This is a genomic window from Nostoc sp. DedSLP03 (assembly GCF_034530815.1).
In the GTDB taxonomy this organism is placed as follows: Bacteria; Cyanobacteriota; Cyanobacteriia; order Cyanobacteriales; family Nostocaceae; genus Nostoc.
The window spans coordinates 1-57,671 of record NZ_JAVRCK010000024.1 but is presented as its reverse complement, the minus strand read 5'-3'; the positions used below and the strand labels follow the sequence as shown (position 1 = coordinate 57,671).

The window sequence follows — 57,671 nt, the reverse complement described above, 5'->3', positions numbered from 1 at the left end:
TTGGGCAAAGAAAAATGACAAATGACAAATGACGAATCAATAATACTTCTGTCTTTGTCGAAAATTTGCTACCGATTCTACTATTCCCAAGGAAATGAAGTTGGTCAGCATCGCAGAACGCCCATAACTCATCCAAGGTAGGGGAATTCCTGCTACAGGTGCTAAACCAACAGTCATACCAATGTTGACAATCAGCTGAAACACAATCATGGACAAAACGCCAATAGCCAACAAAGAACCAAAGTTATCTTTGGCGGTTTGGGCAATATGCAGTAGACGGAAGCAAATTAAGCAGAAGACAAACAGTACTAACAAACAACCGACAAAACCAAATTCTTCCCCTACTGCGGAGAAAATAAAGTCTGTATGCTGTTCTGGTACAAAATTCAGTTGCGTCATGGGCCCCTTAAACAGACCCCATCCCCAGATTTCACCAGCACCAATAGCAATGCGAGATTGGATTAAGTGATATCCAGCACCGAGTGGATCGTGATCGGGATTCATGAATACAGTTAGTCGGTCTTTTTGATACTCTTTCAACACATGGTTCCAGGCGAAGACTCCTAATTCGCCACCCAGTATATTGAGAATCCACGCACCGATAGCACCCAAACCAAATCGACGCCAGGGAATAGTTTGCCAGCCCACAATAGCCATTGCAACTGACCAAACTATCCCTAATGGGCCAAAAGATAGTTCTTTGAATAAAACTATTGGCGCTGTTAAAGGCCAAGAGATACTAAACAAAATGGCGGCAACCACCGGAGAAATCATCAGAATTAACCAACCTGGGTTAGCATTTGCCCAGTAAAGCATTCCTAAGACGATCGCACCAAATACCAGTGATGTTGCTAAATCTGGCTGCAAAAATACTAATCCCCAAGGTATAGCGGTGATTGCCAAAACGCGGAAAACACCTTCGAGACTAGAAGCAGTACGCCTGTGTAGCAAAGCTGCTAATGTGATAATCATGCCGACTTTGGCAAATTCTGAGGGTTGCACGTTAAAGCCGGCGATACTAATCCACCGTTGCGCCCCTTTGGCGCTAGTACCAGCAATCATCACGGCAATTAAACTGAAGTTCGTCAGTGTGTATGTTACCCAGTGCCACTGCATCAAGAGTTCGTAACGGATGCGAGATAAAAATAGGGCTATAAGCACGCCGATACCCGCTACCATCCAGTGCCACCACCAGTCAGTTACTGGCTGCTTCAGTTCCGTACTGAGAATCATCAGGCCGCCAAAAATACTAACAGCAATCGGCAAACAAAAAAGTAGCCAATCTACATGCTGCCAGGGCTTAACCCAAGACTTCCAGCGAATTTTGGGGAGCGATCGTTTTAACAACATTGTGCCAGTTTAGACTTTAGCTTTAATTGTTGGGAATTGGTCAATAATCAATATTTATTCTTCCCCAATTTCTCTAATTCCTAACACCCAATTTCTAGTATTCCCAAGCTATAGCCCAGGAAGTAGATAGAAATATAAAATTTATAATTATGTCAAGGCAGCAACTGATACTTTACCAGCAATGGTAAGAGCGATTGCTGTTAATGCTTTTGCGGAAGCTGAATCTGGGTCGCCAACAACTATCGGTACACCGCTATCACCACCAACTCGCGTAGAAATCTCTAGCGGCACGCACCCCAACAGTGGTACTCCCAATTCCGCAGCTGTTTTGGAGCCACCACCGGAACCAAAGATGTCATATTGCTTATCTGGTCGATCGGGGGGGATAAAATAGCTCATATTTTCCACGATCCCCAATACCGGAACATTCATCTGCTGGAACATCCGCAATCCCTTGCGAGAATCTAACAGAGCTACGTTTTGCGGTGTGGTGACAATTACTGCCCCTGCCATCGGCACTGCTTGGGTTAAAGTTAACTGAGCATCTCCCGTACCTGGTGGCATATCTACAATCAGATAGTCCAGTTCTCCCCACTGCACTTGATAGAGAAACTGGCGAATTACACCATTGAGCATAGGCCCCCGCCAAATTACTGGTTGATCTCGGTCAATCAAAAAGCCCATTGAAACTAATTTGACGCCGTGATTAAAAGCAGGTTCCAGGATTTCACCTGTTTCAGTAGAACGCACAGTAATTTGAGCATCAGACAAACCCAGCATAGTTGGGTCATTGGGCCCGTAAATATCAGCATCTAACAAGCCGACTTTCGCCCCAGTTTGGGCTAGAGCCACTGCTACATTCACTGCAACTGTACTTTTTCCAACGCCACCTTTACCGCTGGAAACAGCAATGATATTCTTGACTCCAGAAATACCAGTGCGGTCAGGTAAACTTTTTTGTTGTGGTGTTTCTGCCGTCACTTCTATGCTGACATCTGTCACGCCTGGAAGTTTTTTGACAGCTTTCTGACAGTCTTCGACAATAAATTCACGTAAAGGACAGGCAGGGGTGGTTAACACTAAAGTGAAACTAACCTTACCACCGTCAATTTTTACGTTGCGAATCATATTCAGTTCTACCAGACTTTTACGAAGTTCTGGGTCTTGCACTGGTCGCAAAATTTCTAAGACAGAGCGGGAATCAAGGACATCGTACATAAAAATTCAAAATTCAAAATGAATAAATACACTTGTGGGGAACATCTTAGCTATTAACTGGATGCCTTTTTAAGTAAGGTCAGCTTAGTGTTATCACTGTTACTGCCGTGATAACACTTAGCAAATTGCATTATTACCTAATAGAATCTTAACTTTCTTTGGGCATTGGGCATGAAGAAGAGACAAGGTAGACAAGGAAGAGGGGGAGACTTGGGAGAGATTTGTCCCTCTTATCCCCTGCTCCCCGGTCACTGAGCGTAGTCGTACCACTTCGTGGAAGCAAGCTAGCAAGAGCGTCTCCAAGAGTTGTGCTGCTCCTCTGCTCCCTTGCTTCTTCCCCAATCCCCACTACCTAAAAATCAAAACAACTGTCATTAAGGGATTTTTTATTCCCAGATACCGCTGGTAATGCCGTCTTTTCTACTGCCTCGACTAAAGCTCGTGCAACTCTGTCTGCATAAGGACGGGATAAAGACCAAATCAGGGGTGATAACCAACCCCGTAACGTTACCGAATAAGATAAACAAGTACCACAAACCGTTGACTCTACTTGGTAAGTTACTCGTTCCTCTATTCCAGGAATTGCCATCACTCGGATACTCAACATCTCTCTGGGATTGACGCGTTCCACAAAAATTCTGATGGGAATCGGCGAAAAGCGTGTTACAGCTTGAAAAATTAATCCTGGTTTGGGTACTAATCCGTGGGGAACATTAGTACTCTTAAGTTGTGGATGCCAAGAAACATCTGTTAAGTCAACCACTTTTTGCCACAGTTCATCTACAGAAGCAGAACTAATCTCTCGATATGTCCACACCAGAGAAGCGCAAAACCGACGACGTTTGCGGTGGATGAATTTGGATAACCAACCTTGCATTTTCCTAATCCTCCTCCCTAGATACTTTCTGGGAAATCTGGTATGGTGTGCAACTACGAGCAATTGCTAAATTAAAACTTTCTCAAAAATGCCCTAAACATAGCAAGCCTCGATTCGATACAGACCCAAATAGCCGACATCAGCAATATGGCAAAAAAGTTTTGAGTAGACCAGTCAAATCTTTGATACTTCAAGCTGAAGACTAAAATTTAGTCTTTATACCAGAATATTCCAATTAAGAATTTCAAACAAAACTAATTCAATATACAAGCCTATACGCATTTGAGGGAAAATAACTCTAGTGATGCCCATCAATCGGATAAATGCTTAACCCAAGAAGAAAAAAGCGGGTTGGGCAAATAGAGCTAGATTGTTGGCGCGTGTTTCCCCCAAATTTTCATTTGAAAATTTGTGGCTTTCTGGAAATTGTAATTTAGGTTCGGGAATCTATGTTGACCAACTCGCAAACACCAACTGTAGAAGCAGAATCATCAAAGTCTTTGCCAGCACCTGACGCTCAGACTAGGGTCAGTCAGTTTATGAAACAACTGCAAGACCAAATTACCGAATCATTGGCAAAACTAGATGGTGTGGCTAAGTTTCATGAAGATAGTTGGGAACGCCCAGAAGGAGGAGGAGGGCGATCGCGCGTGCTGCGAGATGGTGCAATATTTGAACAAGCAGGTGTAAACTTTTCTGAAGTTCAGGGTTCCCATTTGCCACCTTCAATTTTAACCCAACGCCCGGAAGCCGCAGGGCATGGCTTTTATGCCACAGGGACTTCAATGGTATTACATCCTCGCAATCCTTATGTGCCCACAGTTCATCTCAATTATCGCTACTTTGAAGCGGGGCCAGTGTGGTGGTTTGGTGGCGGTCTTGACTTGACACCCTATTACCCCTTTGCTGAAGATGCGGCACATTTACACAAAACATTAAAGCAAGCTTGCGACCAACACCACCCAGAGTATTACCCAGTATTTAAGCGCTGGTGTGATGAATATTTCTATCTCAAGCATCGTGATGAGACACGGGGTGTTGGTGGTCTATTTTTTGATTACCAAGATGGCCAGGGTGCTTTATACCGCGGCCCAAATCCCAATGGGGAAGCTGCCATTTATAGCAACCAAGTAGGAACACCAGCAACCCGCAATTGGGAAGATTTGTTTGGCTTTGTACAAGGCTGTGGCAGAGCATTTTTACCAGCTTACGTACCAATTGTAGAACGGCGACATGGGATAGAGTATGGCGATCGCCAACGGAATTTTCAACTCTACCGCCGGGGACGTTATGTAGAATTTAACTTAGTTTATGACCGAGGCACTATTTTTGGTCTACAAACCAACGGACGCACCGAATCAATTCTCATGTCCCTACCTCCCCTAGTGCGCTGGGAATACGGCTATCAACCCGAACCCAATTCCCCTGAAGCCGAGTTGTATGAAACCTTCCTTAAACCTCAAGATTGGATCAATTGGACACCCAAATAGTTTTGAGTGCTGAGTGTAAGAGTGAGGAGTTATGATAATTATCCCCTTCTTCCCCCACTCCCCCATCTCACTAATCTCTTCCACTCTCCACTATTTTGATGAGTTATAACTACTAAAGTTAAGCACTTAGCTGAAAAAGGTGACAAATTTAGCTATAGCTTGTTAATCTCAAGTGACAGCATTAGAAAATTCTGTCACTAGTTAATCTTAAAAGGAATGCCACGGGGAGGGCTTCAGTGATTCATATAGACCAAAAAACCTATACAACCCAAGACGGAAACACCGTTATCGTCTTGACACCATCAGGCCGTCTGGATATCACCACGGCTTGGCAATTTCGCCTGAAGTTACAAGAGTGTATTTCCAAACTCAGTCGCCATGTTGTTGTAAATTTGGCTCAGGTAAATTTTATTGATAGTTCTGGTCTTACATCTTTGGTAGCTGGAATGCGTGATGCTGATAAAGTCAAAGGCAGTTTCCGCATCTGCAATGTACATCCAGAAGCCAAACTCGTGTTTGAAGTGACGATGATGGATACTGTTTTTGAAATCTTTGAAACAGAAGAGGAAGCTTTAGAAGGTGTACCTCGTAGCATTGCTAGCTAAAAAACAGTTAGAAGTTAGGAGTTAGGAGTGAGGAGTGAGGAGTTAATTCAAAATTCATAACTCATAACTCATAATTCATAACTTTATCTTATTGAGTACTGATTTCGCTTGGTGTAGCGATAAGGCCCCATAATCGCTCCCCAGGTTGCTTTTCCAGTTGCGGGATCGATTCCTTTGTCGTAGCTGTGAAATTCTGTTGTTGTAGCTGCAAAACCTAAAGAAACATGGATACTATTGCCAAGATAAGTAAAGCTACAACGAGTCTCTGGTAGTGGGGTAGCGGTAAACTTATAGCGATCGCCAGCTAGTTTCTCCTGAGTAACTGTTAGGATACAACCTGGTAGTAAATCTAATTGTTCAGATGTCAGTGTGTTTAGTAGAGCCGGGTTATTACCTGCGCCTATTAATGCACCTGGATCTTGAGGCATATAATATTGAACTTCCACGGTTGCGTCAGAGTTGCTGCTTTGACGCAACCGGATAATTCGCTGGCGATAAGGTTTATCTAAGGTAATAACGTTAGCCTGTTCGGCAAATAAGGTGATGCTATCTTCTGCAAACAGATTAACTGGTCTTTGCCACAGACGGAGGTGGACATACCAAACTGGTTCTGCTAAGGCTTGTTCTTGATTATCAAATTCACCAGCTAGGTACTCACCTAAAGCAATTAACTGTGGCGAGAAGTTCATAATTACAATAAATAAATCATTAAGGATAATAATTTTTGGCTAGTTTTTGAGGAGAAAAGGTCTGATCTCCTGTAGCTATCAGTTTATAAAATACTTCTAATGTGTATATATTGTAAATGAAACCATCACCCGCTAAAAGCTCAACTTGGCAAAGTAGCCTTTAAGCGAGAAAATAAAGATACGTCGCCCTTAACATTTCTTTTTTATTTGTGAATAACGTCCGTACAGTCTCTGATACAAAGCGAACTTTCTACAATCTTCACACCCGTCCGATCAACACTATTTATCGTCGGGTAGTAGAAGAATTGATGGTGGAAATGCATCTGCTGTCAGTAAATATCGATTTTAGCTACAATCCAATTTATGCCTTGGGTGTCGTCACTACTTTTGATCGCTTCATGGAAGGCTATCAACCAGAACGGGATCGAGAATCAATTTTTAACGCCTTATGTCAGGCTATAGAACAAGATCCGCAACAATATCGACAGGATGCCCAGAGATTGCAAGCTGTAGCTAAAGGTTTGCCAGTTAAAGATTTAATTGGATGGCTGGGCCAAACTACTTACTTAGATAGAGATGCTGACTTGCAAGCAACCCTACAAGCGATCGCCAATAATCCTAACTTTAAATACAATCGGTTGTTCGCAATTGGTGTATTTTCGTTATTAGAACAGTCAGATCCCGAATTAGTCAAAGACGAAAAGCAACTCACTGAGGCGCTAAAAGCGATCGCTGCTGGCTTGCACCTCTCTGATGACAAACTCAACAAGGATTTGGAGTTATACCGTTCTAACCTAGACAAAATGGCGCAAGCGCTAGTAGTGATGGCAGATATCCTCTCAGCCGATCGCAAAAAACGCGAGCAACGTAAACAACAATCAACTACCCCAGTTGCTCCCCCAAGTTCCAACGAATAGTTAAAATTTGGCAGTGATGAGTTAGGAGTTATGAGTGAGGAATTGTTAATAACTCCTAACTCCTAACTCCTAACTCTTTGCTTTATACACCCAATATTTTGTAGATTAAGCTGTTAATTATAGTCAGCGTAAATGCCCCAATAACAGCACTCCAAATCCCGTAACGCAAGCGAAAGCCCTCTACTAACCAAGCAGCAATACTAAAACAAACCACGGCAATCATAAATGTGAAAATGCCAGATAATAAGTCTAATGTGAGTAGATTTGGTACTGCAAAAATGAGGCTTAAAATTGGTCTGACTATTGCTGTCACGATACCAAGCACTGCGGCAGAAAGAAACGCTTTCCCAGGAGTATCAATTTCAACTCCCAAAGGCAACTTACTAATTATCAACAAGCTGATAGCTGTTACGACCCAAACAATTAGAAGCGTTACGATGTTCATGTCACAACCCCTGATACTAATTAGTAATTTGTAATTCGTAATTCAGACACACTGAAATAGGCTTAATATAAGCGCTTTTCAATCTGTTAACCTATTTAGACATCCTTCCCCAATTTGGTATGAAATGTGGATGGTAATTGGTGATAAATTGCTCAATCTATAGGTGGAAAAATCTTTAAAGCTCAACCAATTATTTGTAAATTAGCAGTTTTTTTTTATCTAGCCGAGATTTATTCTAGATATCTTTAGGTTTGGGAAAAGACTTACAGAGGAAGTGATGAATGGGGAGCAAGGGAGGCAGGGGAGCAGGGGAAAAGGTTAAAGGTTAAAGGGAAAAGGAATAAATTTAATCTTTCCCCTTTTCCCCTTACCCCTTTCCCAATGCCCCATTCCCAATGCCCCATGTCCAATGCCCCATGCCCCATCCCCAATTTCCGATTTCCCTATCTCATCTTTTAAGAGGAGGTTGGGTTTGTTTGGGTGCTACAGGCGCTTGAGGCGCTGGTGAGTTAGGAACTACCGGAGAAATACCAGGATTGATGCCTTGCCCAGCTGGAGGCTGAGTGATGCTAGGAAAGGGTACAGAATTAGGTGCTAAGGGGTATTTTGGGGTAATATTCCCTTCGGGATTGATTCCTGGTACTGCACCAGTTCCAGGGTTGATTGGGAAAGAGGGAACAGTAGGCTGGTTAGGCGAGTTTATAGATGGTTGAGATGGACCAGGAATAATTCCCAAAGAAACGCGATCGCCCCCTACTTGTCGTAGCAAATCTAATGTCTCAATCACATCATTGTAAGTTGCTGTGCGCGAAGCATTCAGCACAACAACAGCATTAGGGTTTGCTTGGAGATACTGTTTTAAACTCTGTCTCAAATCTTCCTGTTTTACAGGCTGTTTTTCTATGTAAGTATTGCCCACAGCATCGATGGTAACAATCACACTTCCACTTTGTGAAGTTATTCCAGAGACTGTACTGGGGCTGGCTTTAGGCAAATCAACATTTATTGCCTGTTGCCGTGTAAATTGTAAAGCCGCTAATAAAAAAAATGTCAGGATACAAAAAACGACATCAATTAAAGGGATGATTTGAATTTGGACTTCTTCAATTGGAGTATGTAGATTAACTTTCATGTCTCATTCACAAACCTGGTTTGGGGGTTGAATTATTGACTATTAATTAGGTGTATTCGGGGGCTCAGGAGGTTCAGAAACTCTAGTCTTTCCTGGCTTGCGGGGTGGAGTGAAATTTTCTGGCACAATTGCTGATGTCCTATTGCTAAAGTCAGGAGGAGACTGGCGATAGAGCAATTCCATCTCATTCCCTGCCTTCCGAAAAACTTTGACTTGGTTGACTACAAAACTTTGAAATAGACGGTAAAACACCAAACTAATGATGGCAACTATTAGCCCACTTGCCGTACTAATTAAGGATTCACCAATACCAGTAGTCACCCCAGCGGTAGATTCAGTTCCCAAATCGCCAATCCGAATTGAGCGCAGAGAGTGGATCAAACCTAAAACTGTACCCAACAATCCTAGCAACGGCGCTAGAGCAATCACCGCTTCTAAAAGTTTTTCGCCCCTGCGCATCCCAGCTAATTCGTCTTCTGCTGTAGCCTCCAGTGCTAGTCGAAAAGTTTCCGCATCACTTTTGGCAAAACGTAGAGGGGCGTAGAGAAAACGCCCGACAGGCTGATGGCTTGCTTGTTTTGCTATGTCCGCAGCTACTTCCCAATTATCCTGGGCAGCATCCAAGACGCGATCGACTATTTGCTTTTCCTGAGTCAAAATTCGCAACCAGAACCACATACGCTCGAAAATCACACTCAAAGCTAGAATCGACAGAATGAGCAAAGGCCACATCGCTGGCCCACCCTTGTAAAACAAATCTAAAATATCCACTGTTTAAATTTCCTCCCTCCACGACTAAAGCAAATGTGTTAAGGCATTTTAATTCTAGAGATTAATGCAAAATGAGGGACTTCCAAAATATAAATTTCTCGAAAACCTAAAAAAACAGTGCAAGGATGATGTATTTGACTAAGACTGCTGTACTAACTTGCTGCTGGGTAGGCAATCGAATGATAGATGGGTAATTTTTGGCATACTTTTGCTAGACTTCCTTGTAATACCAATTTGAAAAAAGAATGCAATACATAGATAAGACCTTACCCAACCCTCTACAAGGCTTTGGGGAGGGTGTGCGTCAGTAAGCGTGGTCATCTAGTTGCAAACATTTTTTAAATTGATATAACCTGAAGTTTGATTACAGGATATTTTCACGTAAAGGAGAAAAATTTTGGCAGCAGTCCGAGTCCGCCAGCATGTTAATCCACTTGGTAAAAAGTATCAAACACCAGCAAATCCTCAAGACTGGGAAAAAATTTATGCAAAGCCAAATCAACCACTACATTTAGATATTGGCTGTGCGAAGGGACTGTTTTTGTTGAATATGTCTAAGATAGAACCTAACTGGAATTTTCTCGGCTTGGAAATTCGGGAACCGTTGGTGGTGGAGGCGAATAAGTTACGTTCTGAATTAGGTTTAACAAACCTGCACTATTTATTTTGCAATGTGAATAACTCACTGCACTCACTTTTATCTTCCCTGCCTCCAGAAAGTTTACAACGCGTTACTATTCAATTTCCCGATCCTTGGTTTAAAACCCGCCACGCTAAACGTCGTGTAGTCCAACCAGAACTAGTGGCAGACTTAGCTAAGTATCTTGCGGTTGGGGGGTTGGTATTTTTACAATCAGATATGGAATTTGTGGCAGTGGAAATGCGCGATCGCTTTGCAGCTAATTCAGCTTTTCAGAAAGTTGGTACAGAAAAATGGTTGGCTGAAAACCCCTTACCAGTCTCCACAGAAAGGGAAATAGGCACACAAAAAAAAGGTGAACCTGTTTATCGGGCTTTGTTTGAAAGAGTGAAAACTACAGAATAGAGATGTTTATAATATCAACTCTATTCCTCAATTTTGAATTTGAAGTTTTATTGAGCAGCCTGATAAATATTTGTTAATATTACTTAAGTATTGCTTATTATCTTTTTATTAAACATTGCCCAAGATTGGAAAATTTTTTGGGACATAAATGTTTTATTAATGGCTAAAATTCTGCGTTTGAAGTGATTGATAGAGATATAAACTTTATCAATAAATAGTTATAAGTAAAACTTTCAAGTTATTGTTTAGTGACATAAAAGTTTTATTTATGTCTGATTATAAATTTTCAAAATATAATTAAATCATTATTACTATGCTTAAAATATATACAGATTAGGTAATTACAGTCCTTAGTGATTCCGCCTATATCTAAGTTATATATTCAGAGGAAAATCACAATGGAAAAGAATAAAAAGAATTCAGATTTTCAATTGGACATTAGCAATCTGATTGATAATGCTATTAACAATGCACTAGTACGACGAAACCCAAATCAGGATTCAGAAGATGCTTTGCTAACTCTGTCTGATGAAGAAATGGCAAACGTTACAGGTGGTTTTACAACGGTTACAACATTGAATCCAACCATTGCAGGTGGTATTAGTGTAAAACCGACTAATGATATTCTTCTGAGAAAACCGATTATTTGTGGACTAATTGCACAAGACCAGAACTTGATATCTTGATCTGAAAGCACAAGTCTTTGAAATGACCAATCAGTATTAAACTCTTGGACATTTAATTTGCTTATTTAGGTTGATGGAGAAGAGTCCGACCCAAAATTAGCTGTCAATCTCCATCAGCTTAAAAATACAATTTACTATAGGTTCAATTTATGGAAGACATCGCTACTGAAAAAACTACACTTTGCCCTAGTGCAAGACCAGAATGGCAAAACAGTGTTGTTTTCGGCGTCATTGGTGGCACAGTTACAGAACCCCGCGTAGCTTATCTTAAACACCCCCAATCTATCACAGATGAACTGATAGCAAAGGCTAGTCCAGTAACACCCACTGAAATTTTTCGGACGGCTGCACCCTGTGCAACTAAGGGTTGTCAACATTTTGATGGTAAAGATTGTCGTCTGGCAATGCGAGTTGTAGAAAACTTGCCAAAGGTAGTAGAAGATTTACCACCTTGTTCCATACGCCGAGATTGTCAGTGGTGGCAACAAGAAGGTAAGGCAGCTTGTATGCGTTGTCCACAAGTTATTACAGATAACTACAATCCCTCTGAATTACTAGTTAAGGTGGCGACACCGACTGTTGGCTAAACAAAGCTAGAAAGTTTATTTAAATAATTTAAGGAGAATATTATATCAATGAACATTCATCACAAATATCTCACAAGTCAAATTGAAATTACGAACTTGATTGAAGAAGCTGTTGTGAATGCATCTGCAAGACGAAAACAAGTTTTAGAACAAAACTCACTCTCAGAACTGTCTGAAGAAGAACAGAAAAACATTACGGGTAGTGGAGTAGTAACAGATGTGAGAGATGCGATAATTTTATTAGGCGGCTATCTACTGGGTTAGTACTGCTGGGCGTAATTTGTAATTTATATACCGCAGATATTTGATTACTTTGGAATGGATGGTTTATTTTCAAGGTGCGGCGGTACTAGTTTTAATAATTCTTGTAAAAACAGGTTGTGGTAGTAACTTAACTACCACAATTTTCTCTACATCAAAATTGGTTGATAAATTTAAAAATTATGACATTTCTCTTAAACTCTCATAATATTGTCGATTATTTAATTGAACAGGGATTATGTAATCAGTTAGAACAACCACCGATTAAGGTAGAATTACTTACAGCTAAAAACTTTAATTTATTAGTTACTTTACCAGGCGATCGCAAACTTCTAGTGAAACAAGAACGACACAATCAAGAAGGTAAAGCGGCTGGTGAATTTTTAAGTGAGTGGCGAATTCAAGAGTTATTACAACGATTTCCCAACCTTGACAACTACTGCTCATTTTTACCAGAAGTACTGCATTTTGATGCCGAGAATTCCATTATTGTCTTCAGATATCTGGATGACTATCGAGATTTAATGGATTTCTACATCAAGGAAAATAGCTTTCCTACAGAAATCGCTAGAGCAATTGGTAATATTTTAGGGACTATCCATCGTGATACTTTTAACCGCCAAGAATATCAGGAATTCTTTTCTAAAAATTCAGATAATTTCATGGCTGACCAAGTATCATATTTAGTTCAGAGATTAGAACGGCTTGAACCGGAAATTTTTAGTTTAGTTCCTGGCGATGGGTTAAAGTTTTTTGCTCTATATCAACGTTATGATAGTTTGGGGCAGGCGATCGCAGAATTAGGTAATAGTGTAACGCCTTCTTGTCTCACCCATAATGATTTGAAACTAAATAATATTCTCCTTTACAAAGATTGGCAGAATTCCAGTAATAATATTGTTCGGCTAATTGATTGGGAACGCTCGACTTGGGGAGATCCAGCCTTTGATTTGGGGACACTTATTGGCAGCTATGTACAAATCTGGCTGGGTAGCTTAGTTATCAGTAATTCTTTGAGTATTGAAGATTCTCTACGCTTGGCAATAACACCTTTAGAACGACTTCAGCCTTCAATTAGTATATTAACCCAAGCTTATTTAAACACTTTTCCAGAAATTTTAGAACACCATCCTGACTTCTTGCTGCGGGTGGTGCAATTTACCGGTTTCGCTTTGATTCAACAGATTCAGGCAATGATTCAATATCAAAAATCTTTTGGCAATATGGGGATTGCTATGCTTCAGGTTGCTAAGACGTTATTAAGCCGTCCTGTACAATCAATGCCAACAATTTTTGGTGCTGCTGCTGTTGAATTAACTTACCTGACTAGTTCTGCTGTTTAAATCATTTTATTATTTCTTAAGTAAGTAGTTATGCAATTATTAAATTCTCCTCAAACTCAGCTACAAACTGGTTTAACTGGGCAATTACTGGATGTTCTGCAAGATATTGTTCAAAAAATTGAGATAAAATCTGATTTCTCCATCCACCATCCAGATTACAAACCTTTGGAATTACCATCTGATGCAGTAGAACGTTTTCAGAAGATGCCAACCCAGATGCAACAGAAATATCTGAGTCTGCAATTGCGGAGTTTTCTTTATGGTATCTATTACAACGGTTCTATGCAAAGTACGTTGGCACTAGATGGGGAAAGAAATGGTTTGCCCCTAGATTTGGAAAATAATACTGTTTTAGGGGTAGATGTGGGGTTTTATAAGCGATTGCATGAAAGTAATTTTGGAGAAGGCTACTTTGACCCTGGTTGGTCTGTTTTGAGAGAAGAACGTGATGGCAGTTTAGCCGTGACTAAAGGTGGTTTGAGACTACATATTGAACGGAATAAGCATCTTCAAGCTGTTGAACAAGCAGCTATAGTAGGTGATTATGTGGCTATTCGGATGCCTAAGAATCGAGTACAAAAGGGCTTTTACATGGCCGTTGGTAATGCAGGCTTCAGTCGTATTGAAGATGTGAAAATTCAGCCTGTAACTGTACGAATTTATATCAATGTAACTCCTGAAGGTGCTGTAGCATTGATGGGTAGTTTAACACAAGGACTGAATGAGTTAGCAATTCCTTTCAGTTTCAAGGTTTTGTATAACCCCAAAGAATACCAACGCTACGATTCAGGGGTGCTTTACTTTGACAAGAGAGACTATGAAGTTGTTAAGCAAGTTTTAAAAACTATTTATCAAGAACACAAATTGCATTTTAAATCAGAAATTCCTTTATTTACTAAACAACTAGCACTAGGGTTGGGGTTGGCAGAAGAACCAGACCAAAAATTTGCTGTTCAAGAAAGTTTTGGTATGAATCGCTGTCAGATTGTGGCGAATGGGTTACTGGAAGCTTGGTATCAAGGAGATGAATCAATTGAGGAGAGGATACAGTCCATCCTTGGGCAATTTTCTTGTTTGGAGATTGACTTGCAGCGCCCTTATCTCAATGCTAATTCAGAGGATATTTATTAGTAATTATATTGATTAAGCAGGGTTGTTTCTTTGCATTAGGAACTGCGATCGCATTACGTAGTCAGTTGAGTTTTGCTTCTTGTTCTAGAGTAATGTTGAAGTTCTATCGCTTAGTTTCTACCATTTTGGGATTAGATTATATCGGCATGGTTATAGTTATCTCATAACTAGGAATCAGCTTGATAAGTAAAATATCAGTATATCAGACTCATGTAATTGGCATAATTGATGCGATCGCATTTTTGACTATGGAAAACGATCTACGAAGTTTGCAGCACATCTTACCTAAATGAGCCATATTCTAGCGAAGAACATAAAATTTGCTTTTACTCCCAGAATAAAATAGCTCTAAATTTTTATTGATCAGTTCAAGAGAATTCTTGGGCTTATTTTTTATTATTTTTTTAATTTCTATTCATTAAGTAAGTAGTGAAAAACGAAAAAGGACATAAATATTTTATATATGTCATCAAAAACAAACTGCTTTGTCCAAATAAATATAATATTTTTACTGTTATAAAAAATAGTGTAACAAATTTGATAGCCAATAAGTAATCCGAAAAATTTACAATGATCTAACTAAATGTCAAACCAGCACATACTTTACAAATACTTTATTTCACCTATCAATTTTATCGTGACTACCTACCTAAACAAACATATAACTGGATTCTTTTTGTCTCTTTTATAGATAGTTAAAACCTTGAAATAATATATGGAATAACAGATTATGGTAATAAGAGTAGACAATTAAAAGTCTAACCTCAACTGAAAAACTTTTCCGTAGGAGTACATTTACAAATGGCTAACATTACTATTTATCAATTGAAGATAACTGGTTCAGAACTGTTTCAAGACACAGAAAGCTTTCTCGATTTCCTAAAGGATGAAGAGCTTGATTTGACAATAGGAGGAGGTACAGCTACTACTTCTTGGACTGTAACAAGTTTCATTCCAACATTGGAAGTTACCACAATAACTACAGTAACCACGGCATATTAATAGAGTAAGATTAGACTGAATTATAGCTCATCTAATAAGTTACTACCTCTGCTTAAACTCAGAGGTAGTTCTTCTATCACTACTTATAAAATAAACAGTGAATTGTAAACTAAGCAGATTAGCTATTTAATTATAAGGTTTTTACAACTTCAATTTGTTCAATTTGTTGCTTCTTCCATTCATCAAAAAACTTCGAAAGAATTTGATAGTACAGTTTATCATCTAATTTCGGTTGAATTAATTCCTCAACTAAAATTAGGTGAAATCCCTTAGAAGTTATAATTGGCTTAAGAAGCTGTGGCGGTTTAGCAGTAAAAACAGCGGCAGAAATTTCTGGCTTCAAATCCTTACGGCGCACTATCCCCCGATATCCCCCGTGGCGACGTAATTCCGTGTCTGGAACGTATTTGTGAACAACATCATAAAAACTCACCTCACCTTCTTTAATGGTATAGAAAAGTTCAATTGCTAAGTCTTCATCATCTAATACAATCTCATACATAATCACACCCATATAGTCTAGCTGATGCTCAAAGAAATAGGGTTCAACTTTATTACTAAACAAATGTTGACTTAATTTATTAGCCAGCAAGATGGTATAAAGAATTTTTTCAAAATTATCTAGAGACAGACTATATTTTTTCAGCCATGCCCAGGTGTCATCAGCGTTATTAAGTTGTTTAGCTAACCGTAATTCGTCTGCTACTTTCTGAAGTTCTTCAGCCTCCACTTTGATATCCACTTCCGCCGCAGCATCTTCAATAACTTTGCGAATGATAATCTCCTCAATTAAGTCAGGAATTTTGAAAGATAACTTGACTTGCTCAAGAATGTCTTCCTTAGTAATCGTAATAGTTTGAGACATGATGTTTCTCCTAAGTAGATAGACGAAATTAAACGTGAAATCCCTAAATGCTAGGTTTCAGGAGGTAGAGCTTCCAATAATTGCGTTCCAAGCCTCAGCCTGGAAATGAGGAAAATACATAAGTACTGCGATGCGATCGCTCTACAATTTCACTCCACCTTGCTGCAACTGCTTAAACGGGTCAAGTAGGAAATCAATAATCCGACGCTGACGCACAATTACTTCAGCTGTTGCCGTATCCCCAGGACGCAGGGCAATACACTTATTAGCTGAAGGAATACAATTTTCTTTTAGGGCAATTTCCAAGTCGTAAGCTGCTATCTTACCATTAGGTGTTTCTACCTCTATGGTAGTAGGAGAAATATCTAATAATTCTCCTTCCACTATTCCATAATCCTGAAACGGATAAGCATCAAACTTTAGCTTTACTGGTAAACCTTTTCGCAAAAAGCCACTCTCAGTTGTCGCCATTTGCGCCCGAATTATTAAAGGCGAACCTTGGGGTGCAATCTCTGCAATCATTGCTCCAGGCTGTACTACAGACCCAGCCCGTTGTATTGGTAACTGAAATACTCTACCATTCACAGTGGCTCTTAACTCTCGTTGTCCTAACTGAAATTTTAACGAGACAATCTGACTCTTAGTTTGAGAAATTTCTGCCTGAAGCGTAGTAATTTCTGTCTCCAAACTCTTCTGTTGTTCATCAATTTTTAGCAAAGCAAGTTTGTTGGAACGAGTTAAGGTCTGATAACTTCTTTCTTGTTCTTTCAGTCGCAACTGTGCCTGCTCAATATCTGCATTTGCTTGTCGAATAGTCCGCTCATAACTACTCTGTTGTTCTACCAGACGTAGTTTAGCCTGCTGAATATCTGACTGATTTTGTTCGTATAACTGTTGCTTATCTTTAGCTATATCTTGCTTCTCTACAACATTAATTTCTGGAACAACTCCTGACTGCCAAAGACTGCGATAGCGTTCAACTTCTCGCTCGGTACTCGCCAAGCTACTGTTTACTAACTTATTAGCTGTTTGACTATGCTCAAGAGTTTGCCGTGCCTGATTGACTTGAGCCAATTTTTCATCTTTTTGTAAATCATAGGAATTTCTTAGAGCATTCATATTCTGTCGTGCTTGGTCAATTTGAGCCTGCTTTTCTAACTGTTGAGATTGATTTTGTTGCTGTTGTGTTGTCAAAGATACAACTAACTGACTTTTAGATGAATTTAACTGAGAAAGTCGATTTAATTGTCCCTCTAACCTATCCTGTGCCTGTCGCAATTCTGCTTTAACTAATGCCGATTCCAACACCAATAAAGTCTGCCCATTTTTAACTAAATCGCCTTTCTTTACCCGAATTTCTGCAACAGTACCTGCTACAGCAGCATCCAGCCTAACCGTCTTTCCCTTTGGCTCAAGTCGCCCTCTTGCCGTACCCGTTTCATCTACCTTAGATAGCATCGTCCAAGGTAAAATAATCGACACAAACACCACCAAAAAATACAGCAATCCTCTTGTCCAAACCTGGGGTAAGCTATCAAGTAAATCCTTGGTTGCGTAAGCCCAATCATCAGTTGATCTAGCTGGTGTTTGCTCCGTTAAAACTTCCTCGCGCTGTTCTACCTCATAAACTTGGGTTTGAACCTTTCCATTTAACGTGTTTGGCATAATTTTTCCTGATATCAATTTGGGATTTTGGGAGACAAGAAAAGCTTCCTCTTTGTCCTCTTGTTTCACCCCGCTACATCCATCTGCTGATGATTGAGATAAAAATAATGTCCCCGCTTCGCCATCAACTCATGGTGAGTCCCACTCTCAATCAACACGCCGCGATCCAGCACTAAAATCAAATCTGCATTCCGCACAGTTGAAAGGCGATGGGCAATTATTAAGGTGGTTCTGCCTTTGAGAATTGTGTTTAAATTCGTCTGAATAATCCTTTCTGACTCTGCATCTAGATGGGAAGTCGCTTCATCCAAAATCAACAGCTTGGGATTGCCTAACAATGCTTTAGCGATCGCAATTCTTTGTCGCTGTCCTCCAGACAACATCCCCCCTCCTTCACCAATCTGGGTTTCATAACCCATAGGTAACTTTTTAATAAACTCATCAGCACCTGCCAATCGCGCTGCCTCAATAATCTCTGCCAAAGTTGCCCCAGGATGTGCCAAACTAATATTTTCCCGAATCGTTCCGCCGAACAAAAAGGTATCTTGGTCAACTACCCCAACTTGTTCGCGTAGAGAACGCAACGAAATACTGGTTATATCCTGTCCATCAATCAAGACTTTGCCATCTGTGGGAGGATATAACCCCAAAACCAACTTAGAAATGGTGGTTTTCCCCGAACCACTCCGTCCTACCAGGGCAACCATTTGCCCACTCTGGACTTCAAAGCTGAGATTTTCTAAAACATTGATATCGCTTTCAGGATGATAGCGAAATGTCACGTTGTCAAAGCGAATGTTACCTTGAATGGGTGGTAAAGATTGCCGCGCTTGATGCTGCAAATCCTCTTCTGGTTCTGCATCCAATACATCATTAATGCGTTCCACCGCAATCACTACTTCTTGCAATTGATTCCACAAAACTGTTAATCGTTGGAAGGGTCTAATAATATTTCCCAGCAGCATATTAAATGCTACCAATTGCCCAATGGTTAACTGGTTGTGAATCACTTGGTACGCCCCAAACCACAGCAATACAGTAGTTACTACTGCTTCAATTGTGTTGCTAAATATTTGCAGGCGATTGCTGATAATTTGTCCTGAAAAGTTAGTTTTTACTTCCTTACTTAATAACTCTTCCCAATGCCAACGCACTGTTTGCTCTACTGCTGTAGATTTAACTGTTCGCACACCAGAAAGAGCTTCAATTAGATAGCTACTTTCATTAGCAACCGCATTAAATATTTCCCTAGAAATCCTTTGTAAAAAAGGTGTGGCAACCAATGCCAGCAGCAAAAAAGGCGGTACAATCACCAACACCAGCAACGCCATTTTCCAGCTGTACCAAAACATCAATCCTAAATAGATAAAGACAGTAACTAAATCTAAGAGGATGGACAACGCCTCACCGGAGAGGAAGCGTTGAATTTTACGGTTTTCTTGTACGCGAGAGATAATGTCTCCTACATAACGCGACTCAAAGTAACTCAAGGGTAGCCGCAGGGTATGGCGAATAAATCCGACAATTAGTGCTAAATCGAGCTTATTAGCTGTGTGGTCTAACAGATATTGTCGCAACCCTGTCATCGCCACACGAAATAAACTAAAAATTAGTAACCCTAACCCCACCGCCGTTAAGGTTAGTTCAGAACGCTGTACCACTACGCGGTCTAAAATTAACTGGGTAAATAAGGGAGTAACAAGTCCAAATATCTGGATAAATAAGGAAGCGACAAACACTTCCAGCATCACTAAAGAGTGAGGCTTCATTAATTCAAAGAATTGCCAAAAGGGGGTAGAAGTTTCTTTAGTATCCTTGAGCATTGCTGTCGGTTGCAGCAGCAATGTGTAACCAGTCCAGTTGGCTTTAAATTCGGCGTGGCTGAGGGTGCGTTGACCAATAGCGGGGTCGGCGACAATGACGTGTTTGGGGGTAATTTCGTAGACAACGATGTAATGCTTGCCTTCCCAGTGGGCGATCGCAGGCAATTTTTGCTTCGCTAATTGATCAAGACTCGCTTTTACAGGCCGCGTGGCAAACCCAATACTTTCTGCTGCCGCCGATAACCCCCGCAGTGACGAGCCATTGCGGTCAACATTGGCAATATCCCGCAGGCGATTTACACTAAAGTTTTTCCCCCAATAGCGAGACACCATCACTAAACAAGCTGCACCGCAATCCGATCCACTCTGTTGGGCAAAAAACGGATAACGCCGAATCACACGCTGTAATAAATGCCCTACTCGCTGCGTGGAGTTGGGAAAATAGGCTTTGCTTATTTTTTTATCGCGTGGCTTTACTGCTGGCGTTGACAAAATATTCGTTTCATGAACTTGTTTTGAGTCAGATGGCAGTACTAGGGAATTCTCTGAGTCCACCTGTGGAGGATTACGAGATAACGCTTTAGCCCACAAATGCTCCAGAATTTGGGGATATTTAGCCATCAATGGCCATAAAACTTCACCCGGAACAAAGCACAGTTGCAAGTTGATTGAAGCCCTGGCAGCGTAAGGTTTTAAGTCTCCCTCCTTAAACAAGGTAAATTCCCCAAATGATTCACCTGCTTCTAAAGTAGCGATTAACTCATCGGCGCTATCTAGCAACCTGACTTTACCAGCGATCGCAATATAGATTCCTGGTTGAACATCAGTTCCTTGCCAGAATTTGCCGACTTTCGGATTGATAAATTTAACTTGTTGAAGATAATGTTGAAATTCCTCTGTCGAAAGAGAATGCCCCAGAATTTTGTTGAACTGTTGTAGAGTTACTAACTGAGCTAATATATCTTGCGCCATGAATGTCTACATCTTTTGCTAATTTTGCAAAGTTAATAGGTAAAAATTCGGAATTATCAGGAATAACTGCCGATTTCAGGTCAGTAATCAGAATTTTGGAACCTTGAGTCTGTTCAGTGCTGTTTTGTTCAGAATTGCTGGGTTTTGGTACTGTGGATAATCCCATCTGTTTGAGCAGTCTCTTGATATGGCGATCGCTCACTTCAATCCCAAATTCTTTCGCGAGATGTTTCCCTAGCCAGTTAGCTGTCCATCGCCTAAAAGAATACCCATGATCGCGGGGACTACCTTTAATCAGTTCTTTCAAACGTTCTAAATACTCGTCATTTATTGCCTTCGGGCGACCAATGGGGCAATCTTGCCATTGGTGCGCCATTCCTGTTCGGGCTATGTGCATCCAATGCCTTGCTGTTGCTGGACAACACCCCAAAATTTGACAAATTTCAGTTTGGGTTTTTCCCTCATCTGCCAACAACATGATTTCAATACGTTGTTGGTAAGATTCGGGTAAAGTTCTTTCCAAACTTGCTAACAGTAATTTCCGTTGAAATGATGTTAAATACTTGCTGTTAGTTACTTTTATGTATCTTGTTTCAATTTTACTTTGACAGTCCGACATATACGTATAATTAACTAGATTTGTGGACACACAAATGTTTTCTAAACGATGCAGAATTTTGCAATATCCTACTTCTAGAGATATTGCAAAAGCTAATTTTTTTGCAGATGTAATACTTATTACTATTGGTTTTTTATTTTATGCAAGAAATAATTGAGTTAAGTAATATGTTTGACAACAGTTTTTAAACATTCCTTTTGTAAGCCTATATTAGGCTACAAATCCAATTTGTAAATTCCGAAAATAGCCGTTAAATTTTAGTAAATTTTTTGTAAATATAAATTTCTTCTGAGTAGAGAAAAAAGCGCTTGCGAAGTCGCCATTACCACGGATGAAAATTCGTTTGAAAGCTCGCATACGTAAAGGCACAATATATTTATTGTGCCTCAATAATGAACTGTATTCCCTATATATGAAAATTGCTGTAACCGCTTAAACTTCTAGTAAAGGAAGGGTGACGGTAAAGGTTGTACCTACTCCAACTTGGCTATTAACTACAATTTCGCCCCCATGTGCATCGACACATTTTTTAGCGATCGCTAGCCCCAAGCCGGTACCAGGGATGTTTCCCACATTGTCCGCCCGTCGGAAAGGCTGAAACAATCGTTTTTGGTTTTCTTGAGGAATACCAATTCCCCAATCTTGAACTCGGAAAATTACTGCTTTTTCTTGACCAATTAGTTCAAAGCGCACCATGCCACCCGGTAGTGAATACTTAATAGCATTGCTAAGTAAATTACCCAAAATGTGCCGTAGTAAGCTTTCATCCCATAAAGCTTCATCTAATTGCCCAAAACTGGCGAACACTAAAGTCAGATGCTTATCGTTTGCAATCAATCGAACTTCATCGACCATTTGGCGACAAAAAGCTTCTAAATCTAAGCAGATGACTTCAAAACCGAGTCTACCAGAATCAGCTTTGCCGATGAATGTAACTTCATCCAATAGCTGCGCCATGTTTTTAATTGCCGAGCGAATCATTTGCAAATGATTTTGTTTTTTCTCTTTAGTTAATCTTTCATCCTGATTTTGTAGCAATCCAGCAGCCAAGAGAATAGTATTTAGCGGATTGCGGATGTCATGGGAGAGCATTGAGACAAATTCAGATTTGAACTGGTTGAGTTCATTGGCTTTTACGAGTTCCGCAGTTCGTTCTTCAACCCTAGTTTGTAACGTTTCATTGACAGTGCGTAATGATTCTAAAACCTGCTTGCGCTCGATCGCATAACGCAAAGAGCGAACCAACACATCTACATTTACCTGTCGCTTGACTAGATAATCTTGCGCCCCTTGCCGCACTGCTTCAATTGCTAGTTCTTCGTCATTAGTATTTGTTAAAACAACAATCGGTATACTTGGCGCTTGACTAATCAGAGGAGGTAGAGACGACAATCCTTGGCTATCAGGTAGAGTTAAATCTAATAAAATAACATCATAATTACATTGACTTAGTTCCTGAAGTGCTTCGCCCAATCGCGTCACATGAACCAGAGTAAACTCTTGGGACTGGGCTTGCATCAGAAACTCTTGTAACAATCTAGCAGAAGCTAGGTTATCCTCAATTAACAAGATTTTTACTGAGTAGCTCACAACCATAATCTTCAGGTTTCACCCCCTATTGCTGCTCTATCTTGTCATTTGTCATTTGTCATTGGTTATTCTCCCCCTGCCTCCCCTGCCTCCCCTGCTCCCCCTGCCTCCCCTGCCTCCCCTGCTCCCCCTGCCTCCCCTGCCTCCCCTGCTCCCCCTGCCTCCCCTGCTCCCTACCCCCTACCTCACTCTGATGGTAGCGTCACGGTAGAGAGCCAAAAATCTTCAATACTCTTGACGATTTGAAATAATTGGTTAAGGTTGCGAGATTTAGTGATATAGCAATTCACATGTAAATCGTAGCTGTGAAAAATGTCATCCTCATTTTTTGAGGTTGTTAGCACAACAACTGGAATACGCTTTAGTAGTGGGTCGGCTTTTATTTCCGCCAGCACTTCTCGACCGTCTTTTTTAGGTAAGTTCAAATCTAGCAGAATCAGGTCAGGGCGTAGCGCATCAGCATATTCACCTTCTTGGCGTAAATAAGCCATAGCATCTATACCATCCCTGACCGTTACCACTTGGTAGGGCACTGAACTATTTTTCAACGCTTCTTGGATTAAGCGAATGTCAGCTTTATTGTCCTCGACCAAAAAGATGGTTTTGTGTTTTTCTCCCGTTTCTACGCTCAAGTTCGCGTCCTCCAACTGGAATCGTAAAGTAGAAGGTTGCGCCTTCACCCAGTTCTGACTCTACCCAGATCCGCCCCCGGTGACATTCGACAATCTTCTTACAGATGGCTAAACCCATACCTGTACCAGTATATTCATCCCGCGTGTGTAAGCGCTGAAAAATTACGAAAATGCGATCGCTAAATTTCGGATCGATACCAATACCATTATCCCGAACTGAGAATAGCCATGCATCTTCTGTCCTTTCTGCTCCCACATGGATTTGTGGCGGCTGGTCGCTATGAAACTTGATGGCGTTACCGATGAGGTTTTGGAATAGCTGCATTAGTTGAGTGCTGTCAGCCATAACTACTGGTAAGGGGTCATGGGTGATAGTAGCGCCAGTTTCATTAATGCGTTGACGCAAATTGCCTAATCCGCGATTTAAGGCTGTCTCTACATCGTTCATTTGAAATGCGATCGCTTGCATATCCACTTTCGAGTATGCCAGCACGTCATCAATCAACGTCTGCATCAGGCTAACTCCCTGCACAGCGTAACTAATAAACTCCTGAGCATCTTCGTCAAGTTCTTCGCTATAGCGCATCTCTAACAGCTGGACGTAATTCACCACTTGATTGAGTGGTTCTTGCAAGTCATGGGAGGCGACGTAGGCAAACTTTTTCAGTTCGGCGTTAGAACGTTCTAAATCCTGGGCTAACTGGGCTAGTTCATCGGCTTGACGCAGGACAATATTAACAATTGCTTTCCGCAATTCTAATGCTGCTTTAACTTCTACATCTTTCCAAGGTAAAGATGTTAAGCGAACCGTTTCTTTCCACAGTTCAAATGATTTGCGCGGACACAGACGGACATTTCCTTCTGACTGGTTAACTTCAAACGCCTTATTAGGATCGCCACCCCAATTTACAGTTTGAATTACTTCCGGTCGGAACCACAAAACATAATTGCGCTTGGCGATGGGAATAGCTAATAAACCACTGGCGACATTTTTAAAACTTTCGGCATCTGGATAAATCTGTGGCAAAGAATCTGTATAGAAAACTTCTTCTTCAACATTATTTTTCAGCCATTGGACTAAAAAATTCAGGTCTTCTTCTCTAGGGGTTTCACCAATTACTGTACAATTTCCCCCAAAACAAACGGCTGCACCTTGAGCGCTGGCCAAATCTAAAAGATGTTGAGGGTTTTTAACTAAACCATCAATGAAGTTTTCTTCTTGAGACATGTATTCAATCAAGATTGATTGAAGGTGTGTGAGATTTATCCGGTGATAGTAGTCTTCTGTCTCTTCTCTAGCCGAGATTTCTGCAAATATGACTCTTCCCAAAAATTCGCAAGCTTTACGCAATTCATAGGAAACATATTTCGGGGATTGATGGTGGCAAGCAATTAATCCCCAGAGTTTTTGATCTTTAATTAAAGAGATAGTCAGCGAAGCACCAACACCCATATTATGCAAGTACTCTGTATGACAGGAAGCAGCACTTCTGAGAATAGAGTTGGTTAAATTAATCGGGCGATCGCTAATTGGATTATTGACAGGAAAAAGCTTGACTGGCTGGGAATAAGCATCCGGGATAATTCTGATCGAATTAGCAGCAAATAACTTTCTCGCTGGTTTGGGAATATCTGACTCTGGATAATGCAGCCCTAAATATGGTTCTAAGCTTTCTAGCTTTTCTTCAGCGACAACGGAACCATGCCCATCATCATCGAATTTATATAACATTACCCTGTCAAATTCTGTTATTTTCCGAACTTCTTGAACGATAACTTGACAAAAGTCCCGGAGATTTGCTGTTTTTTCTAGTTGGTTGATAGATGCTCTAGCTAGATGATAAAAGCTTAAAAATGGGATATTTTCTTGAGTAAGAGCAGGTTCTAACTCCAAGATTAAAAATCCTTCTGTATTGCGGTGAAATACTGCATCAAATACTACGTATTCATCACCTTTTTTTCGCACCCAAACTTTGGTGGGATTAATAAAATCAAGATTTTCCCCGGATAGCCCTGTTTTAATTCTCTCTATCTGAAAGGGATCGAGTAAATCTTCTAGTTTTTTATGTAACATATTTTCGGGAGCAATTCCGAAAATCTTTAGCGTATTAGTGCTAACTTGTAATATTTTTAGCTCAGGCTCCTCCAAGACTAACAGGACACCATGAGGCTGAATTTGGCTAGAAATATGAATCGGTGCCTCTTTCAAGCTAATTAAATTAATACCTGGCAATTGTAAGTTTATTTCCATGACGATCCTCCTGTGTTGTCCGGGAGCATCAAAACTAGAGTATCTATAATAATGCAGAATGATGAATGTAAAAATTTTATAATTTTTCATTCATCATTTTTACTTAGTATCTAATTTCCCATGCCCTGGTGTTGCGTTTTGCAGCCTTAGTTTTATCTGCTTGTGCTTTGAAAAGTCTAACAGTGACTAAAGTTACATAGCGATAAGAAATATGAAAACCATGTGATTAAACAATTCTGTATATGTATAGCTATGTGAAGTTGAAACATAAGTTAGGAGTTTGGAGTTTGGAGTTATTATTTCAATACCCCATGCCCCATGCCCCATGCCCCATGCTCCATACCCTTCAATCAAATCCAAGAATTGAACCACATTCGCAGCTTGTAACCGTTAGGAGAAAGGGGTAAACCTAAATAAATGGGCATCCAGAAAATAAAAGCAGCCAGAATGATAAAAGTAATGGTGACACCTAGCGCCCGGAGTTGTTGATAATAACTGCAAAGACACCGATCGACAAACCAGGCGATCGCTAAAAATACAAACACTACTGCACACATATAGTGGTAGATAAAAACACACCTTGTCACTTTCACCCAAGGTAATAAGTTCGCAGCATAATTTATAACTAAATACAAAGCAATCCAAGTATCAACACTCAGAGTTGCAGGCATAGAAAAACGCTTTTCTTTCACCCAAGGAATTACCGCTTGTGACACCAGCATCCCTACTAAAAACAACATAGCAGCAACACCAAACCACCACAAAAATGGATTGCCCATTGCATGGACATCATAAATAACTTGTCCAGCACCAGCAGGTAAAGGCGGCCCCATCACAGGTAAGGGTTCGCTGATACTTTCAGCCGTTTGATAATAATATGCCATTGGTCGAGTCATCAAAGGCCATTTATACCAAGCAGCACAGTAAGGATGTACGTTAGGACTATTACCACCTAGATGTAAATGAAACTTCAAAATTTGCTGATGTACTGCAATAAATCCATAAGTTTTATCTAATTGAAGGTGAGGAATCCAGATGATGCTATAGATAAAAGCTGGGATAATTCCTAGATAAAACAGCATTTGAAAAATATTTAGCTTAGTTAAATTTTGTAGTGGTGATTGAGATGAAGAAGATGAAAGCAATGAGGGAGAATAAGTAGAAACTCCTGCCTCCTGACTCCTGCCTTCTGCCGACGCTCGCGGACTCGCTAACGCTGCGCTATCCTGCCTCCTGTCTTCTGACTCCTGACTTTCGCCTCCTGCCTCCTGCTCTAATGAAGGGGATTTAAAAAAGAATTTGGAGTTAGAGAAAGAATGTATCAAATACATAATCCAAGCTACTATCCAAATGAGATAAGCACCTGATAAAAACCATAAACCATTCCACTTAGTACCAACTGAGGCGCCAAAACCAATGCCAGCAAAAACTAACCAAAAAGAACGTCGGCGATTTTGATTATCTAATGCCAATAATAAAAACCAGTGCCCTAACAAACCAAAAATGACGATATAAATATTACTTAGAGCATACCGAGACTCAACTAGAAAAATACCATCACAAGCTGTGAATAATCCTGCAAGTATTGCAAAGGTACGACGATAACTTAACTGATAAGCGATCGCAGCTACAACTAAAGGGATAAATGAGCCAGTAAGGGCATTGAACCACCGATAAGTCCAAGGCGATCGCAATGAACCTGTCAGCCCATTTACCGTATCGTGCCAAAAAGGAATGTGACTGCCAATCCAAATGCCGATACCGATCATATATTGACTTAGCGGCGGATGAGCATTAAAAAATGGCGTATGCGTAAGATAATTATTACCAAATTTGGCAAAGTAAACTTCATCAAATACCAGAGTGTTGAATCGCTCCAGTCCCCAAAACCGTAAGGCAAATGAGAGAATAAATACACTCACCATCCCAATTCGGAACCACTTTTTAGTCATTTGTCATTAGTCATTTGTTATTGGGCATTAGGCATTTGTTATTGGGCGTTGGCATGGGAAATAGGGGATGAGTCTTTGATACTTGTGAATGAGTCTTTAATACTCCAAGAAGCTCGCCTCAAGTGCCAGCCTACCTCATAATCTTGAGTGGGTAAACCATCTTTTTCGGGCAATTGTTTGAGAATGATTGTTCCTACAATTGTTGTAGTTTCCTTTTCGACAATTGCCCAAGATCCATTCTCACCTAAGTTCCTATATTAAATTCGGGCAGTCGTTGATTGAATTCGGGTAACCCCCAAGAATTTACATAAAGCCATTCCAGATATTTGTGATGAATAAATCAATCTATACTGAAAAATGCGGGTGTCAAGTAACCCATACATTCAAAACTAAAAAGAAATCTGACGGCGAAAAAGAAAGCCCGCACCTAGCCCCCATAAATAAAATTTAGAGGTTTGCTCGGTACGGATAGCTCGGTCAAAAGTTTTGTAGACAATTACATAAACAAAATATGGCGATCGCTATACTATGGGCAATTATCCAGAAGTTTAACTACCGTTGGCTATGCAATGGCAAATTCTGAATCTTTCCGCAGTTCTTCAGACCGAAATCCCAATACAATCCGATCTTTTGGTATACCTGCTTTCACCAATTCCGTTGCTACCCCCTCTTCAGTGCCATCACGTTGAATCCAAATTTTGCCATCAATAATATCAATGTGAATCAGACAGCCATGAACGCGACGAGTCACAGTAGGCGATAAATCATAGGCTGGTTCTCTTCCCAAAATCATCAACAAGTAACGGTCTTGTTCGCTGTCGAAAACTGTCTCAAATTGGATATTGCCAATGCTGAAGGGGATCGTTGTACGATCGATCAGAATATTCCTAATTAATTGCCTGTACTGCTCCAAGGTATCCATCTGAAAATAACCTCTTGCTCTAGCTGAAATACAACGATATGGACTTTGTAATCTTCTATCAAAAGTTTAGCAATTGGCTCATCAAAGATATCGGCGTATACTTCGTCACGAACGGCGAGATAGAGGACGCGATCGGGATTGGTTCTACTCATCACAGAGCGGTATGCAAGATACTGCCCTAGCGCGTGTTCGAGATCGGTCATATCCGATACACTGCGAAAAGTTTTAATCTCAACGGCTATGCACTGTCCTTCCTTTTCAGCAGCAATTAATTTCTCTGCACCCAGGTCAACATACATATCCCTTTTTCCCCACTTCAGATGAAATGGATCGTCGGTAATCGTCCAGCCATCTTTGATTAGGGCATTTTTGACGTTCTGGTGGTAGCGGTCTTTAGCTGGCATAAATTACTCGAATTACGAATTACTACCCTCGACTTTTGCGACTTCCAACATCGTCTTTAAAACTGAATCTGGATTTAGACTAATCGAGTCAATTCCTTGTTGAACCAAAAACTGGGCAAATTCTGGATAGTCGCTGGGTGCTTGCCCACAAATGCCGATTTTGCAATCGCATTTTTTCGCTGTTTCTATGACCATTTTTACCATTCGCTTGACAGCTGGACTGCGTTCATCAAACAATCGCGCTACTAACGCCGAATCTCTATCTATCCCTAGTGTCAATTGAGTTAAATCATTAGAACCAATGGAGAAGCCATCAAATACCTCAGCAAATTCCTCAGCCAGAATCACATTACTGGGTAATTCACACATCACATAAACCTGCAAGCCGTTAACACCTTGCTTTAAACCATTTTTTGCCATCTCTGCTAAAACCAAACGCCCCTCGTCAGGAGTGCGGCAAAAGGGAATCATGGGGATGACATTTGTCAAACCCATTTCTTCCCGTACCCGTTTGAGGGCATGACATTCTAAGGCAAAAGCTTCTCTGTAGCCTTCATCGTAGTAACGCGCCGCCCCTCGCCAACCTAACATTGGGTTTTCTTCATGGGGTTCAAACTGTCGTCCACCTAATAAATTGGCATATTCATTACTTTTGAAATCTGAGGTTCTGACTATCACTGATTTCGGATAAAATGCTGCGGCAATTCTACCAATGCCTTGAGCTAATTTATCTACAAAATATTGGGGTTTATCGTTATAAAGTGCGGTAATATCAGCAATTTTAGCTTTGACAAATTCATCTTTTAACGAGTCATAGTGAATCAAGGCCATTGGATGAATTTGAATTTGGTTAGCAATGATAAATTCTGTCCGTGCTAAACCTACGCCATCGTTAGGAATTGCCGATAAACTCAATGCTTCTTGGGGATTACCCACATTCATTAAAATTTTAGTGCGGGTGCGGGGTAAGTTCTCTAAAGGGACTTCTTTAACTTCAAAAGGTAATAAGCCTGGATAAACTTTTCCTTCTTCACCTTCAGCACAAGAAATTGTTACCTCTTGACCAGGTTTCAAGATGTCCGTAGCATTACCGCATCCGACGATCGCAGGTACACCCAATTCTCGCGCAATTATTGCTGCATGACACGTGCGACCTCCAGAATTGGTGACAATTGCACTAGCGCGTTTCATAATTGGTTCCCAATCGGGATCGGTTCTCTCTGTCACCAAAACTTCCCCGACTTGGAACTGTTCTAGTTTCTGAACATCCAAAATTAGGCGTGCTTTTCCCTGACTAATTGCTTCCCCAATTGCACTTCCCGTAACCAGGGGAATTAAGGATTGGAAAGATTTTTCCCCATTCCCGATTCCTGATTCTTTATTCCCTAATAACAAACGATAACTCCGCAACACATTTCCCGTCTTCTGCGACTGGACGGTTTCGGGGCGCGCTTGCACGATAAAAAGTTGGTTCGTAATCCCATCTTTTGCCCACTCGATATCCATTGGAGTAAAAATGCCGTGGACTTGGGAATAATGGTCTTCAATTAAACACGCCCAACTTGCTAGTTGTAAAATCTCTTCATCACTCAGAGCGAATTTACCTCTTTCGCTGGGTGAAACCGAAACATTTTTCGTAAATTTAGAGCCGTCATCATAAATCATTTTCAGTTCTTTGCTACCCAATTTTTTATCAATAATTGGGCAAAAACCAGCTTTTAAAGTTGGTTTAAAAACATAATATTCATCGGGATTAACAGACCCCTGGACAACATTTTCACCTAAACCGTAGGCGGCTGTAATTAGTGCCGCATCCTTAAAACCTGTTTCTGTATCAATAGAGAACATCACCCCAGAGGTTGCTAAGTCAGAGCGCACCATTTTTTGCACGCCCACAGCCAGAGCAATGCTAAAGTGGTCAAATCCCTTGGCGTGGCGATAAGAAATAGCGCGATCGGTAAATAGAGAAGCAAAGCATTTATGACAAGCTGCTAAAACTCCTTCGACACCGACAACGTTGAGGTAAGTTTCCTGCTGTCCAGCAAAACTAGCATCGGGAAGGTCTTCAGCAGTGGCGCTGGAACGGACTGCCACATCTGTGTCTGCATGGTATCGTTCGCAGAGACTATGATATGCTGTGGCGATCGCCTCGCGCAATTCTACAGGAAAAGGGGTGTGGATTAATAGCGATCGCGCTTTTTTGCCGCGTTCTCGTAAATTTTTGACATCTTCAACATTCAAGTCAGCAAAGAGTTTGCGTAGCTTTGCTTCTAACCCCGCTGATTGAATGAAATAACGATAAGCGTAAGCAGTAGTGGCGAATCCTGTGGGAACGTTAATGCCTTTGGGTGTTAGCTGTTGAATCATTTCCCCCAGTGAGGCATTTTTACCACCAACTACTGGAATATCAGCAATCCCAATTTCATCAAACCAGAGAATAAGCGATCGCTCTTGGGCAGATAGAGATAAAGTGCTTTTAGATACTGTAGTCATAAATATTACCTTTTCAGTTTATACTCAATTTGTTAGTGCATAACTGCTACTATATTTATTTTTCCCATATTCAACTTGAGATTTTTGGTTGTGTCGCGTAGTTTGATATTTGGCGATAAAATACAAAATTAAAAGCAATAAAAATTAACAATTATTCAGTTTAATAACTCGCTCGAAATACCAAATGTAATAAATTATGGCGCAGCTAGAACGACTCCTAAAAATGGCAGAAGATGAGCTAACTGAATACAGCACTGATGCCCGCAAAATAGAAAAACTACGCCGTAAAATAGGTTTAACAGTATCGCTAACAGAACAGCAGCAAGTAAAAGAGGCATTACTTGCTAAGATGAAATCTAATATAATTACCCAAGTTGTGGAAGAACAAAGACAAACAGTAGCCTTACCATTTTGGGGAATTGCTGGATTGGGTTTGCTACTAGGAATTTCTTTAAATCAACCCATAGGCTTGTTAGCGTCTGTAGTTGGAACTGTATTAGCTTACAGAATTCAGAAATGGGGTTGGAAATTGCAGGCAAATCGTTTATTATTACAAACATTAGAAGAGATTGAAACGCGTATTGCCCAACCCAATAAGTAACAATAAAGACGTATTTTATAAATAAATTATTTACATATTCTGTATTATATTATACTCAATAATTAATTGATCGCTTCATTTACATCTCCTAAGCATTTAACAATTCCTTTGGGATCACCATAGCAAAAAAATTAGATATTGGATTTAAATTAGGTATTTATTAAGAAAGACAGCAAGCAGAAGGCAGTCTTCCGTAAACTCGAACTGCCCTCCGTCTTCATTCAATATCCTAGTTTGCGGGTAATAAATGCTACATTACATTTTGGTAGCAGATATTACACATCATGCAAAAATAACTTTGCAAGATGTTGGGGAAAGGTTAAAGGGGAAGGGAAAGTTCCATACCTTTGCCCCTTCCCCCACTACTGCAAGAAGTCTATTAAATATAGCTACGGGTTGTCTCAACCTGGAAGTCCAGGTTAGAGAGTTCACTTGCAATAGCTGTCGCTTCGTATAATCGTATTTGTTACACGATCTCAAAGATCGTCAGCAAAAATTTTAGTCATGTAATATTGGTTTTCTTTTTTCTAATCAACTTACGAGATCGGCGATCGCTTCTGAAGCAGGGACTACAGCTTCAGGTTGATAACGGATGCCAGCTTGCTTGAAGCGGTTTAAAGCTTCACCCAAGCGATCGCAGTCTGCAATCAAACTGATCCTGACATAACCCTCACCTGCAACCCCAAAGGCATTACCGGGAGTAACCACAACTCCTGTTTGTTGCAACACGTTCAGGGCAAAATCTGTGGAACCAACGCCAACGGGACACTTCACCCAAAGATACATCGTCGCCTTGGTTTTGGGGATATCCCAACCCAACTCTCCTAACCCGTGAATCAGGAAATCGCGGCGGGTACGGTAGCGTTGTTGTACCTCATGCAAATACACATCTGGCAGTTGCAAAGCTGTTTCGGCTGCTGTTTGTAATGCGGCAAAAATGCCGTAATCCAAGTTAGTTTTCAGCGTCCGCAAACCTTGAATTACATGGCGGTTGCCCACGACAAAGCCGACGCGCCAACCAGCCATATTGTAGGTTTTAGATAAGGTATGAAATTCCACACCAATATCTTTCGCACCGGGAATTTCTAACAAGCTAGTGGGTTGATAACCATCAAAAGCTAACTCCGCATAACACAAATCATGCACCAGCAAAATTTCATATTTGCGGGCGAAGGCGACGATTTCTTCAAAAAATTCGCGGGGGGCGGTGGCGGCGGTGGGATTGCTGGGATAGTTGAAATAGAGAATCTTTGCTTGCCTTGCAACTTCGTCAGGAATGGCAGCTAAATCAATTAACCAGTCATTTTCAGGTTTAAGAATCAAACTATGGATTTTGCCACCAGCGATCGCCGGGCCGCGAAAATGTGCCGGATAAGCTGGGGAAGGAACCAGAACTACATCACCAGGGTTAATATAGGCGATCGCTAAATGAGTTAATCCTTCTTTAGAACCCAGCAATGGCAAGGCTTCGCTATCAGGATCGAGAATCACATCATAACGGCGACGATACCAGTTAGTAATGGCACGGCGGAAACTAGCTGTACCCTCAAAAGGTGGATAACCGTGATTGCTAGAATCTTTTAAGGCTGCGATCGCCGCTTCAACAACTGGTGCTGGCGTTGCACCATCGGGGTTTCCCATACCCAAATCAATTAAATCTAACCCTTGTTCCCGTGCTTTAGCTTTCAGTTCATCTAAACGGGCAAATACATAAGGTGGTAGTTTTTGTATGCGTTCTGCTGGGACAATCCAATTTAAACTCATAAAACCTCGTCACTCATTCCCTTGGGCGAAACTCGATTTGTAGTATCTCTACTATCTATAGGTGCAGTGGTAGAAACCATTGCCGCCATCAACTGTTCTGGTGCAACTTTAAACGGTAGTCGATGGATGTCAGAATTAGGAACTAGAGCCATTTCGGCGGCTGTTTGCAATTCACCTAATGTAATATTGCCCAATCCTAAATCACTTAATTTTTGGGGTAGTCCAATTTCTGTGTAGAACTTTAACAACTGTTGCCGTGCTGATGCTGCTAGTTGATTGCCTTGTAGCATTTCTTCTAAACGCAGTTGCACCAAAATTCCAAAAGCAACTTTTTCGCCATGAATACTGCTATGTCCAGAAATATGAGTTAAACCGTTATGCACGGCATGGGCGGCAACTGTGCGACACTGCGCTCCTCCAAGTCCCCCAACTACCCCAGCTAGTAACACAGTAGCATCTACCACTTCTCGCCAAACCTCACTACCTGGTTCTTCGAGGGCGGCGGCTGACTTTTGTAACAAGATATCTCGCAAAACTCGTGCTTGTTGCACCGCAGCAATAATTAAAGTGTCTTGCAGGTGTCCACTACTAACTGAGGCTTCATACCACTTAGCGATCGCATCACCAATTCCAGCTATTAAGGTACGTTGCGGTGCAGTTTTAATCAAGTCATAATCGAGTATCAATAAGTCGGGACAACGAGATAGCCCCACATCGTAGAGAAAAGCCCCATCTTCCGAATAAACATTCGATAAGGCACTCCAAGCTGCACAAGTAGCCCCGGAAGTCGGAATTGTCACTACTGGTATATGTAACTGCTGTGCAACTAATTTCGCTGTATCTAGGGCTTTGCCGCCACCAACACCGATAATGACATCAGCTTTATGTTCTTTTGCCTTTTTCTGTAAAGATTTTAGGCTAGCTTCGCAGCAATCTGCACCATAAGAAGCTTGGATAGTATGTAACTGCTGCGCTTCTAAAACTGGTAGCAAATTTTGTTGGCTGATAGCGAGAGTAGACTTACCTGCCACAATTAAGGGACGACTTCCCAAACAGGCAATCTCTGCTGCGGCTGTTTGCAACACCCCAGAACCACGGATTACTTTTGCGGGGGAAACTGTGAGCGTAAATAATGAACTAGAGGTTTGAGTAGACAAAGAAGGTTGAGTAGAAAAATTATTGGGCATATAATCTCGTTTACCAAAACCTTGATACTTCTTAATATAAATAGACTAGCGATCGAGGATACTTATTGCCAAACTAGTTTTTGGATGGCTCCAACCTGACACGCGGTCGATCTGGATTTGAACCAAGCAATTAAATAGATAAGTCCTGTTGCCGACTGATTGAGTAGTTTGACGACATTGCTTGAATCTATAAATACCCATTGGCCTGAAATTCCGAACTATCAAAGTTTTGAATAACCGTATGATTAATTAACATTAACATTGTCACATTCTCAAGAAAAGCAATCGAGAATTGATAATGTGTAGGCGGTCGTGTTATTTGATGCAATTTTTAGCTACAGATATATATGTAAAGGTATGCAAATATATTTCCTGACAATCCCTTGATTTGCTGCAAATAATTTTGAAAATGGCAACAGTGGCAATTAGGACAACAACTGACAAATTACAACTGTCAGTACCCATTACCCCACGCTGATTAACTTTTTCCCACAGTATAACCACTAAAGTGTGAATATTTTATCTAAAAATAACCATTAATGTATCAGTAAATACAAAATAATTTTTGTCATCCTGATAACAGGTAATTTACTTTTGTTCTCTGGGTATGGAGCATTGGGCATTGGGCATTGGGTATGGGGTATGGGGAAAAGGGGAAAGATTAAATTTATTCCTTTTCCCTTTAACCTTTAACCTTTTCCCCTGCCCCCCTGCTTCTCCGCTCTCTGCCTCTTAAGCAGTAGGTTTTGGCAATTTGGCGAAATTATCTGTGTAAATTTTGACTGTTACGGGGGAATTTTGATGAGAAACGAGCGATCGCTTCACCTCACCCAAATAAATTGGCACAGAAATCCCTGTTTCCGGGTGGAGAATGGTACGGGCGCGAACTGTCAAATTTCCGTCTTCCAGTGTACCTGAGCGACCATAAGAAAAAAGATTGCTAGCTGCTTGACGTAAAGTTGCTTCTAATTGTGTGGGTGTAATTTGGGGTGATGTGGCAATCACCGCTTGTGTTGAGCCATTGTCATAAACTAGAGTGTACCGGGCTGCTCCAGGAATCACAGTCCGACTCAAGGGGACTATTGAGAGTCCAAATAAACCAGCAGTCACCACCAGCATAAAGCCAGTCGTACCCACCAACCGAAAGCGGATGCCCCATTTGAGAATAAAAGCCAAAAATGTCAAGGCAGCAAATACCAAGGTAGCTATACCTGACCATTGGGTGTACTGAAGAAAGTTAGCTGTTGTGAGCATAAGGTTGCTTATGGAGGCGTCTTTTTTTCGTTACCGACACACTCATTTTACCGAGAGCTTACACCGATTACCTGTGAGGTTGCATAGATACAACAACTTGCTCAAGCCGCTTATAGCAATTCCTAGTTACGTGAGGTACAGAAATAATGTTTTTTAACGCAGAGGAGCGCAAAGTCAAACGCAAAGGTACGCAGAGGCTTACCTGGCGTTGCAGAACAGAGGGATGAATTTAGGCAGGCAGGGGAGGCAGAAGGTGCTGGCGTTGCAGGAGGGGAGATTTTATAACTTGTGAAATCTCCCGCAATTATGCAACGCCGCTTACCTAATTTTATTAGTGATTTACTCAGTACCTCAGCAGATCGGGAAACGCTATATATCACCAAGCCTAAGAGGGTGTTTGAAAAGTTTTAGGGAGTCAAAAATGAAGCTAGTCGCCTCACCATAATACGGATCATGGCAAGGTAGATAAAAGTCTCAGATGTTTCGGGCAATAACTCATAATCTCGGACTAATCGCCGACACCCCATTAACCAACCGAAAGTGCGTTCTACCACCCAACGTTTTTTGAGCAAAACAAAGCCTTTGGTTTGCTCCGGTCGCAGCACTACCTGTACAATCCAACGACAAAAGTCCATTACCCACTGCATAAAAAACTCACCGTTGAAACCACCATCTACCCAGAGGATGGTCAAACGAGATACCTGCTCCCCTGACTGTTTGACCCGTTGGAGAACTTGTTTGCCCCCTTCTCGCTCACCTATATTAGCTGCTGTTACCAAGACCCGCAGCACTAACCCCAAGGTATCAACGGTCATAAATCGCTTGCGTCCTTTGATTTTCTTGCCGGCATCAAAGCCTACTGATTGACTCACCATTGCCGCACTCTTGACGCTTTGGCTATCAATTATCGCTTCCGATGGACTCGGATAACGTTCAATTTCGATTCTCGTCCATTCTCGCAGACTATCGTGAATGTGCAACCATGTCCCGTCTTGACGCCAGTTTCGGAAATATGTGTACACTGTTTGCCAAGCAGGAAAGTCCCCAGGTAGCGGTCGCCATCTCACTCCTTCTAGCAGGATGTAAAAAATTCCATTCAGGACTTCCCACATATCGACTTCACGCTTACGACCACCTGGTTTCGCTTCTGGAATCAAGTCGCTAAGAAATTCATATTGTGCATGACTCAGGTTACTGGGATAAGCTTTACTCATGTCGCTCTCTCGGTGCTGTTTATTATCTATTCACAGCGTATACTGAGAGAGCTTTTTTACAACATACCCGACTTTTCAAACACCCTCTAATAAAGTTCGTTTCTATTCCAGTCCTAACAATATAAATTTCATCTGCTCTAACAACAATTTCTAACTTAATGTTGTCCCTGTCTCTAAACTCTTTCGTCGTTAATTTAATATCTGATAGATAAACAGTCAGACCTTTTTGCTGCACAGGAATAGTTATTTTATTATTAACATCATAATTATGCTACAGGTATGATTACCCGCTTAATTATCCTTTTTTCACATATAAATAAATAGGTTCTGGTGGGTTACAAAGACCTAGTTTAATTTCAGTAATCATATTTTATATTCTTTTATCAAAGATAAAACTTTTCAGATATTGCGTTAGATTCAATCTTTTTAAAATAGTGTTTAACTGAATAAAAATAATAAATATACAAAAGGGCATCTACAAGAGATGCCCGTCATGCAGGAAAACCCCAAAGGGATGTCCCTACACCTTCCCAACAATCAGCAACAGTGACTAATTAGGTATTAGTCACACTCACAGACGTGAATATAACAATTTTATTAACTTAAAACTCTCAATGTCCCCAGTGCATACACTGAAAAAACTAATAGCTAATTTTGACGAGATGCAAGCTTGTCTTTATCGCGATCGCGATGTACCACTCCAACAATAGCAGCCAAAATTAACCATGAAAGCGCATTCAAACGAAAATCAAAGAGAGTTACATCTACTGTATTCAATAAAATCCACCCAACAAAGGACAGAAGATAACTGAAAAATATCAATTTGTCTCCTGCATCTAGATATTTTGAATTTTGCAGTAATTGGACACTTGTAATCACAATCCAAGCTAGTAAGCCACAAAATAAACAAGCACTAGGAAAACCAGTTTCAGCAGATAACATCAAAAACAAGTTATGGGGATGACCCAAGGGAATCTGCATCTTTGCTCTGTAAAGTGTACTAAAACTGCGTAACCCCCAGCCAGTCCAAGGATGTTGTTGAGCTAAAGACCAGGCAAACTCCCACTGAGTTTTTCGCATTAAAGCGACTGGTCTATCTGGATACATATCGTCATTTAACCTTGCCCAAAAGAAGGCAGGAACTACGAAGCGAAAAATGTGAGCGACTGATGAGGGAGCAAAAGCCGCCAAAAGAATACTAGAGACGATCGCAGCAACGCTACCTACAAGAATGCGCCAACCTTGGTAAAGTGCATAAGCTAAACAGGCAAAAATAGCGATCGCCCACCCATTACGCGAGTTGGTGAAAATTAAGGCAATGAAATTTGTAATTACCGCCAACGTTAGGAAGAGAAAGGGAACTGGGGACTGCGGCGCAGTCAGTCTTTCCCCTCTACCCCTCTGCTCCCCTGCCCCTCTGCCTCTTATGCCCAATTTCCAATACCTCATCCCTAATCGCCATTGTTCGATCCACAACCCTAGACTAAGGATGAAAACTATTACTAGATAAGCTGCGAAGGTATTAGCGTGCAAGAAAAGGGAAGCGATACGACCTGGTGGGTTTCCGCCTGGTCTAATTGTCCAACTAAACACAACCCACACAAACTCGAACTTGAAACTCCAGCCTAAAAATAATTGTCCCAAGCCCATAATTGCTACTGGCATGGAACCGATTGCTAAAGCCCAAGCCATTTGCCGCAATTGGCCAAATGTTTGAATCAGAGCGCTATGGGCAGCGAAAAGTAAAAAGAATGGTAATAAATTAAATAAGCCGAGGAAAGCTGCTGTTTTGTCTTGGGCAAACCCAGCACTCACGATCAGTAATACACTCAACAGGGCAAATCCCCAATTGAGGGGGCAGCGATTAATTTTGCGGGATTGTTTCAGCCAAGTTATTAATGAGACAAAACCTACAGTTACAGCCCCCACAAAAGGACTCAATGGGAAGATTAACAGTGCCCATAGAGAGTAGTTCCAAGAAGATTGCCAACGAGACTTGAAATATTCAAAAACCTTGTTCAAGCTGGCTCCCAACATTCCTCACGAGTGAGGCGAATTTGAGCTAAGGCGAAGATGGTGGGGATGATTCGACCATAGTTAGTAGCGATCGCTCTCCAGCCCAAATCTGCAATAAACCAAGTCCACATCATTGGCCCAATCACGGCAAACATCGTGCGGGCTGCCCCATAACGAGCTGCACTCACTGTCATACCCCGTTGCGCCATTTGCATTGCTACATAGCTTTGAAATTGCGTTGCAGCTGCTTCTGAGCCTGTAATTGCCGCTTGTTTGGCTACTTCATAAGTAGCAAAGTGGATGGCGAATTGACGGGCAATTTGCTTAAGTACAAGTGGCTGGAGAAGAGAAGTAACCGCGATCGCACTACCGCCTTTGAAAAGCAACCCCAAGGGGTCGCGTTGCAATAAAAGTGGTAGGGGTTGTTTTAATTCTGATTTGAGCAGCTGGCGCTGCACCTGTACAGTCAATTTTTGTTTTTCTTGTTCCGGCAATTTTTTCCACACCTGTCCTAGTAAATGCAAAAATACTTCTGCTTCTAAATCAATAGTTGCCAGCTGATTAGAATAGGAAATTTTTAGATACTTACATACTTGAACTAACGCTTGTCGGTAAGTTACCTGTCCTGTGCGTCCTCGTAATACTGTCATCCCATCTGCCGCCAAAAAACGAAAGCGGCCCTCTAGTGCATCTAACCAAGCTTTGCGGTCTTGGCTTTGTACTTCGATGGGTTCGGGTGTGTGTACATAGTCTAAGGGATTGAACTTACGACTAAATAGAATTGCCGTTAAATCTTGCAATTCTTCTTCGGTCGCTAACTCTAGCGCCGCCCTCATTTCATCCAATTTCCCTTCCTCCCTTCCGTGCAGCTTTCTGTACCTTATTCTACTATTAGCTTTCAGCAGTCATTAGTAGTAATTTTGTCCTTTGATAATAACTAATGACCAATAATTAACTAGGGACTATTGACTCATGACTGATATTGCAGTGATTGGTGCCGGAATTGCCGGTTTAGTCTGTGCCCAGCAGTTAAGTCAAGCTGGATATTCGGTGATAGTGGTGGAAAAGTCGCGTGGTTTGGGAGGAAGACTGGCTACACGCCGCTTGTATGGAACTTTGGCGGATCATGGGGCTTGTTACCTGAAACCAAAGGGTGAATTATTTAGACGTTTTGTGGAGATATTGCGCGATCGCCATATCCTAGAAGTTTGGACAGATGAGGTTTACGAACTTACAGCAGGCGCTCCTTTATCTGAACCGAAAAACCGCAGTCCGCGTTATGTTGCACCTGCGGGAATGAGTGCGATTGCTAAATCCCTCGCCCCAGGTTTAGAAATATTACTGAATCAGCGTGTCATCGCTATTACCCCAACTCCCGAAAATAGCTGGCGTCTGACTCTCGAATCTAGTAATGAAGAATTAACTGCAAAAGCTATAGTTGTCGCTATTCCTGCACCCCAAGCTGTGATGTTATTGGAATCTTTGGGTGAGAGTGTATTGGATGCAGCCTTTCTGAATAACTTGCGTTCTGTAGAATTTTATCCTTCAATTAGTGCGATCGCGGGATATCCTTCTACATCTCAACCTCTCCCTCAATGGAAAGCTCTAACTTTTGTAGATAATGCTGATTTAGCATGGATTGGTTTGGACAGTAGCAAGCGTCCTAACCCTCAACAACCACATTTTGTGGTGCAAAGTAGCGCTGATTTTGCCCAACGTCATCTAGAATCACAGGATTTACAACCTGCCGGACAATATATGTTGCAACGAGCAGCTGAATCTCTGTCCCTTCCTTGGCTGAATACTCCCGAATGGATGCAAGTACATCGTTGGCGTTATGCCTTTCCTAGCCATCCTTGGCACGAAGCTTTTTTATCTGCTGGAACTCCCTTACCTTTAGTTTGCTGCGGTGATTGGTGTGGCGGCAACCTTGTGGAAGGTGCGATGCTTTCTGGATTAGCTGCGGCTGATGAAATTAACAATCAGTTACATCATTTATCTTTTGACAATGTGAACTTTTTAAACAATTTTTCCCGATCCTTTCATCTGTCGCTAGACTGATCCTGCACTATTGTGAGTCGTTATTTTTCTGACTGACTAAATAAAAGTGCAACAAATAAGTTTTTTTGATGAAATAGCAAATTTTGCTGCCAACCTAAAAAGTGATGCCAATTACCCAAAAAGCTTAATTTCATGAAAAACTTGCTCCTAATTCAGGTTGTTTTACTGCTGTTAATCTTGATCCCCTAGTCGTTGTACTGCGTTTTATGTAGATTTCTGCCAAAAAGGCACAAATTTTAAATAATTAGGATTATAAATATAAAATGTCGGTAACTTACTAGCTTATTGGACGCTGTTTTAATAAGTCATACTGTGAAACAGTATAAACTTTAACTAAAATAAGCAAAGCCGAATGTCTGAGATTGTATCAAGATAAAAGGCTAGTTTTGGGGTTGATTGCATCTGTAAGGTGAATTACTTTTAACTGATTGTCATCACGACTTTGCCATCTAAAAAAGTTATTCTCTCCAACAAGCATTGACTTGATTAAAAAAGGAGTTAAAAACCATGAAAACGGTAGTCAATTTAACACAACAATCAATAGTGGGAGAAATTGAAAGTATTTTGAATACATATCCATCCCATCCATATCAACAAGCCTTTGCGATTCCTGATTTACGCCAAGAGCTAATTACTTTCGTCCTCAACCGCATTCCCTCCTTTTACAGCGTCGTGTCTGATGAACAGATTCCAGCGGAGGCTGAACAAGGAAGCTTGGCTTATTACAAATTGCCTCGTAAACCTTTAGAACAGCAACTACATTTACAGAATTTGATTCACCAAGGCATTTGTCTAATAGTTCAAGAAAAGTCAGATTGGATTAGCCATCGTGTTAGTGAAACAGTTCAACCAACTTGTGAACCCTCTCACTGGTTTGGTTAATATTTCTAACAAGATTTGGCTCTCTGCTGAGATATCAATAACGTCCGCAGTGAATTTTGAATATTTGAGTTAATCCCACGATTAAAGGCTGTGAGATTAGCTCAATATTTTTTTAAGTATATTCCTATTGAGGTGTAAACTTTGACAATCACTAAGTTCAAAGGATATTCCCAGGATATGAAAAAAATAACTGCTCTAATGCTAAGTATTTCCGTGACTGTCGGGGTAGGGGCATTAACACCCAAAGTCACTAATGCCCAATTGTTTTACCCACCAGCAAGCGATCGCCATTCATTAATGGTAATTGGTCAAGGGGTAGTGAGAGTGCCAGCAGATACGGCGGATATTGAGTTGGTATTCAGTAGTGGAGGTAGCAATGATGAGTTACAAACGCAACCATCATCTCTACCCGAAACCCGCCGCATATCTTCACCCTCCGGGTTCGGCAGTCCCTCTTTGTTGGAACAACAAGACCGGGCTGCCTCACCAACTCTACTTTTGAATTACAAAACAGCAGCAGAATCTTTACCAAGTAAAAAATCCCTAACGAAAGCAACTCTTCAGCCTGTAGTGGATAGCTTAGTTGCTAAAGGCATTAGGGCTGATAAAATTCAAGTGCAAATTAATCCTAATGCCAGTGAAAATAACGCCAAGATATTGGTGAGACTAGAAAAACCAACACGCGATCGCGTCCAGGAAATTGTTGCTACAGCGAACCAGTCCACGAGCCAAATTGAAAACCTTTCTGTCAAGAGTGTGGGTGTTGACTATGCGGTAAATGACTGTCAAGCTTTGCAGAGTTCAGTTTATCAATCAGCGATGAAAGATGCTCAAAGCCGCGCTCAGGCTTTAGCAACTGCGATGCAAGTTAAACTTAGTACTCCTTCTGTCGCCGAACCATTTTACACATTATTTTATCCCTCATGTAGTTCTAAAACTGGAGTTCCGTTGCCATCATTTGCTAGTTTTTTATTATCACCAGCTTACGATCCAGAAGCATCGGCAGAAGTTGAAATGAAAAAGGATATTTTTGTGACTTATACAACGAAATAAACGTTTATATTTAGGGCGATCGCACTTTGATATAGTCTAAATCAGAAGTGCGATCGCTTAATTATTTTATTCTGAGTCGAATCAATAAGGATAGGTGCGATCGCACTTATTGTTTTTTTCATATTTTGCGGGTTTAACTCCATAGAATTTTTATTTTTATCTTGATATGACCCAAAAAATACTTAGAGAAAGTTCTAGTATTTACAACTGTATATTTGAATATTTTGCTCTAACTTCATCGTAAAATTTTACGGCTTTTACTACTGACAAATAAATAATGATCTTAATAAAATGTGCTTAACAGATTACAAAAAATATAGTTTTATTTTGAGAGAAATAATGGCACAAGGAGATCACATATACTGTAATATTTATCAGAATGGTAAATCTCTCTATCATCATGGAATTGATTGTGGTAACGACACTGTTATTCATTACCAAAAGAATTACAAACAAGAGAAAGATGGAATAATCCTCTGGGTTTCTATGACTGAGTTTGCTAAAAATAGGAAAATTTATATTAAGAAATATGAACAGTGCGATCCGCCGATAGTTGTCTTTCTGAGAGCAAAACGAAGGTTAGGAGAGAAAAACTACAATATTTTTTATAATAACTGTGAGCATTTTGCACATTATTGTAAAACAGGCGAACCAAGTAGTCCTCAAGTCGATAATGCTAAAAAAATCATAGGAGATAATGGTATTGCTGTCGCTGATAATGTTATTAAGTCGGTGCAATCAGCAGCCGATCAAAGTAAAAAATATATACATAATATACATAAAAATATCGAGGATACATTAAATTTTTGGAAAAATAAAGATGACGACGATAGTGATAATGGTTTTTTCACATTACTTTAAAAATAGGGCAAACTTTTTTTAATTTCTGCTCCCACTGTCAGATCGAAATTAGCAAGCCAAATATAGGAATCCGGTTTGATTCCTATATTTACTTGCGTGGGCAGGGAACAGGAAAGAAGGCATACATCCGTACTGAGTCTTGTTCAAAAATCAAATATGAGTCCAAGATCACCCCGTTTAGGAGATGGATATGTAACAATTAATCAAGTCTCCTGTCTGTAATTCCTGCCATTCTCTATCTTGCTCGTAATGTAATAACATTAACTCAGCCTGTGCTGCCAATATGCATCGTCGTTCTTCTAATGATAATTTCATAAACTCCCGACGGCTGATACTCTTAGCTTGCACAAGTGTTTCTGAAGCTTCTAGCTGTGGTATGTCTCTCTGAGGAGTAGAATTTGAGATTTCCATACTTTCCCAGTAATTTTTATAAAAATTCCTAATTTATATTTATTTTACTGCACAGCTATAATATGCGTATTCATAATCAAAATCAAATATTCACTTGAATCTAGATTAGATTGCTGATTTAAAATTCTAGTGATGATAAAAACTCCAGAAATGTTTGTGACAAATCTGGAGTCAGGAAAGATACGCATTTACCTATACCAAATTTTCACCTTGAGATAAACCTACGTCATCAGGGTATACACTCAAATACAGATAAAAGTTTTTGAGGATTCTCGTTACACTCCTTCTTTGTTGGAAGTAACGCAAAACAGCCCCAGATAATCTGAGGCTGTTTTGCGAGAGTTGTTTGGTAGGAGGGGTACATCAATAAGTGATACCCATGTTAAATATAGATAATTCAGTATGCATCCTTATTCAGCGATGTTTTGCCATATCAGGATGATTGGGAAAATTTTTATGGCTTTTTTCAAAAAAAACTCCAGATGCACTTAAGGCATTCTGGAGCAGTAACAGGTTTCTAACATCAATCAATTTTTACATCTGCGATCGCCCGATGTCGTTAGGGTATATACTCAAATGTGTTTTATGTCTACTTATCCGCAAATCGACCAACAAGTTACCTTCTTTTCTACCCATAACCTCAATGTATCTACAGATTTCTACGAACAAAAGCTAGGTTTGGAGTTATGGCTTGACCAAGGAACTTGCCGAATTTATACTGTTAGTGGTTCTGGATACTTAGGATTGTGTCAAGCAAGCGAAACATTGGCTCCTCCAAGCGATAAGCAATCAAGTGTTATTTTTACCCTAGTAACACAGCAGGTGGATGAATGGTTTGAATATCTCAAAAAACGTGGCGTCGAATTTGAAAAGCCACCGACACTAAATGAAAAGTACAACATTTACCATTGTTTTTTCCGCGATCCTGATGGTTATTTGATTGAAATTCAACGTTTTGAGACTAAGGACAACAAAAAAGACATAACCCAATAAGTTATGTCTAGACATTTAATTTACAGGGCAGGATTTTTACAGGCTAGAACTTTTTGATTTACTAAGGTACATAATACCGACTAATGCTGTATAAACATTATCGGTAGAAATATACCTTTTCTTTCATAGATTTATCGGGATAAGATGTGGAGTTTATGCAGCCACAGAAAAATATTTACATTTATTTACAATTGCCGCTTATGTATCGCTTTTGACCTTTATAGAATGTCCATCTAATTGACGATCAAAAAACTCTCTTCTCTGTGTAAATGCTGATTTTAACCAGAGTTAATATTGGATTGCAAAAGCTAGAATACATTGTTGTCAGTATATTTTCTTAGTAAAAATATTTTTGGAAGTATTTATTTATTAAATATGCTACTTTTATAATTATTTTTAAGCTAATAAATATTGAGTGTATCGCTTCAAGAAATCTTTTATTAGGGTGACTACATGATAGCCGAAAAAATCAAATGGTTGCACACAGCACTACAACCTAAAGGTTCAGTGACGAAAGCAATTTTCAAACATATTCTATGGTGTGGAGCTTTTGGATTTTTAATTTCTTTGCTTTACTATTTTGACAAGCCTGTATCCCAACCTATTTTAGGAAGTGTTATTCCTAGTATTGTTTTAGGTTTGTTACTTGTCTTTCGGACAAATACTGCTTATGAGCGATTTTGGGAAGGTAGAAAATGCTGGGGATCTATAGTAAATAACGTCCGAAATCTAGCGCGGCAAATTTGGGTATCAGTAGATGAAATTTCACCAGAAGATAAAGACAAGAAAATTACAGCATTAAACTTATTGGCGGCTTTTGCGGTAACAACTAAATTACATTTGCGAGGAGAAGCTGTCAATAGCGAGTTAGAAGATTTAATGCCATCTACTAAGTATATAAAACTGAAGATTATGAATAATCCCCCCATAGAGGTTGCCTTTTGGATAGGAGATTATTTACAGGAACAGTATAATCGTAATTGCCTTAATAGCTACCAGCTAACATCAATGCAAGAATTATTGAATAATCTTGTGGATAACTTAGGTGCTTGCGAACGTATTTTAAAAACACCTATGCCGCTTGCTTATGCTCTTCATTTGAAGCAATTGCTAATATTATATTGTTTTTTGCTACCATTTCAAATAGTTGATAAGCTCGGTTGGTGGACAGGTTTAATTTCTGCTTTGGTTGGGTTCACTGTGTTTGGCATCGAAGCCATTGGCTTAGAGATAGAAAATCCCTTTGGTTATGACGCTAATGATTTACCATTAGATGCAATTTGTGAAACAATGAAGCGTAATATAGACGATTTAATTACTTTGACTCCGAATGCGCGATCGCACACAGAAAATATATGATTAAAACAGACATTACAAATTAATATAGTATTGAAAATACTTCTTGAATAAACTGGTCATATAGTATTGAGTCTTCGCTCAATACTTCTGTCAAGTTAAAATAGGTGGATATTATTGGATCATTTTGAATACGGGTGTGTACTTCAGTAGTGATACAACTGGCAATTAAAATAGATTTAACCTTTGGGTTCCTCCGAAAAACTTCTTCAAAGGATTTTTTAGCAGCACCGTAACGTTCTAGTGCTCCCGCAGGATCAGTTCCTCCTTTTATCTCAATTACACCTATTGTTGTACCTTGATTGTTTAAAAGCGAAATATCTGGCTCACTAGAAAAAAGTATAGAGGTTTGATTAGCCAACATTACGCCACGATAGTCCTCAATATTTCCTAGTTGTTCTTCAAGTTTGGCAGGATTATATACTTCAACTTTTGTACCCTGACGAGGAATAAAAGCAGCAAGAAGATTGCGTTCCTTAACCTCTTTGATAAGAAGTCGCTGTACAACTTTTTCTGCTTCTTCCCCAATAGCATTACGCCAAGAACCGTCTATTTGTGTCCCTGTTGAGGCTAGTAGTAGTCCATATAGTTCTTCCTCAGTCAAACTTTCTATAGAATTATCAATTATCAGCGATATATGTTCATTAAAAAGTCGAGAAAGAACTAAAACTTTATCTTCTCCTATAGAATATTTATTTTCTTGATCGAGTTCAATTCTTTTTACATCAATTGCTGCTAAGTACTTAACAGCTTTCTGAGAAAGCGCCGCAATATTACGATAATAAGCTAACAATGAAGAATGTTCTCGAATTAACCTGGGATGGCAAAATACTTGAATTAGCTGCAAATTAGGATGTTCATTGATATAGGTAAATGCTTCTTTTCCAATACCCCATTCTGCCCAATTTTCCCAACTATATAAATGATTAACTGGTAACAATGCATTTATTTGAGTTGGCAAAGAGAGCGTTTTATATTCCTTAAGCTTGCGATAAAAGAAGGTTGAACGCAAACGATAGTTTATACGATGCGCCTCAATTAAGATATTTGTTTCATCTAATGGCTCAGTACTCACTTTTCCCAAATATAAACACATTTACGTAGTTCTGTGCGCCCATGATTTCCCATTTGCTGGCTACTATTTCCTTTACCTCTTCCTAATGTCCAAATATATCGCGTTTTCAGTCCAAAAGACTCTGCGATATCTGATAAAATTAGGTCTACAGGAACTTCTTCTCCAGCATACCTTACGTTATCATTTACCATTGCGACTATACCGCCAGGTTTAAGAATACGAGCTAATTCATAAATTACAAAGCACATTTCGTAAAAATAATTACCTACCATTCTGACAATATTATCATTATTTAATTTACCTTGTTTTTTATAATCTTCTAGTATTATTAATACTTCTTGTAAAGCAGCCTGATTTTTAAAGGTAGAATCTATTTTTAAGAAATCCTGATATAGATTCTTAGCAGAATAATATTGTTCTAAGTAATTACGCTTGTCACGGTTTTCTACAGTGCATGATAGCATCTGCTGACGTAAATATTTTACTTTTTCTTCACTACATCCCAAAAATGCGAGTTCAAGAGCATACGTGCGAGTGTAATCATATCTATTAACATAAGGTGGAGACGTAATGACAAAATCAATACTATTCTCTTGGAGAGTTGGAAGAATTTCTAAACAAGAACCTTCGTAAAGGTTAGGTTCTATATTTTTAACAAAATTAGATTTAGTGGTTGCCAATTCTAATAGAAAATTATCATTAAATAAATTTAGTTGCACAGGACTGATATTTAAATCTGATATAATTTTTTTTAGTTTTCGATTAATTGCATCTTCAAAAGATAAAATTTCTCCTTTATTAAATTTACTATTTCCCTTTGAGCGACCTGAACGGCTATCCCAGCGCAGATATTGTCCATCTTTTCTAGTGTAGCTAATATCCTCCAAAATACAAAATGCTGCATATATAAATAGAGTACTGATATCTTTATTTAGAATAATATTTTTACAATAAGATATGTAAGCAATTAGTTTTTCTTCATTTATCGAAGAAAATGCTCCACGGGTTATTCCTAAATGATTAAATATGAACGATTCATCATAATATTTTTGAAAATTGATTTGTTTGAACTTTGTAATTTCTAAATTTAATAACTCTATATCTATTTTTTGAGCGATAATTCGAGCTTGTGTAGCAAAAAGCCCAACAGGTAACAGTTCAATTCCCGTAGTTTGCCACCCTAACGCACTTGCAGCAAACAAAGATGAGCCAACTCCTGAAAATGGATCTATCAGTACACCTGCTTCTGGTTTAAATTCTTGAAGAAGATAGGTAACTATACGTTCTGAAAATCCTTCTCTATATTTGAACCAAGAAGAAAATGGAGTTTGTTTATTACCCTGGTAACTCACTAAGGTTCTATCTAAACAAGAATTATGAATAATCTTTAATTTAAATTTTTCGTAAAGCTCGTTTCTTTGATTTGAAGAGGATATAAGTTGCATCAAATTACTTAAACATTCAACTTTGATTTACAAATAAATATGTTAAGTTAATATTTGTTAGCTATTATTTTATAGTTTTTATTTATTTACAATAAATAAAATTATTATTTCTTAGTTCATAATTATACTAAATTTTTATAGACTCCGAATCGCAATTTCTAACCCTTCACATACACGAGTCAGAAAATCTAAATCCAAAGTAGCGATCGCATCACTAACTTTGTGATAATGTGGATTTCGCAAGAATGCCGTATCTGTCACCATCATTGCTGAATAACCCAAATCCCAAAATGGAGCATGATCGCTACGTCTGGTTTGGGGAACTATTAAACCTCGATTCGGCACGGGTAGCCATTGACTAGATACGCCAGCTTTGCGAATATTACGGCTCATGCCAATTAAGTCAGGCAATGTCCGCAAGTTACCAATTAAAGCAATAAAATCACCCGTATCTGGGTAGAAGCGTTCCAGAGGAGGGGGATAACTTTGGGAACCAGGTGTAGAATCCTTATAGCCCAGCATTTCTAAGGAGATCATTAAGCGTAGCTGTTGCTTTTGTTGATGCAACAGGGCTGCATAGTCAGTACTACCCAGTAAGCCGTATTCTTCCATATCGAAAGCAACCAGTCTTAAGGGATATCTCACAGGTTCGGCAGCAAATTTTCTCCCTAATTCCAGCAACACCGCTACACCTGTAGCATTATCATCAGCCGCAACTGTTCCTGGAACGCCATCATAATGAGCGCCAATTAAAATTGGTAGTAAATCCTTTTTTTGCCCTTTAGCTTGGGATGGTAAATTTAATATCAAGTTATTACAAGTTTTACCTCTGACTTCAAAGGTGTGGATTTCCACACTCCCCCATTGAGAAAATTGCTGGCGGATATATTCTTGGACAAAAAAATGTCCAGCCGTTGCCATATAAGGATCGCGTTCTCGCGCGATCTCACTCAGGGAAGTCTGTAATCGCTCTGTTAAATTCAAATCTTTTAAGTAGTAGCAATAATATGAGAATTTTCAGGCACTCAAAAAAGCAGAGCAGGCGTTGTTAAGTTTAACTTACCAATTTGCAGATAACTTAAACAGAAATAGGGGGATATCAAGAATTGAGGCTGCTTGGGCACACCAACCATCTCAATGCTATCCTAGTCTTGCAACTATCTCCTCTAGCTGCACTTATTAGCTTACTGCCTTAATGATCGGTATTATACATTGAGGTGTTTTTATCTTGTAGCACAAAGCTAGAGGTAGTTCCGCCCAATCATAATAAATATATAAGACACTTTAGGAGAAGAGTAACGCATGGGCAAGGTAGTCGGCATCGACTTGGGTACAACCAACTCAGTAGTCGCCGTTATGGAGGGTGGCAAGCCGGTGGTGATTGCCAATGCAGAAGGAATGCGAACAACCCCCTCCGTAGTTGGCTTCAGCAAAGAAGGTGAAAGGGTGGTTGGGCAAATGGCACGGCGACAAACCGTCCTCAATCCTCAAAATACCTTTTTTGCAGTTAAACGTTTCATTGGGCGTAAGTATGGCGAACTGAATGCAGATTCCAAGCGTGTACCCTACACCATCCGCAAAGACGAAGTAGGTAATATTAAAATTGCCTGTCCTCGTCTGAATAAAGATTTTGCCCCAGAAGAAATTTCGGCAATGGTGCTGAAGAAATTGGCAGACGATGCTAGTCGCTATTTGGGTGAACCAGTCACAGGGGCAGTGATTACAGTACCCGCCTATTTTAATGATTCTCAACGGCAAGCAACCCGCGATGCTGGCAGAATTGCTGGTTTAGAAGTGCTGCGGATTCTCAATGAACCGACTGCGGCATCTTTGGCTTATGGATTAGATCGAGGTGACACGGAAACTATCTTAGTCTTTGACTTGGGCGGTGGCACCTTTGACGTGTCGATTTTAGAAGTAGGCGATGGGATTTTTGAAGTCAAAGCTACCAGTGGAGATACGCAACTTGGTGGGAACGACTTTGACAAAATAATCGTAGATTGGTTAGCAGAGCAATTTCTGGAAACAGAAGAGGTAGACTTAAGACGCGATCGCCAAGCTTTACAACGTCTGATGGAAGCGGCGGAAAAAGCCAAAATTGAGCTTTCTGCTGTCAGTGTCACCGAGATTAATTTACCCTTCATCACTGCCACGGCAGATGGCCCAAAACATCTCGAAACTCGTTTAACTCGTTCCCAGTTTGAAGGTTTGTGTGGTGATTTGGTGGGAAGATTGCGGACACCAGTAAAACGCGCCCTCAAAGATGCCGGACTTTCACCTAGAGACATTGAAGAAGTTGTGTTAGTTGGCGGTTCTACACGAATACCAATGGTGAAGCAGCTTGTACGCGACTTGATTGGCATAGAACCCAATGAAAATGTCAACCCCGATGAAGTCGTGGGAGTGGGTGCAGCAATTCAAGCAGGTATTCTTGCAGGCGAACTCAAAGATGTGCTGCTTTTGGATGTCACACCCTTATCTTTGGGTTTGGAAACCATCGGCGGCGTGATGAAAAAACTTATCCCCCGCAACACAACCATCCCAGTACGTCGTTCTGATATTTTTTCCACGTCTGAAAATAACCAAAATACTGTGGAAATTCACGTAGTCCAGGGCGAACGGGAAATGGCAGCAAGCAACAAGTCTTTAGGACGGTTCAAGCTCTACGGCATCCCACCTGCACCACGAGGAATTCCCCAAGTTCAGGTGTCATTTGATATTGATGCTAATGGAATTTTACAGGTAACAGCCTTAGATAGAACCACTGGACGAGAGCAGAGTATCACCATTCAAGGCGCTTCCACCTTGAACGAGTCGGAAGTGAATCGGATGATTCAAGACGCTCAAAAATACGCCGATGTCGATCGCGAACGTAAAGAAAGAATAGAAAAGCGGACTCGTTCTGAGGCGTTGATTTTCCAAGCAGAACGACAACTTAGAGAAGTCGCCCTGGAATTTGGTATGCAGTTTGCCCGCAGTCGCCGCCAGAGAATTGATAATATTTGCCGACAACTGAAAGAGAGTCTTCAGGAAAATAGCGATCGCGGTATCGATCAAGCCTACGCCGACTTACAAGATGCTCTCTACGAGCTAAATCGGGAAGTCCGCCAGACTTATGCTGAAGATGAAGACGATGACTTGCTTGGGACTATCCGTGACATCTTTACTGGCGGTGATAAGGAACGAGAACGCGAATTTCCCAGAGATACATATCGAGAACGCGACTCATACAGTAAAGATTATGGCAGAGACTATGGCAGAGATTATAACCGCGATAATCGTTCTTCCTCTTATGAAAGCCGTCCTCCACGCAAATCCCGCCCCAGCTATCAAGATAACTGGGATGATGAAGAAGACAATGATTGGTTATAAGAAAAGTTAGGAGTAGAGACGCGATTAATCGCGTCTTTCCAGGAGTTAAAAATAAATCTTTCAACTCATAACTCCTAACTCATAACTCATAACTCCTCTCTTTTAATTCATCTAAAATCTAAAATTTAAATAATTGAACTATGCAAAATTTGCCGAACTTTCGCGATTACTATGAAATTTTAGGAGTATCTAAAGATGCCTCCGGTGAGGAAATTAAAAAGGTTTATCGGCGGTTAGCAAGGCAATATCACCCCGATCTAAATCCGGGTAACAAAGAATCTGAGGAAAAATTTAAGGATATTGGCGAGGCTTATGAAGTTCTTTCCGATCCAGCCAAGCGATCGCAGTACGACCAGTTTAGCCGCTATTGGAAGCAAAAAGGCTTTGCAGGTAACAAACAAACGCCAAAGGCTAAAACTTGGCAAAGTAGCGCTAGCGATCGCAACGGTAATCAAGATGTAGATCCCAGCCAATTCTCCGACTTTGAAAGCTTTATTAATCAAGTTATTGGCGTTAAAAATAAAAGTGCGGCAAATAACTCCAGTAATGGCAATAATAGCGATCCGTTCCGTTCTCCCAGAACAAAAGTTGCATACACAGTTAATCCCCCACCTCGCACCACCCGCCGAGATATAGAAGCTAGATTAACGCTACCACTAGAAAAAGCTTATCAAGGCGGTAATGAACGCATTCGTTTGGAAGATGGGCGATCGCTAGAAGTTAATATGCCTCCAGGTATGGTAACAGGTCAAACCATCCGTTTGCGGAACCAAGGCGTTGGTGGTGGCGATCTATACTTAAAAATTACCGTTGAACCTCATCCATTATTTAAGCTAGAAGGTTTAAATATCGTCTGCCAAGTACCTGTTACTCCCAGCGAGGCAGTTTTAGGAGGACAAGTAGAAGCACCTACTCTTGACGGCCCTGTGAAAATGACCACCCCTCCCGGAGTCCGGTCTGGTCAAAAATTTCGACTAGGCAATAAAGGTTATCCTAACGATGCCGGCAAACGTGGCGATCAATTAGTAGAAATTCAAATAGTTACACCGAAAAATATTAGTCAAGAAGAACGGGAGCTTTACGAAAAGTTGCGGCAAATTGAAACCTTTAAACCCCGTGCTGATTTAATACGTTAGCGACCAAGATACCAATCTTAATAAAGCTATTAACCAGAAGAATGACTAATTTGTAATTAGTCTTCGTCATCTTGAAAAATAGTTTCTATATCTTGTGAGCCGTGTAAGATACGTACAATTTCTATGCCTTCGTCTATTAGACTATAAAAAATTAAATAATTTTTCACCGGGAAACTTCGCAAAAAAGGAGCCAATTCATTTCGTAGTCTGCCCATTTTGGGGAATTTGGCCAGTTTTGGAAAGGTTTCTCGCAGAATATCAAAAAGTGTGTCAGCAGCTTTTAAGTTATTTGGAGCAAGATATTTCCATATATCCTCAATATCTTGTGCTGCTTGAGTAGAAATACGAAATCGACTCATAGAGAATCGCTGTTAGCCAAATTTTGCTGTCCTCGTGCTTTAATATTTGCAAAAAAAGCTGAAAGTGACTCGTCGTTATATTCAGTATACTGTCCACTATCGAGTTGCTTTATACCAATGTCAATTTGACTGCGTAATGCTTCTAACTTGAGTTTTTGCAGTTCTTCCTCAAGACGCTGGAGTTCATCTATCATTTGTTGAAACGCTTGCGCTTCATGTACCACAACCTCAGCTTTCCCATTCACTGTTAGTACAAGTGGGGACTTTGTGGCCTTGATTTGTTCTACGTAATCTTTGGCATTGCGCTTAAAGTCGGTAAGAGTTTGAATATTTTCGAGATTAATTTTGATCTGCATCGCATCTAATTAAATGCTTTATAAAATATTTTATCAGATGCTAGACCTGCTGTGTCTTCTGAAATTCACAAAGGATTTAAAATATAAAAAATATCTTTGAGCAAAGTGACTCAAACAGATGTGAATCAAAACGGGGCAATGCCACAAAGCAGCGAACCAACTTATTACTCCCTGCTAGGACTGCATCCCTGGGCATCGGTAATTGACATTCGTCGTGCTTATCGGCAACTGAGCAAACGCTATCATCCTGATACTACAGACTTGCCGACTGCGATCGCCACTCCCAAATTTCAGCAAATCAACGAAGCTTACGCGACACTTAGCCATCCAGAACGCCGATTAAGCTACGATTTGAAAATTGGCTATTCTCGCTTTGGAGTGATTCAACCACCCCCTGATTTGAATCATCCCGTCTCGCATTCTCATGACTGGTCAAAATCAGCTTACCTCGATGCGAGCGATCGCCCTTTATCATCTGGCGAAATATTTGCTTTATTTATGCTGGTGTTAACATTTGTAGGTTGTCTGTTATTAGCAGTTGCCATTGGCTTAACTCGTGGCGAAGCTGCGATCCATTCCCATTTGCTGCAACCAAATACATCTGTACAACAGCAAATTAGCTATATATCGCAATTAATTGCCCATCCGATAATTAAAAATTAAACAATTCCCTAATCCAAAATCAAAAATTCCTATGGCTCTTCTTCCCTCTGATACTCCTTTATATAATCATCCCCTGCCACAAATTGAGCAGTGGCTAAAAGACCAAGGCTGTCAACAAGATGAAACACAAAGGCATTGCTGGCGCGTACAGCGACCTAATTGGCAAGCTGAATTATGGCTTGATGTTGAGCAAATCGTAGTGCGATATATCCAATCTGGGGAAAATGGACAAGATATCCAACGCTCATTCAAGTATTCTCTTAGTCGGAATGATGTAGAAGAAGCTGTGTTTTCTGGGCCATAAGGAAGTGCTTATGTACTATTGGTAGAGCTTCCAATCAGCCTGTTATAGGGCAGCAACTTTGTAATGGCAATTATGTATCAGATTTTGTTACTAATGCTTTAGGAGTAACTTGGCTACAAATTTCCAGTAGTCTATTAACGGCACGGGCTGCTGAAAACTTCTCTGCAACGTATTGGCTGGACTGAAAACCCCGATTAATTGCTTCATTTGGATTATCTAGGCAATATCGCATACATTTGGCTAATTCTTCTGCATCTTCATTTTCAAAAAATAGGCTCTGCGGCCCTCCTACTTCTGACAATCCTCCCATTTTTGAGACAATCGAGCAGGTTTGAACGCTAGAGGCTTCTTGCACTACGTAAGGTGCTGGATCTTGCCAACGAGATGGAGCAATTAAAGCCAAAGCATCTTGAACTTTTAGAAGTACTTCTTTTTGAGGAACTTTACCCAAAAAATTAACTTTATTAGCAATTCCTAAATCAGACGTTAGCTGCTTTAATTGCTGAGATTGTTCGCCATCGCCAATAATAGTAATTTTAAATTCTTTATTTTCATCTTGTAAAATCCGCGCTGCTTTTAATAATATATCTACACCTTTGTCTGTAGCTAATCTCCCGACAAAAATAAAATTATATGGTTGAGATAAATTTTCTAAAGTTTTAAGCTGGTTTTCCGACTTGATTTCAATCGGATTATATAACGTATCAACTGGCCAAGGAAAAGCAGAAGATTCTCCTAAAAAGTTACTACAAGCTGTATGATAATCGGCTAAGAAAGCAGTAGAAAGTCGGGTGCTTAGGCGTGCCCATTTGATCAAAGTGTGTAATTTCCACTTTAATGGATAATTAGCTTTTGGCAATGTGTGTTTAAATTCAGCTTTTAAACGTTGCGTCAAGTTCATCGGCTCATAACTAGTATGAGTAGATTGATAAAGAGAATAATGATATTTAATAATTATCTTTTTTTGCAAAGCTTTACATAACAAAGTAAATAATAAGTCGTTAGAATTCATGTGTACTATATCTGCCCAAGCAATATAACTAAACCATTTAGTGATATTATCTTGTCTGGTCAAAATAGTTTTAACTTCAATTAATCTAGCTTCCAACTCAGGAATAATAGAATAAATATAAGTTAAAACTCCACTAATTTCATTGTCATAATGACGGTGTTGAATTAATATTTTCATACATCAGGTATGGGAAATTTTGTATTTATGAAAATTGTGGTTGAGCATAACTATGAGCGAAAATTTTGCTCAGTCCCAACGAGACACGTTTTGCGATCGCAATCCTCGCTACAGCCATAGTTATAAATTTCCTCACCCATCTACTTAAACCTCATCTACGTTGAAACCTAGAGTTTTTTAAAACATATATTTTTGTAGGTTGGGTGGAGTGAAACGCAACCCAACATTACCACCAAATTTTATGTTGGGTTACGCTATCGCTGCACCCAACCTACAAAACTACTACAGTCATAGTTATAAATTTCCTCACCCATCTACTTATATGCAGTTATAGGAATCATATTTGATTTCTGAAAAAGACTACGAGATAATACGGAGGAAG

The 57,671-nt window shown here is 40.2% G+C and carries 52 protein-coding genes; 21 read left to right on the top strand and 31 right to left on the bottom strand.

What is annotated here, in order from left to right:
* Window positions 1-36: 36 nt before the first annotated feature.
* The 3 genes from rodA to RM368_RS13965 all read right to left on the bottom strand — a co-directional run bounded on the left by rodA (window position 37) and on the right by RM368_RS13965 (window position 3,445).
* Entirely contained in the window at window positions 37-1,350 is a 1,314-nt protein-coding gene (gene rodA, locus RM368_RS13975; protein ID WP_322694607.1) for a rod shape-determining protein RodA, read from the bottom strand.
* Between the two features lie 147 nt (window positions 1,351-1,497).
* Window positions 1,498-2,568: an Mrp/NBP35 family ATP-binding protein gene (locus RM368_RS13970; RefSeq protein ID WP_322694606.1), complete on the bottom strand. Its 1,071-nt coding sequence runs from the start codon at window positions 2,566-2,568 to the stop codon at window positions 1,498-1,500.
* Between the two features lie 352 nt (window positions 2,569-2,920).
* Window positions 2,921-3,445, bottom strand: a complete 525-nt coding sequence (locus tag RM368_RS13965) for an SRPBCC family protein (RefSeq protein ID WP_322694605.1) — start codon at window positions 3,443-3,445, stop codon at window positions 2,921-2,923.
* Between the two features lie 449 nt (window positions 3,446-3,894).
* On the opposite strand from RM368_RS13965, the gene hemF reads away from it, so the two are divergent.
* Window positions 3,895-4,935, top strand: coding sequence for an oxygen-dependent coproporphyrinogen oxidase (hemF, locus tag RM368_RS13960; protein WP_322694604.1), 1,041 nt, complete (start codon window positions 3,895-3,897; stop codon window positions 4,933-4,935).
* 236 nt (window positions 4,936-5,171) lie between these two features.
* Window positions 5,172-5,540: an STAS domain-containing protein gene (locus tag RM368_RS13955; RefSeq protein WP_094351701.1), complete on the top strand. Its 369-nt coding sequence runs from the start codon at window positions 5,172-5,174 to the stop codon at window positions 5,538-5,540.
* An 83-nt stretch (window positions 5,541-5,623) separates the two neighbouring features.
* On the opposite strand, the gene RM368_RS13950 is transcribed toward RM368_RS13955, so the two are convergent.
* Window positions 5,624-6,229, bottom strand: coding sequence for a chromophore lyase CpcT/CpeT (locus tag RM368_RS13950; RefSeq protein WP_322694603.1), 606 nt, complete (start codon window positions 6,227-6,229; stop codon window positions 5,624-5,626).
* Window positions 6,230-6,438: 209 nt separating this feature from the next.
* On the opposite strand from RM368_RS13950, the gene psb29 reads away from it, so the two are divergent.
* On the top strand, window positions 6,439-7,146 hold the full coding sequence (psb29, locus tag RM368_RS13945; RefSeq protein ID WP_322694602.1) for a photosystem II biogenesis protein Psp29: 708 nt from the start codon (window positions 6,439-6,441) through the stop codon (window positions 7,144-7,146).
* An 82-nt stretch (window positions 7,147-7,228) separates the two neighbouring features.
* On the opposite strand, the gene RM368_RS13940 is transcribed toward psb29, so the two are convergent.
* The 3 genes from RM368_RS13940 to RM368_RS13930 all read right to left on the bottom strand — a co-directional run bounded on the left by RM368_RS13940 (window position 7,229) and on the right by RM368_RS13930 (window position 9,494).
* Window positions 7,229-7,591, bottom strand: coding sequence for a phage holin family protein (locus RM368_RS13940; RefSeq protein ID WP_289798955.1), 363 nt, complete (start codon window positions 7,589-7,591; stop codon window positions 7,229-7,231).
* Between the two features lie 448 nt (window positions 7,592-8,039).
* Window positions 8,040-8,723 (bottom strand): ExbD/TolR family protein, encoded by a 684-nt coding sequence (locus RM368_RS13935; protein ID WP_322694601.1) that lies wholly within the window; start codon window positions 8,721-8,723, stop codon window positions 8,040-8,042.
* Between the two features lie 42 nt (window positions 8,724-8,765).
* Entirely contained in the window at window positions 8,766-9,494 is a 729-nt protein-coding gene (locus tag RM368_RS13930; RefSeq protein WP_322694600.1) for a MotA/TolQ/ExbB proton channel family protein, read from the bottom strand.
* A gap of 397 nt (window positions 9,495-9,891) precedes the next feature.
* Here RM368_RS13930 and trmB point away from each other — a divergent pair, with 397 nt between their 5' ends.
* The 7 genes from trmB to RM368_RS13895 all read left to right on the top strand — a co-directional run bounded on the left by trmB (window position 9,892) and on the right by RM368_RS13895 (window position 15,549).
* Entirely contained in the window at window positions 9,892-10,539 is a 648-nt protein-coding gene (trmB, locus tag RM368_RS13925; protein WP_322694599.1) for a tRNA (guanosine(46)-N7)-methyltransferase TrmB, read from the top strand.
* A 431-nt stretch (window positions 10,540-10,970) separates the two neighbouring features.
* A complete protein-coding gene (locus RM368_RS13920; RefSeq protein WP_322694598.1) occupies window positions 10,971-11,225 on the top strand; it encodes a hypothetical protein in 255 nt (84 codons plus the stop codon).
* Window positions 11,226-11,374: 149 nt separating this feature from the next.
* Window positions 11,375-11,812: a nitrogen fixation protein gene (locus RM368_RS13915; protein ID WP_322694597.1), complete on the top strand. Its 438-nt coding sequence runs from the start codon at window positions 11,375-11,377 to the stop codon at window positions 11,810-11,812.
* Window positions 11,813-11,860: 48 nt separating this feature from the next.
* The gene (locus tag RM368_RS13910) at window positions 11,861-12,076 is read left to right on the top strand and encodes a hypothetical protein (protein ID WP_322694596.1); all 216 of its coding nucleotides are present in this window, start codon (window positions 11,861-11,863) and stop codon (window positions 12,074-12,076) included.
* 179 nt (window positions 12,077-12,255) lie between these two features.
* Complete coding sequence (locus RM368_RS13905) at window positions 12,256-13,416, top strand: aminoglycoside phosphotransferase family protein (protein WP_322694595.1); 1,161 nt, start codon at window positions 12,256-12,258, stop codon at window positions 13,414-13,416.
* 30 nt (window positions 13,417-13,446) lie between these two features.
* On the top strand, window positions 13,447-14,547 hold the full coding sequence (locus RM368_RS13900) for a T3SS effector HopA1 family protein (protein ID WP_322694594.1): 1,101 nt from the start codon (window positions 13,447-13,449) through the stop codon (window positions 14,545-14,547).
* Between the two features lie 801 nt (window positions 14,548-15,348).
* Window positions 15,349-15,549, top strand: a complete 201-nt coding sequence (locus RM368_RS13895) for a hypothetical protein (protein ID WP_322694593.1) — start codon at window positions 15,349-15,351, stop codon at window positions 15,547-15,549.
* Between the two features lie 130 nt (window positions 15,550-15,679).
* Here RM368_RS13895 and RM368_RS13890 read toward each other — a convergent pair whose 3' ends face one another.
* The 11 genes from RM368_RS13890 to ppsA all read right to left on the bottom strand — a co-directional run bounded on the left by RM368_RS13890 (window position 15,680) and on the right by ppsA (window position 31,737).
* Window positions 15,680-16,414, bottom strand: coding sequence for a peptidylprolyl isomerase (locus RM368_RS13890; RefSeq protein WP_322694592.1), 735 nt, complete (start codon window positions 16,412-16,414; stop codon window positions 15,680-15,682).
* 141 nt (window positions 16,415-16,555) lie between these two features.
* Entirely contained in the window at window positions 16,556-18,079 is a 1,524-nt protein-coding gene (locus tag RM368_RS13885) for an HlyD family efflux transporter periplasmic adaptor subunit (protein WP_322694591.1), read from the bottom strand.
* Window positions 18,080-18,144: 65 nt separating this feature from the next.
* The gene (locus tag RM368_RS13880; RefSeq protein ID WP_322694590.1) at window positions 18,145-20,874 is read right to left on the bottom strand and encodes a peptidase domain-containing ABC transporter; all 2,730 of its coding nucleotides are present in this window, start codon (window positions 20,872-20,874) and stop codon (window positions 18,145-18,147) included.
* Window positions 20,768-21,397: a helix-turn-helix domain-containing protein gene (locus RM368_RS13875; protein ID WP_322694589.1), complete on the bottom strand. Its 630-nt coding sequence runs from the start codon at window positions 21,395-21,397 to the stop codon at window positions 20,768-20,770. Before RM368_RS13875 ends, RM368_RS13880 begins: the two co-directional genes overlap by 107 nt.
* 528 nt (window positions 21,398-21,925) lie before the next feature.
* Complete coding sequence (locus tag RM368_RS13870; RefSeq protein ID WP_322694588.1) at window positions 21,926-23,089, bottom strand: hybrid sensor histidine kinase/response regulator; 1,164 nt, start codon at window positions 23,087-23,089, stop codon at window positions 21,926-21,928.
* A gap of 179 nt (window positions 23,090-23,268) precedes the next feature.
* Entirely contained in the window at window positions 23,269-23,715 is a 447-nt protein-coding gene (locus RM368_RS13865) for a response regulator (protein ID WP_114080291.1), read from the bottom strand.
* Window positions 23,660-25,966, bottom strand: a complete 2,307-nt coding sequence (locus RM368_RS13860) for an ATP-binding protein (protein ID WP_322694587.1) — start codon at window positions 25,964-25,966, stop codon at window positions 23,660-23,662. Before RM368_RS13860 ends, RM368_RS13865 begins: the two co-directional genes overlap by 56 nt.
* Before the next feature lie 350 nt (window positions 25,967-26,316).
* Entirely contained in the window at window positions 26,317-27,918 is a 1,602-nt protein-coding gene (locus tag RM368_RS13855; protein ID WP_322694586.1) for a dolichyl-phosphate-mannose--protein mannosyltransferase, read from the bottom strand.
* A gap of 562 nt (window positions 27,919-28,480) precedes the next feature.
* Window positions 28,481-28,840: a XisI protein gene (locus tag RM368_RS13850; RefSeq protein ID WP_322685364.1), complete on the bottom strand. Its 360-nt coding sequence runs from the start codon at window positions 28,838-28,840 to the stop codon at window positions 28,481-28,483.
* Window positions 28,810-29,244 carry an element excision factor XisH family protein gene (locus RM368_RS13845; RefSeq protein WP_322685365.1) on the bottom strand — a complete coding sequence of 145 codons (435 nt, stop codon included), beginning with the start codon at window positions 29,242-29,244 and terminating at the stop codon, window positions 28,810-28,812. The genes RM368_RS13850 and RM368_RS13845 overlap by 31 nt, the downstream gene beginning before the upstream one ends.
* Window positions 29,245-29,256: 12 nt before the next feature.
* Window positions 29,257-31,737 (bottom strand): phosphoenolpyruvate synthase, encoded by a 2,481-nt coding sequence (ppsA, locus tag RM368_RS13840; RefSeq protein ID WP_322694585.1) that lies wholly within the window; start codon window positions 31,735-31,737, stop codon window positions 29,257-29,259.
* Between the two features lie 196 nt (window positions 31,738-31,933).
* On the opposite strand from ppsA, the gene RM368_RS13835 reads away from it, so the two are divergent.
* Window positions 31,934-32,338, top strand: coding sequence for a hypothetical protein (locus RM368_RS13835; RefSeq protein ID WP_322694584.1), 405 nt, complete (start codon window positions 31,934-31,936; stop codon window positions 32,336-32,338).
* Window positions 32,339-32,869: 531 nt separating this feature from the next.
* Here RM368_RS13835 and RM368_RS13830 read toward each other — a convergent pair.
* The 6 genes from RM368_RS13830 to RM368_RS13805 form a co-directional block, all read right to left on the bottom strand.
* On the bottom strand, window positions 32,870-34,102 hold the full coding sequence (locus tag RM368_RS13830; protein ID WP_322694583.1) for an aspartate aminotransferase: 1,233 nt from the start codon (window positions 34,100-34,102) through the stop codon (window positions 32,870-32,872).
* On the bottom strand, window positions 34,099-35,289 hold the full coding sequence (locus RM368_RS13825; RefSeq protein WP_322694582.1) for an iron-containing alcohol dehydrogenase family protein: 1,191 nt from the start codon (window positions 35,287-35,289) through the stop codon (window positions 34,099-34,101). The genes RM368_RS13830 and RM368_RS13825 overlap by 4 nt, the downstream gene beginning before the upstream one ends.
* Window positions 35,290-36,021: 732 nt before the next feature.
* On the bottom strand, window positions 36,022-36,543 hold the full coding sequence (locus tag RM368_RS13820) for a Ycf51 family protein (protein WP_322694581.1): 522 nt from the start codon (window positions 36,541-36,543) through the stop codon (window positions 36,022-36,024).
* A gap of 407 nt (window positions 36,544-36,950) precedes the next feature.
* Window positions 36,951-37,757 (bottom strand): IS5 family transposase, encoded by an 807-nt coding sequence (locus RM368_RS13815; RefSeq protein ID WP_322694580.1) that lies wholly within the window; start codon window positions 37,755-37,757, stop codon window positions 36,951-36,953.
* A 648-nt stretch (window positions 37,758-38,405) separates the two neighbouring features.
* Window positions 38,406-39,794, bottom strand: coding sequence for an O-antigen ligase family protein (locus RM368_RS13810; protein WP_322694579.1), 1,389 nt, complete (start codon window positions 39,792-39,794; stop codon window positions 38,406-38,408).
* Window positions 39,776-40,618, bottom strand: coding sequence for a YaaW family protein (locus tag RM368_RS13805; protein WP_322694578.1), 843 nt, complete (start codon window positions 40,616-40,618; stop codon window positions 39,776-39,778). Before RM368_RS13805 ends, RM368_RS13810 begins: the two co-directional genes overlap by 19 nt.
* Window positions 40,619-40,745: 127 nt before the next feature.
* Here RM368_RS13805 and RM368_RS13800 point away from each other — a divergent pair, with 127 nt between their 5' ends.
* From RM368_RS13800 to RM368_RS13785, 4 genes are all read left to right on the top strand, one after another.
* Complete coding sequence (locus RM368_RS13800) at window positions 40,746-41,834, top strand: NAD(P)/FAD-dependent oxidoreductase (protein ID WP_322694577.1); 1,089 nt, start codon at window positions 40,746-40,748, stop codon at window positions 41,832-41,834.
* A 507-nt stretch (window positions 41,835-42,341) separates the two neighbouring features.
* A complete protein-coding gene (locus RM368_RS13795) occupies window positions 42,342-42,716 on the top strand; it encodes a hypothetical protein (RefSeq protein WP_322694576.1) in 375 nt (124 codons plus the stop codon).
* A gap of 177 nt (window positions 42,717-42,893) precedes the next feature.
* A complete protein-coding gene (locus tag RM368_RS13790; RefSeq protein ID WP_322694575.1) occupies window positions 42,894-43,769 on the top strand; it encodes an SIMPL domain-containing protein in 876 nt (291 codons plus the stop codon).
* Window positions 43,770-44,108: 339 nt separating this feature from the next.
* Window positions 44,109-44,630, top strand: coding sequence for a lecithin retinol acyltransferase family protein (locus RM368_RS13785; protein ID WP_322694574.1), 522 nt, complete (start codon window positions 44,109-44,111; stop codon window positions 44,628-44,630).
* A gap of 177 nt (window positions 44,631-44,807) precedes the next feature.
* On the opposite strand, the gene RM368_RS13780 is transcribed toward RM368_RS13785, so the two are convergent.
* Window positions 44,808-45,041 (bottom strand): hypothetical protein, encoded by a 234-nt coding sequence (locus tag RM368_RS13780; protein ID WP_322694573.1) that lies wholly within the window; start codon window positions 45,039-45,041, stop codon window positions 44,808-44,810.
* Between the two features lie 585 nt (window positions 45,042-45,626).
* Here RM368_RS13780 and RM368_RS13775 point away from each other — a divergent pair.
* Window positions 45,627-46,034, top strand: coding sequence for a VOC family protein (locus RM368_RS13775; RefSeq protein WP_322694572.1), 408 nt, complete (start codon window positions 45,627-45,629; stop codon window positions 46,032-46,034).
* 453 nt (window positions 46,035-46,487) lie between these two features.
* A complete protein-coding gene (locus tag RM368_RS13770) occupies window positions 46,488-47,393 on the top strand; it encodes a bestrophin family protein (RefSeq protein WP_322694571.1) in 906 nt (301 codons plus the stop codon).
* Between the two features lie 19 nt (window positions 47,394-47,412).
* Here RM368_RS13770 and RM368_RS13765 read toward each other — a convergent pair whose 3' ends face one another.
* The 3 genes from RM368_RS13765 to RM368_RS13755 all read right to left on the bottom strand — a co-directional run bounded on the left by RM368_RS13765 (window position 47,413) and on the right by RM368_RS13755 (window position 50,894).
* Entirely contained in the window at window positions 47,413-48,465 is a 1,053-nt protein-coding gene (locus tag RM368_RS13765) for an XcyI family restriction endonuclease (protein ID WP_322694570.1), read from the bottom strand.
* Entirely contained in the window at window positions 48,462-49,910 is a 1,449-nt protein-coding gene (locus tag RM368_RS13760) for a site-specific DNA-methyltransferase (protein WP_322694569.1), read from the bottom strand. Before RM368_RS13760 ends, RM368_RS13765 begins: the two co-directional genes overlap by 4 nt.
* 135 nt (window positions 49,911-50,045) lie before the next feature.
* A complete protein-coding gene (locus RM368_RS13755) occupies window positions 50,046-50,894 on the bottom strand; it encodes a M28 family peptidase (protein WP_322694568.1) in 849 nt (282 codons plus the stop codon).
* Between the two features lie 318 nt (window positions 50,895-51,212).
* On the opposite strand from RM368_RS13755, the gene dnaK reads away from it, so the two are divergent.
* Both dnaK and RM368_RS13745 read left to right on the top strand, forming a co-directional pair.
* On the top strand, window positions 51,213-53,282 hold the full coding sequence (gene dnaK, locus RM368_RS13750; RefSeq protein ID WP_322694567.1) for a molecular chaperone DnaK: 2,070 nt from the start codon (window positions 51,213-51,215) through the stop codon (window positions 53,280-53,282).
* Between the two features lie 140 nt (window positions 53,283-53,422).
* On the top strand, window positions 53,423-54,418 hold the full coding sequence (locus RM368_RS13745; protein WP_322694566.1) for a DnaJ C-terminal domain-containing protein: 996 nt from the start codon (window positions 53,423-53,425) through the stop codon (window positions 54,416-54,418).
* Window positions 54,419-54,474: 56 nt separating this feature from the next.
* Here RM368_RS13745 and RM368_RS13740 read toward each other — a convergent pair whose 3' ends face one another.
* Together RM368_RS13740 and RM368_RS13735 are read right to left on the bottom strand one after the other, a co-directional pair.
* Complete coding sequence (locus tag RM368_RS13740) at window positions 54,475-54,777, bottom strand: type II toxin-antitoxin system RelE/ParE family toxin (RefSeq protein ID WP_322694565.1); 303 nt, start codon at window positions 54,775-54,777, stop codon at window positions 54,475-54,477.
* Window positions 54,774-55,133, bottom strand: coding sequence for a type II toxin-antitoxin system Phd/YefM family antitoxin (locus RM368_RS13735; protein WP_322694564.1), 360 nt, complete (start codon window positions 55,131-55,133; stop codon window positions 54,774-54,776). Before RM368_RS13735 ends, RM368_RS13740 begins: the two co-directional genes overlap by 4 nt.
* 138 nt (window positions 55,134-55,271) lie before the next feature.
* Here RM368_RS13735 and RM368_RS13730 point away from each other — a divergent pair, with 138 nt between their 5' ends.
* Complete coding sequence (locus tag RM368_RS13730; protein WP_322673320.1) at window positions 55,272-55,796, top strand: J domain-containing protein; 525 nt, start codon at window positions 55,272-55,274, stop codon at window positions 55,794-55,796.
* A gap of 31 nt (window positions 55,797-55,827) precedes the next feature.
* Complete coding sequence (locus RM368_RS13725) at window positions 55,828-56,100, top strand: DUF3143 domain-containing protein (protein ID WP_322694563.1); 273 nt, start codon at window positions 55,828-55,830, stop codon at window positions 56,098-56,100.
* A gap of 70 nt (window positions 56,101-56,170) precedes the next feature.
* On the opposite strand, the gene RM368_RS13720 is transcribed toward RM368_RS13725, so the two are convergent.
* Window positions 56,171-57,289, bottom strand: a complete 1,119-nt coding sequence (locus RM368_RS13720) for a glycosyltransferase (protein ID WP_322694562.1) — start codon at window positions 57,287-57,289, stop codon at window positions 56,171-56,173.
* Between the last annotated feature and the right edge of the window lie 382 nt (window positions 57,290-57,671).

Excerpts from the sequence above, each read along its gene's own strand:
- rodA (WP_322694607.1), bottom strand. The coding sequence starts at position 1,350 with ATGTTGTTAAAACGATCGCTCCCCAAAATTCGCTGGAAGTCTTGGGTT.
- RM368_RS13970 (WP_322694606.1), bottom strand. The coding sequence starts at position 2,568 with ATGTACGATGTCCTTGATTCCCGCTCTGTCTTAGAAATTTTGCGACCA.
- RM368_RS13965 (WP_322694605.1), bottom strand. The coding sequence starts at position 3,445 with ATGCAAGGTTGGTTATCCAAATTCATCCACCGCAAACGTCGTCGGTTT.
- hemF (WP_322694604.1), top strand. The coding sequence starts at position 3,895 with ATGTTGACCAACTCGCAAACACCAACTGTAGAAGCAGAATCATCAAAG.
- RM368_RS13950 (WP_322694603.1), bottom strand. The coding sequence starts at position 6,229 with ATGAACTTCTCGCCACAGTTAATTGCTTTAGGTGAGTACCTAGCTGGT.
- RM368_RS13940 (WP_289798955.1), bottom strand. The coding sequence starts at position 7,591 with ATGAACATCGTAACGCTTCTAATTGTTTGGGTCGTAACAGCTATCAGC.
- RM368_RS13935 (WP_322694601.1), bottom strand. The coding sequence starts at position 8,723 with ATGAAAGTTAATCTACATACTCCAATTGAAGAAGTCCAAATTCAAATC.
- RM368_RS13915 (WP_322694597.1), top strand. The coding sequence starts at position 11,375 with ATGGAAGACATCGCTACTGAAAAAACTACACTTTGCCCTAGTGCAAGA.
- RM368_RS13910 (WP_322694596.1), top strand. The coding sequence starts at position 11,861 with ATGAACATTCATCACAAATATCTCACAAGTCAAATTGAAATTACGAAC.
- RM368_RS13905 (WP_322694595.1), top strand. The coding sequence starts at position 12,256 with ATGACATTTCTCTTAAACTCTCATAATATTGTCGATTATTTAATTGAA.
- RM368_RS13900 (WP_322694594.1), top strand. The coding sequence starts at position 13,447 with ATGCAATTATTAAATTCTCCTCAAACTCAGCTACAAACTGGTTTAACT.
- RM368_RS13895 (WP_322694593.1), top strand. The coding sequence starts at position 15,349 with ATGGCTAACATTACTATTTATCAATTGAAGATAACTGGTTCAGAACTG.
- RM368_RS13890 (WP_322694592.1), bottom strand. The coding sequence starts at position 16,414 with ATGTCTCAAACTATTACGATTACTAAGGAAGACATTCTTGAGCAAGTC.
- RM368_RS13885 (WP_322694591.1), bottom strand. The coding sequence starts at position 18,079 with ATGCCAAACACGTTAAATGGAAAGGTTCAAACCCAAGTTTATGAGGTA.
- RM368_RS13880 (WP_322694590.1), bottom strand. The coding sequence starts at position 20,874 with ATGGCGCAAGATATATTAGCTCAGTTAGTAACTCTACAACAGTTCAAC.
- RM368_RS13870 (WP_322694588.1), bottom strand. The coding sequence starts at position 23,089 with ATGGTTGTGAGCTACTCAGTAAAAATCTTGTTAATTGAGGATAACCTA.
- RM368_RS13860 (WP_322694587.1), bottom strand. The coding sequence starts at position 25,966 with ATGGAAATAAACTTACAATTGCCAGGTATTAATTTAATTAGCTTGAAA.
- RM368_RS13855 (WP_322694586.1), bottom strand. The coding sequence starts at position 27,918 with ATGACTAAAAAGTGGTTCCGAATTGGGATGGTGAGTGTATTTATTCTC.
- RM368_RS13850 (WP_322685364.1), bottom strand. The coding sequence starts at position 28,840 with ATGGATACCTTGGAGCAGTACAGGCAATTAATTAGGAATATTCTGATC.
- RM368_RS13845 (WP_322685365.1), bottom strand. The coding sequence starts at position 29,244 with ATGCCAGCTAAAGACCGCTACCACCAGAACGTCAAAAATGCCCTAATC.
- ppsA (WP_322694585.1), bottom strand. The coding sequence starts at position 31,737 with ATGACTACAGTATCTAAAAGCACTTTATCTCTATCTGCCCAAGAGCGA.
- RM368_RS13835 (WP_322694584.1), top strand. The coding sequence starts at position 31,934 with ATGGCGCAGCTAGAACGACTCCTAAAAATGGCAGAAGATGAGCTAACT.
- RM368_RS13830 (WP_322694583.1), bottom strand. The coding sequence starts at position 34,102 with ATGAGTTTAAATTGGATTGTCCCAGCAGAACGCATACAAAAACTACCA.
- RM368_RS13825 (WP_322694582.1), bottom strand. The coding sequence starts at position 35,289 with ATGCCCAATAATTTTTCTACTCAACCTTCTTTGTCTACTCAAACCTCT.
- RM368_RS13820 (WP_322694581.1), bottom strand. The coding sequence starts at position 36,543 with ATGCTCACAACAGCTAACTTTCTTCAGTACACCCAATGGTCAGGTATA.
- RM368_RS13815 (WP_322694580.1), bottom strand. The coding sequence starts at position 37,757 with ATGAGTAAAGCTTATCCCAGTAACCTGAGTCATGCACAATATGAATTT.
- RM368_RS13810 (WP_322694579.1), bottom strand. The coding sequence starts at position 39,794 with ATGTTGGGAGCCAGCTTGAACAAGGTTTTTGAATATTTCAAGTCTCGT.
- RM368_RS13800 (WP_322694577.1), top strand. The coding sequence starts at position 40,746 with ATGACTGATATTGCAGTGATTGGTGCCGGAATTGCCGGTTTAGTCTGT.
- RM368_RS13795 (WP_322694576.1), top strand. The coding sequence starts at position 42,342 with ATGAAAACGGTAGTCAATTTAACACAACAATCAATAGTGGGAGAAATT.
- RM368_RS13790 (WP_322694575.1), top strand. The coding sequence starts at position 42,894 with ATGAAAAAAATAACTGCTCTAATGCTAAGTATTTCCGTGACTGTCGGG.
- RM368_RS13785 (WP_322694574.1), top strand. The coding sequence starts at position 44,109 with ATGGCACAAGGAGATCACATATACTGTAATATTTATCAGAATGGTAAA.
- RM368_RS13780 (WP_322694573.1), bottom strand. The coding sequence starts at position 45,041 with ATGGAAATCTCAAATTCTACTCCTCAGAGAGACATACCACAGCTAGAA.
- RM368_RS13775 (WP_322694572.1), top strand. The coding sequence starts at position 45,627 with ATGTCTACTTATCCGCAAATCGACCAACAAGTTACCTTCTTTTCTACC.
- RM368_RS13770 (WP_322694571.1), top strand. The coding sequence starts at position 46,488 with ATGATAGCCGAAAAAATCAAATGGTTGCACACAGCACTACAACCTAAA.
- RM368_RS13760 (WP_322694569.1), bottom strand. The coding sequence starts at position 49,910 with ATGCAACTTATATCCTCTTCAAATCAAAGAAACGAGCTTTACGAAAAA.
- dnaK (WP_322694567.1), top strand. The coding sequence starts at position 51,213 with ATGGGCAAGGTAGTCGGCATCGACTTGGGTACAACCAACTCAGTAGTC.
- RM368_RS13745 (WP_322694566.1), top strand. The coding sequence starts at position 53,423 with ATGCAAAATTTGCCGAACTTTCGCGATTACTATGAAATTTTAGGAGTA.
- RM368_RS13740 (WP_322694565.1), bottom strand. The coding sequence starts at position 54,777 with ATGAGTCGATTTCGTATTTCTACTCAAGCAGCACAAGATATTGAGGAT.
- RM368_RS13735 (WP_322694564.1), bottom strand. The coding sequence starts at position 55,133 with ATGCAGATCAAAATTAATCTCGAAAATATTCAAACTCTTACCGACTTT.
- RM368_RS13730 (WP_322673320.1), top strand. The coding sequence starts at position 55,272 with ATGCCACAAAGCAGCGAACCAACTTATTACTCCCTGCTAGGACTGCAT.
- RM368_RS13725 (WP_322694563.1), top strand. The coding sequence starts at position 55,828 with ATGGCTCTTCTTCCCTCTGATACTCCTTTATATAATCATCCCCTGCCA.
- RM368_RS13720 (WP_322694562.1), bottom strand. The coding sequence starts at position 57,289 with ATGAAAATATTAATTCAACACCGTCATTATGACAATGAAATTAGTGGA.